This is a genomic window from Bradyrhizobium tunisiense (genome assembly GCF_042263385.1).
In the GTDB taxonomy this organism is placed as follows: Bacteria; Pseudomonadota; Alphaproteobacteria; order Rhizobiales; family Xanthobacteraceae; genus Bradyrhizobium; species Bradyrhizobium tunisiense.
This window is the reverse complement of the sequence record NZ_JBHLEV010000004.1, coordinates 54,155-109,557: the sequence shown is the minus strand read 5'-3', so window position 1 is coordinate 109,557 and position 55,403 is coordinate 54,155. Positions and strand designations below refer to the sequence as shown.

Below are 55,403 nucleotides of genomic sequence, written 5' to 3'. Positions count from 1 at the left end.
CCGATACGACGGAGGCAATCCGCATCCAGGAAGAGATCTGGGCTCTGCCCCTGCCCTTGCCGATGTTCGCCTATGTCGTCCGGCCGGTCGGCAACGGTCCCTTCCCGCTGGTGATCATGAACCACGGCGTCGTGCTCGATGCGAAGGAACGCAGCTTTTTCCCGCTGGTGGAATTCCGTGATGCGGCGAAATGGTTTGCCAAACGGGGCAACATGGTGGTGGCACCAGTCGGTTCGGGCTACGGCGCGGCAGCGATCGACATACCCGAGCGCGCGGTATTCGGCCCGTTCTTCTCCAAGATAGGCAAATGCACCAACCCCAATTTCCATGACGCGGGTCTTGCGGTCGCTCAAGTCGATCTCTGGATCATCGATTACCTGGCAGCCGAGAAGCGCATCGTGCCGAAGGACGTCGTCGTCGTCGGACAATCTGCCGGTGGCTGGGCCTCGATCGCCCTGTCCAGCGTCAACCCGCCGCAAGTCAGGGCGGTCATCATCTTTGCCGGGGGCCGCGGTGGCCGCGTCGGCGGCAGGCCGAACAACAATTGCGCGCCCGACAAGCTGGTCGAAGCGACAGCTGATTTTGGCCGGACGTCGCGGGTGCCGATGCTGTGGATCTATATCGAAAACGATACCTTCTTCGGCCCCGATCTGTCGAAGCGAATGCATGAGGCCTTCACCGCGGCGGGTGGCAAGGCCGAGTACCATTTGGTGCCGTCGTTCGGCAGCGAAGGACATTTCTTGATTGGCTCCCCTGACGCGATTCCAATCTGGTCGCCGCTGGTGACGAAATTTCTCGACGCGCAGAAATAAGCGCGCAAGCGCCGATCCGAGAGGTGCATCCATGACCAATGCCAGCCACTGCCTGTCGGTCCTGCTGATGGCCCTGCTTGCCACCCCTGCAGCCCCTGGCATCGCCTCGGCAAAACGGAAACCCCAAACTGCCACGACCGCCGAAGCCCCACGTGGTCAGCGCGAGGCAAAGGACATCACCTACGGCGATTGGAAAAAGCTCTGCTTCAAAGCGGGTGGCGCGCCCCTGCTTTGCCGGACGTCGATCACCGGCAGCTTTGCGACCGGACAGATGGCAGTGCGCATAGACCTGATCGAGCGCGAAGGAGCCAAGAGGGCACGATTGCAGATGTTTGTCCCTGTCGGCATGTACCTGCGGCACCCTGCCAAGCTGAGCGTCGATCAGGGCGGCACCTATCAGGTGCCGTATAGCTGGTGCGTGACCAATGCCTGCATAGCCGCGGATGTTGCCGACCCGAAGCTCATCAAGGAGATGGAAGCCGGAACGAGGCTCGTGTTGGAGGTCGTCGATTCCAATCTTCTGAAACTAACAACCGCGCTACCGTTGGCAACGTTTGCGTCCGTTCGCAACGGTGCGCCGGCGCAGACGCTGGAGCAAGATCTCGAAGAATAGCAAGACCGGCAGCTCGGGGCGCGTTTGCACGGATCGTCATCGTGTTCACTTCATTGCCAAACTGCGTGCAATCGCAGCAAACGTCGCGACGAGTTGCAGGCGGCATGGCGCCTATTCGTCAACTCATCGCTCCGGCGACGCAGGTCGGCTTCTTGATTCATATCAAGGGTTGTCTCACCGCGTCAAAATCAACTGTCGTCGATGTCACCCCCAGACGGGAGATTAACATGCGGTTGTGGGTCATAGCGGCTGTAATCAGCCTTACGCCGGTTTCGGCTTTCGCCGTCTCCGACTGCCGAGTCACAGGCAATCCATCGGTATTCGGTGTCGACATGACTGCCTATGTCGCAATCAAGTCCGGCGAAACATGCAATTTCCCAATCCGAATTCCAGGCATAATGAACAACGCGGGCGTTGCCAGCAAGCCTGCACACGGGATGCTGAAACAGCTCAATATGACGACCTTCAGATACACCGCGAAATCCGGATACAGAGGCAACGACACCTTTGCGATATATGGCGAAGGGAAAGGTCCGTTCGGCTCGGGCAGATCGGTCATCACAGTGAACGCAACCGTCGAATAGCAGTATCGAGCGCTTCGATACGGCCATGCAATCGTTGGGTCGCGACACGCTACGCCAGCTTGCGACCGACCAAGTGGCCGTCGTGCAGCAGGCGATTTTGCGTCTTCCGCTCCTAGCCCAATTCCGAGCGGGCCCGCTCGATCGACTCGATCAATGACTGCGCCGTGAAGGGTTTGGTCAGGTAAGCAACGCAACCCGACTCGACGGCAATCGAGCGGTGCGTTGGGCTGTCGTTGCCGGTAACATAGATCACCGGTGTGGTGACCCCCTCTTTCATCAGGTGACGGCGCAGATCGATTCCCGATCGGTGACCCAGGTTGATGTCAATGACCAGGCAAATTGCGTTGCTGAAATCAACGTGACCGAAGAGAGCCTCTACGGAGTCGAACAAGAGCACGCCCAATCCATGAGCTCGGAGCAATCGCCCGATGCTCGTCCGCATAGACGAGTCGTCATCAACGACGAGAACGGACTTGCTTCTCGGCAAAATGAACAGCCTTCAGGTTCCAACTGACATCATAGGCCCGCGTCCATCAAGCGGCGTGGGGATCGCGAGTCCTGATGCGGTCAATGTGGAAAGACCCTTGCGCGTTCCAAGAACACCGTGTCGCAGATCTCTTGTAATGTGCCTTGGAACCCGGCTGTCTCGATGAGACAAGCTACTGAAATACCTACCGGCTCGCGACGTTGGCGTTCGCTTCGAGCAGTCCAAGACGTTCGGCGATGGAAACCAGTTCCGCCAGTGACCGCGTCTGCATTTTCTCCATCACCTGGTGACGGTGCGCCTTGATGGTTCGCTCGGTCGTTCCAAGATCGTAGGCGATCTGCTTGTTGATCTTGCCGCGCACGATCAGGTCGAAGACCTGGCGCTCCCTTGGCGTCAGCAGGCCGAGCAGGGCACGCAGTCCATCGAGCCTGTCGCGCAGACTGCGGGCTTGGGATTGGTTCGCCAGTGCACGCTCGATCGCATCGATCAATTGCGCGGACGAGACAGGCTTGGTCAGGAAATCCTCGGCGCCGGCCTTGATCGCCCGCACGGTCGTCTGGGTGTCGGCATGGCCAGTGAGGAAGACGATGGGAAGCGATAACCCCCGCTCGAGCAGGCGGCTCTGGAGCTCAGGTCCACTCAATCCCGGTATTTGAACGTCGAGCAGGATGCATCCCTGCTGTTCGTTTCTGGGCAGGTACTCCAGCAGATCCAGAGCCGATGCATAGGTCGCCACTTCAAATCCGGCAAGCTTCAACCGCCGCTCGATTGCCGTCCGAAAAGATGCGTCGTCATCCACGACGTAGACGAGGCGAGACAATTCGAAACTCCCGATAACGAAAACTTTCGGCAAAACAAAACGCTAATTGGTAACAACCCCCGTTTCTCATTCCGTGCACGAGATTGCGCGACCTGTCCTTTGGTACAATGTCCGTTGGGACAATGGTGAGAAACCTCACTTCTATCGTAGATCAACCTGGAGGCGTGAGTATTACCCCTCAATTCTCATAATGGAATACCTGACTAAGACCAATTCGCGATCGGCGTTGAGGGAGTTGGCCATGTTCGTACGCACAACCGATCCGCTCCCCCGCCCTAATTCGCTCCGCGTCCTGGGAATGAGCAGCGGTTCAGATCCAATTGTCCGCCTGAACGAGATTACATACAAAAAGGGCAAAGAGATCTATGGCGAGAAGGAGCCTGCCGAATACGTCTACCAGGTCAAGACCGGTGCCGTGCGAAGTTATAAGCTGCTATCGGACGGCCGGCGCCAGATCGGTGCATTTCACCTCGCCGGCGACATTTTCGGGCTTGAGAACGGCACCACGCACCGTTTCACCGCGGAGGCCGTCGTCGATACGGCAGTACTCCTGATCAAACGGCAGAGCCTGGAGACGGTCGCCGAAAGCGACGCAATGGTTGCCAAGAACCTTCTCGGCATGACCACGACCAACCTCCAGCATGCGGAAGATCACATGCTGCTGCTTGGACGCAAGACCTCGCTGGAGCGGGTCGCCGCCTTCCTGATCGAGATGGACAAGCGGCTAACAGCCGCAGGCGTGCTGGCGCTGCCAATGTCGCGGCGCGATATTGCCGACTATCTTGGCCTGACGCTGGAAACGGTGTCGCGAGCCATCTCGCACCTGCACGAACTCGGAGTGCTCGGCTTCGTTGGCAACACGCAGCGCCAGATCATATTGCTCGACCGTCACCAGCTCGCGAGCCTCGATCTACAGCCTTGAACGCTTCGAACACCTATTGGGTAACGCGCGACGCTCCATCAAGAATGGTGCGCGCGATCTCCGATGCACCGGTGATGATGATCTGTACACCAATACAAAGCAGCAGAAATGCCGACAGCTTGGTCACGACACTCGTGCCCTCCTCGCCGAACAGGCGAGCCATTGCGCTCGATTTCCGATAGGCATGGTAGATCGCAGCGGTCACGGCGAGCGCGACCACCAGCGAGACGATGGACGATGCGAACATGGCATCGAGGCTGTCGGACCGGCTTATCCCAATTGCGATCGCCGTCGCGATCGTCCCCGGGCCGGTCGTGAGCGGGATCGTCAGCGGAAAGAAAGCCATCCGCTTCATCGTTGCGAGATCGGCTGACGAACCGGCGTGATGCTCGACGCCGCCCGGCGACGCGTGGAGCATGGACCAGCCGGTCGCCGCCACGACGAGACCGCCGGCGATCCGGAGCGCCGGGATGGTTACGCCGAAGAAGTTGAGAATCTGGCTGCCGAGAAACATCGATACCAGCAGGACCAGGAAGGCATAAAAGGCGACCCGCAAGGCAAGGTTCGCGCGCTCCTTCTCCGAAAGCCCCTTCGTTCTGTCGAAAAAGATGAAGGCCAGCCCGTACGGATTGATGATTGCAAACAGCGCGCCGAAGCCGAACAGGAAGTCGGCAACCCACCGCGATGCTGCGAGTTCAGGCATGTGGGCCCAGGTCGTCTGTTGTGCCGCGGCCGAGCACGGGTGCATCGGGTTGGCTAGAGCCCGAAGCAGGCATGTCAATCAGCCCGACGTGATCGAGTGTCTTGCGCAGGACCTCGAACAAGATCGCCGCCGACCACCCAAACAGCAGGACGCCGTTCATGGCGGTCAATGGACCTATCAGCCGCCATTCGCGCACCGGCGTGATGTCACCGTAGCCGAGCGTGGTGTAGTTGACGAAGGCAAAATAGAGCAGATCGCTGCCGGGTGCGGCGGCCCGGACGAGGTCGTAGGTCCAAGCCCACACCAGGATTTCCACCATGTGCGCAACCTTCAACACCGCAGCCGTCGCGATCATCACGCCCATCAGATGCAGCCTGGGCCTCTCGGTTCGCCGCAGCCCCGCGCTGCGGGCAATTCCAACCGCAACGACCGTGACAAGCGCGTGAAGGCCGATATTGACCACGCTTACCGAGCCACCGACCAGCAACTGCAACAGCATAAGGATCGACCAAACTTCAAATGTGCATAGCGGGCTTGCCCATGGCTCTTGCCTGATCGGTCGTCGCTCGCGCGTGACCCTTCAAGTGCTCGGGCTGATGATTACGCGCGAAGTCCTCCAAACCAGGCACCGAAATAGCCGGCATACAGAGCCGGTACTTCAACATTCATCGAGTGCCCGACACCGGGCACAACCACGAGCCGGCAGTCCGGCATCGCCTCGGCCATGACGCGGAGATCGGCCGGAGGAATCCAGCCGTCCCGCTCGCCCCACAGGACCAGGTGCGGATGTCGGATTTCCGCCATGCGCCGCTCCAGTTCGCGGCTTGCTTTTTCCTTGGTCAAATTGACCGGCGTGCCGATCCAAACGCCCTCCGAGACGCCGAAGGTCTGCTCGATGATCCGCTCGAAGAGCGCCTGACACTCCCCAAGGCCGGCGCGAAAGCGAGGAATTGCGTTGGCGGCCATGCTTTCCGGAACGAACAGCGAGGACGCCGCCGTGGCCATGACGGTCCGCGTCAGCTCCTTGCTTGCCATCATGGCGCGGAAGACGCCAATCTGGTCGTCGCTGAATGACATGCCGAGCGGCGTGACAGGATCGAGCGCGAAGACGCGGCCGAACCGCCCCGGCTGCATCAGCAGCATCCGCGCAGCGATGATTCCACCGGTCGAATGGGTTGCCAGGTGACAATGCCGGATGTCGAGCGCATCAAGCGCCGCCAGCATGTCGTCTGCGTGCTGCTGCATCGCGTAGTTGGAATAGTCAGTCGTAGGCGCTGGCCGATCGCTGTCGCCGCAGCCGCGCCAATCGATTCCCACGACGCGGAGATCGCGGGGAAACAGCGGTGCGGCGAGCTCGATCCAGTCTTTGCTGGCGAGATTGCCGTGGACGAAGACGACGGTGACATCGCCTTCTCCCCACTCCCGCCAGCCCAGCTGGACCTCGCCCGCCTGCACTCTCGGCATCGGTCTATCCTATTTGTTCAAGCCAGCCGTCGGCGCGGCGCCCGGCGGCGTCGGCGCCACGGGGAGGGCCGAGACCACGGCCCCCTTGATCATGCGGTCGGTGCCGAGGGGGGACGAGGTGTCCACGGTGCCCTTGGTGACGAAATCCACCACGTCGGCAGAATATTCAACCGGATTGTCCGTGTGGATGAAATGACCTGTCTCCGGATAGACCTTCAGCATCGGTCGGTTGCCCGCATTGGTCATGCGGGTCATGAACGGCGTAATGACGTCGCGTCCGAGGTCCGTCAGGCCGTTAAAGGCGGGCGTCGGGATGAACGGCTCCTTGTCGCCGAAGGCCAGGAAAATCGGCGTCTTGATCTGCGTAAACCGCTCGTAGAGGTTCTTCGGATCGTCCTGCTGGAGCTCGGCCCCGATCGTGTAGACGTCGAAGATGAAGACGTTGCACCACTGCTCGAGCTCCTTCGGGTTGCCCTTGGTCAACCCGACGCGCTGCTCGGTATGGAAGCGGGCATATTCGCTGTCGCCGAAGAAGTAGCCGCTCTTGGCCGCGGACACGGCGTTGGTGTCGGGGTCGCGCTTCTTGAAGTAGAAGAAGTCGCGGATGTTCTGCTCGTTCCGCGCCTTCTCGGCGGCCAGGATTCCGGTCTGGTCCCAGGCCTGCTTCCACTTCTCGAAGTCACGGCCGAAGGCGTCGTCGAACAGGCGCGCCTTCTTGTCCTTGGCGATGGTGATGTCGCGCGGATATTCCTCAAGGCCGGACGGCGCTTCCAGCGCGAGCCCCTGCACCGCATCCGGCCACGTCAAGGCGTAACCCATGACGAACTGGCCCCCGAGCGAATGGCCGAGGTAGTAGGCCTTCTTGACGCCGAGCTGGTTGACCACGAGGTCGTAGATGACCTCGCGCATATCCTGCATGGTGCGTGCCGGGCTCTTGTCGAGATTGCCGGGCCCGGACATGCCGTAATGCGGCAGATCAGGCACGATCACGCGAATTCCGCTGCGCAGGGCATACTGCATGACGTTGCCGTAATGCCCGCCGAAAGCACCCTTGCCATGGATGATGACAAGCGTCTTCGGGTCCCTGTCGGTGCCCGCATATTCGTCCATGTAGCCGATCTGCCAGGTGGTGCCGTTCTTGTCCTTCGCGTTGGCGTATTTCACCGGATAGGGATAGGTCACGAAGTCCTTCCAGAAGGATTTGCTCGCGTCGATCTTCTCGGCCACGCCCGGCACGCGATAGTTCTTGTCGACGAACGTTTGTGCACGATCGAGCGCTGCGACGTCGTCCATGAAGGCGACGAATTTAGGATCGTTCTTGCGCTGGTTGACGATCGGGAAGACGCCGTAATGGGCGACCGGGCTTTCCTGCGCGATGAGGTCTGCGCCGGGCACGCGATCGACGGCCTTCTCGGCCAGCTTGAAGTTCAGCCAGAGATCGTTGGTGATGTGCATCACCAGCGTCCGCGCCTGGATGCGGCCGAGATAAGGATTGACGTTGTGCGTCTCGCCAACCCGGTTGCGCCAGACGAGATCGACCGCGTCGTAAAGCTTGGCACGATTGGTGACGTTCAAGCCGGCCTTCTCGTTCGGCGAGTCCCAATAGAAAATTTCGGGCTGGACGGCAGCCCAATTCTGGGTCGTGCGGTAGGCGAAGTCATACCCCGTCATGCCGAGGATCGACCAGCCGAACGCCACGCCGGGGACCGGATGCTTCTCCTTGGGCAGCTTGTAATAATCGCCCTTGCTCGCCTGCCACACCGGATCGGATTCGATCGCCGCCGTCATCATCTGGAAGGTCCAGTTGCCGACGGGATCGTCGCCGTCCGACTGCGTCGTGCCACCAATCGGCATCAGCGCGTTGATGTATTCGGGATGCATGACGCCCCAGACATAGGTCTGCGTGCCACCCATGGAGACGCCGGACACCAGCGCGACGCGCGCGACTTTCAGCTCGTCGCGCAACAAGCGGTAGTTCGCCTGCACCATGTCGTAATAGCTGTACTGCGGGAACTTGATGCCGAGGCCGTCGGACGGCTTGCTTGCACCCCAGGTACCGAGCGGATCGACCATGATCACGTAGTAGCGGTCGGTATCGATCGGCCGGCCCGGGCCAATGATCGGCACGCCGCCCGAGAGCGGTGCGCCCTTGACCCACTGCTCGTACATGTCAGTAGAATCGCCCGAATAATAGGAGTTGATGACGATCGCATTGGTGATCTCGCCTGCGGCGTTGCGGCGTGCATTGCCAATCGCGATGTAGGCCGTCCGCAGCTTACCGCCGCCGAGCGATTCCAGCGTGACACCGCCTTCACCGCCGCTCTCCCATTTGGACGGATTGGCGAGATCGTACTTTCCACCGAGGCGGAAGTTGGAGATCTCGTAGGACTTCTTCAAACCATCGTGCTGCATCTGCGACGAGCGCCGCGTGAAGGGCTGGGCAACGGCGAGAGCCGTGCCGACCAGCAGCAGAACGAGGGTGACGAGGCAATGCCTCAGAGCGCCTCTTCCGGACATGACGTATCCCTCCCGATGGTGTTCCTTGCGAAAACGCTAGGTGGGGCGACATGGGGAGGCTTGATCTAACTCAATGGAATCCTCTTCCGAGGATTGAGGATGGCGCGACAGAACATCTGGCTGGTTTTTCCAATGCCTTTCCTCGATCACGGCTCATATCGGATACGCTATGAGCTGGAAGGGCCGGCCGGCGCGCCCGCCTATGTCCTCGTCAACGGCCTGACCCAGTATGCCGAGTTGTGGGCTGCCTACCGCGATGCACTCGTGGCCCGACATTTTCGCGTTGCGACATTCGACCTGCTGGGGCAAGGCGGGTCCGACAAGCCTGCCCTCTTCATCAACCAGGATGACCAGGTTACGGCACTTGGTCTCCTTATCGACGAACTGGGCGACGGACCGGTCTTCCTCAGTGGCATCAGCTTCGGCGGCCTGATCGCGCTGCGCTATGCCATCGCGCATGGCAAGCGTCTGTCCGGCCTGGTGCCCATGAGCTGCTTTGCGGAACTCTCACCGCAATTGCTGCTGATCGGCAACGCCTTGCGCACCGGCCTCATTCTCGGCGGCACCAGCTATCTCCAGGATCTGCTGCTGCCCATGAACCTGTCCGACCAATGGTTGACGCCGCTCCTGGACAAGCTCGACAGCGTCAAGCGGCAGGGCTGGCTCGTCAACGACGTCTACGCGCTTCAGAACCTGATGGAATCTTTCCTCGACTTTCAGCCACTGACGCCGCAGCTCTCGTCGATCTCCGTTCCGACCATGATCCTCAACGGCGAGTTCGACTTCCTGACGCCGCGGCCTCTGCATGAAACGCTCAGGGTTGAAATTCCGGACAGCGCCTTGGTGATCATTCCGAAGGCGTATCATGCGTTTACGCTCGAGAAGGGCGCACTCACGGCCGACCTGCTGGCACGCTTCGCCGAGAACGTGCTGGCCGGAAACTGGCAGGGCAACAAGGCAGTCTGGATCGCCCCGGAAGACCCGGGCGGCGCGCTTACGCCGTTCCCGGCCGGCTACGATCATCTGCGCGCGATCCCCGTTCAGAGGACGGCGACATGAGTGAGTTTTTCGGCCCGCTCGATTCCGAGGGCCGCGTGCCGCCGAACCAGCAGACGCGCGTCGCAGCCTTCCTGATGTCGGCCCATGGGGCGCTGGCGCGCCAGTTCGCATTCACTCTGCCCATGAAGCTCGACACCGCCTGGCAGACCGAGCTGAACGCACAGTTCTACCGTGAGGCCGAGATCGTCTCACTCTTGATGCGCGTAACCTCATGGGTACCGGATCTCGCCCTGGGCTATATGGTCGCATCCTGGGAAACCGCCTGGCTCCCCACCCCGATCGACGGCGTTGCAGACCGTTCTCTTGCCGGCGCGATCCACCTCGCAACGCTCGCGCACGCAGTTCATGCCGGTATCCGGCCGGCGGCCCTGTTGCCGGTGAACGCCAAGGCCGACGACCCCTTCGTCATGGCGCTGCGTCGCATCGAATTCGAGAGCGGCCGGCTGCTGCAAGGCCAAATCCTGTTCCTGAAGGGTCCCGAGCTGGTGCCCTTGCGCGATGCCGTGAGCGCGGCCCTGGAAAAGCGCCACGCGGGCGTGCGCAAGCTCTGGCGGGAAGCGCTGGAAAGCGTCGGTATCGCGTTCACGAATGATGCGGAGCGTTGACGCAGATCAAAGGACCGGAGCGACCGCCGACCAACATTCCCTCACCGCCTTCGACGCGCCCCGACCGGAGTTTCAATCATGAAGGCCGTCTCCATCGAAGAAGCCGTTGCCATGATCCCATCGGGCGCGACCGTCATGGTGGGCGGGTTCATGGGCGTCGGAACGCCGGAGCGACTGCTCGACGAGATGGTCCGGCAGCATAAGACCGGCCTGTCCCTGATTTCCAACGACGCAGCGACGCCCGGCAAAGGTGTCGGCAAGCTGTTCGAGGCCTCGCTGGTCTCCCGATTGACCGCGACCCATATCGGCCTCAATCCGAAAGCGCAGCAGCAGATGCTGGCGAACCAGATCGCCGTCGATCTCGTGCCGCAAGGCACCTTCGTCGAACGCATTCGCGCCGGCGGATGCGGCCTGGGCGGCGTCCTGACACCGACGGGTGTCGGCACCCTTGTCGCGGAAGGCAAGCGCCAGATCGAGGTCGACGGCAAGCCGTTCCTGCTCGAGACCGCATTGCGGGCCCAGTTCGCACTGGTACACGCCTTTCTTGCGGATTACCTCGGCAATCTCGCCTATGCGCTGACGTCGCGCAACTTCAACCCGATCATGGCGATGGCTGCCGATACCGTGATCGTGACGGCGGAGCACATCGTGCCCGTCGGCGTCATCGCGCCCGACCACGTCGTGACGCCGGCGCCGCTCGTCGACTACCTCATTGCGAACGGGTGAGATCATGGATCCGCAGATCGTCATCGCCCGCCGCGTCGCCAAGGAGCTGAAGAGCGGCGACCTCGTCAATCTGGGCATCGGCATTCCGACGCTGGTTGCGAACTACGTGCCCGCCGATCTGAAAGTGTTCTTCCAGTCGGAGAACGGCCTCATCGGCACCGGTCCGATTCCCGAGCAAGGCATGGCGCATCCGACACTGACCGATGCCGGCGGCCGCCCGATCAGCGCGCTGCCGGGGGCTTCGGTCTTCGACAGCGCGATGTCGTTCGGTCTGATCCGCGGCGGCCATGTCGACGTCACCGTGCTCGGCGGGCTTCAGGTCGACGCGCACGGCCATCTCGCCAATTGGATGATTCCCGGCAAGATGGTGCCGGGCATGGGCGGCGCGATGGACCTCGTCAGCGGCGCCAAGCGGGTGATCGTCGCCATGCAGCACGCCGCCAAGGGCAAATCGAAGATCGTCAAGCAATGCAATTTGCCCCTGACGTCAGCACGGCAGGTCGACCTAGTCGTGACCGACATGGCCGTGATCGGCTTCCCCGAGGGCAGGGCCACCCTGCTGGAGACCGCGCCCGGCGTCAGCGTTGGCGAGGTCCTCGCGGTAACTGAGGCCGAGCTCATCGTACCCGACAACGTTGCGGAAATGAAGATCTGACGAGGCCACGATCATGCGGATATTCGGCGACTTCAACGAGATCAAATCGGCCGTCGGCACCGAGATCGGAGCCAGCGACTGGGTTGAGGTGACACAGGACCGGATCAACCAGTTCGCGCAAGCAACCTGCGACGAACAGTGGATCCACGTCGACCAGGAGCGCGCGGCCAAGGAGATGCCCGGCGGAAAGACCATCGCCCACGGCCTCCTCTCGCTGGCACTCGCGCCGCTGTTCATCCGCTCGGTCATCGGTCTGAAGGGGCTACGCAACACGCTCAACTACGGTGCTGACCGGATCAGATATCTCGCGCCGGTGCCGGCGGGGTCAAAGCTGCGTGGCCGCGTCACCGTGGCGGAGACCGAGGACGTGCCGCCGGACGGCTTGCGTGTGAACTACCATCTCGTGATCGAGATCGAGGGCGGCAAGAAGCCCGCTTGCATCGCCGAGCTGATCGCCCTGCACTATCGCTGAGCAAAAAAGGCGAAAACAACCCCATGCACAGTAGGCTGGGGCTTGAACTCATTACGTTTTTCGGTCAGCGACATGTCAGCCAGAAGGACGGTTGCTCCGTCGGGCAAAACACCGGCATAGGTGGCATCATCAGCCCCTCATCCGCGAGACTGCCGGACGCGACAGCAACAACCTCGCGCCTCAATCGATGATGTGATAGCCGCCGTCGATGTAGAGCACGCCGCCGGTGATCAGCTTGGCGCCGTCGAGTGCGAGGAACGCCGTGGCATTGCCGACATCTTCGATGCTGACGAGGCTGCGGGTCGGCGCGGTGGACTGTGCCTTGTCCATCAGATCGTCAAACTCGGGGATTCCCGACGCGGCACGCGTGGCGAGCGGCCCGGGGGAGATCGCGTGGACACGGATGCCCTTCGGACCAAGCTCGGCGGCGATGTAGCGGACGGCGGCCTCAAGAGCCGCTTTGGCCACGCCCATCACGTTGTAGTTCTTCACGACCATCTGGCTGCCGTAATAGGTCATGGTGAACATCGTTCCGCCATTCTTCATGAGTGGCTCGGCCAGATGTGCCATCCGCATGAACGACCAACATGAGACGTCCATTGTCTTGAGGAAGCCATCGCGGCCGACGTCGACGACACGGCCGTGCAATGCTTCCTTCGGCGAGAAGGCGATCGAGTGCAGCAGGAAATCGAGTTGCCCCCATTCCTTCTCGATGCGCTCGAATACCGCCTCAGTCTGCCCCTCGACCATCACGTCCATCGGCATGAAGATCGGAGCCTCCAGCGCCTGCGCCAAGGGCTCGACGTGCTTTTTGGCCCGATCGTTCAGATAAGTCACCGCGACCTCGGCGCCGAGAGCGCGGAACGCCCTGGCGCATCCCCACGCAATCGACTGATCATTGGCGATACCGACGACGAGGCCCTTCTTGCCCTTGAGGGCAACCTTGCTGTCCGGGAAAACGGGAATCATGACACCCTCTTGGTTCTGGAATCGTGCGATTTGCCGTTCATCAGGAGCGCCAGCGTGTGCTGCGCAATCATCAATTCCTCGTCCGTCGGCACGACGTAGACGGGAATGGCGCTGTCGGGACGCGATATCAGTCGGGCGTGACGCGCATTCTCGCTTGCATCCAGCGCAACGCCGAACCAGCCCAGGTGCTCGGCAACGCGCGCGCGGATGCCTGCGGAGTTCTCGCCAATGCCGGCGGTGAAAACGAAGGCATCCAGACCCTGCAGGGCGGCGGCGAGCATGCCGGCATTGAGCCCGATCCGATAGACAAAGCAATCGATCGCCAGTTTTGCGTTGAAGCTGTCGCTGGCTTCGAGCTCGCGCATGTCGTTGCTGATGCCGGACAAGCCTTTCAACCCGCAATCGCGATAGAGGAAATCCTGGACCTTTGCGGCGGACAGCCCCTTCTCCGACATCAGGTAAAGCACGACGCCGGGATCGAGCTGGCCGGGCCGTGTCCCCATCGGAAGCCCATCCAGCGCGGTGAATCCCATGGTGCTTTCGACACTCCGTCCGCCCTTGATGGCGCACATCGACGCGCCGCTGCCGAGATGAGCGACAATGACCCGCCTGTTCGCGATTTCAGGGGCAATCTGGGGCAGCGTTTTCGAGACATATTCGTAGGAAAGCCCGTGAAAGCCGTACCGCCGCACGCCTTCCGAATGAAGCTGATGCGGGATCGCGTAATGGTCCGCGACCGCACTATGCGTGCGATGAAACGCCGTATCGAAGCAGGCGACCTGGGGCAGCTTCGGAAAGTTGACGAGGATCGAGCGGACTGGAGCCAGATTGTGCGGCTGATGCAGCGGTGCCAGCGTGACCAGGCGCTCCAGACGTGCCACCACGCCATGATCGATCAATACCGGCCGGTCGAACTCCGGGCCGCCGTGCACCACGCGGTGCCCGACAGCAAGCGGGGTGATCTGCACCTCGTTCCGCAGCCAGTCGCCCGCAACCTCCATCGCGGCCGGAACGTCTGCGACCGCCTCGATCGGATAGGCACGATCTGCCAATGAAGCGCCGCTGATGTCACTGGCCCGCAGGCGCGGCCGCGTGCCGATGCCATCCATCTGGCCTTTGATCTGGCGGCGAAGGGTGCCCTCGCCCTCGACCGAATAGACCTGGAACTTCACACTCGATGAGCCGGCGTTGACGACAAGGATCGTATCCATGGCGATCACGCGGCAATCGTTGGCGTTTTCAGTCGTCTGGCGTTCGCGTAAAGCGCGGCGACCGCGCAGGAGGCCATTCGCGCACGTGGTGAGTCGGCCCGCGAGGTCAGGACGACCGGCACCCGGGCGCCGAGCACGACACCCGCACCATCCGCCTTGGCAAAATAGGCGAGGTTCTTCGCCAGCATGTTGCCGGCCTCGAGATCGGGAACGACCAGGATCTGAGCCCTCCCCGCAACGTCCGACTTGATGCCCTTGATGCGCGCCGCCTCCGGATCGATCGCATTGTCGAAGGCCAGCGGACCGTCCAGCAGTCCGCCGGTAATCTGGCCGCGATCAGCCATCTTGCAGAGCGCTGCAGCCTCGATGGTCGACGGAATCTTGGAAGTTACGGTCTCGACAGCGGAGAGGATGGCAACCCGAGGCAGCTTGCCGAAGCCGGTCTGCGTGTAGAGGTCGATTGCATTCTGGATGATATCGCGCTTGGCATCGAGATCCGGGAAGATGTTGATGGCCGCGTCCGTCACAAAGATGGTCTCGGCATAGGCTGGCACGTCCATGACGAACACGTGGCTGATGCGCCGGTCGGTGCGCAGGCCCCCTACCTTCGCCGTGACGGCGCGCATCAACTCGTCGGTGTGCAGGCTGCCTTTCATCAACAATTCGCCTCTGGCGGCATGAATGAGTTCGACGCCCTTCGCTGCCGCGTCGTCGCTGTGCGCGGCATCGACGATTTCGTATCCGGAGATATCGACGCTGAACCTCGCGGCCGTCTCCCTGATCTTGCTAGCGGGCCCGACCAGCACCGGCTCGATGATCCCGGCCTGGGCGCTCTCGACGGCGCCGCGGAGCGAGGTCTCGTCGCATGGATGCACCACGATGGTCGGGGCGGGCGACGCCGCTCTGGCTGCCGCGATCAGCCGATCATATTTACTAGGAGACTGTGCGGGTCTCGTATCGGCTGACATGATGTCGCCCTCCATCCTTCCGATGTGCGTCAGGACGCCCTCGCCTTGGGGTCGAAAGGGGCAACGTTCGACGTTGCCTCCTCTCCCGAATCCACGCCGAACAGATCAGCAATGCGCTTCAGGCGGTCTGCGCGTTCGCCGGAAATCGCCTCGCTGGCCGACAGCACCTCGCGGATGGCGGCGAAGGCTGCGCGCCTTTGATTCGAGTCGTCGGGCAGCAGCTTGGGAATCGCGGCCAGCGTTGCGTCCCTATCCAGCAGCAGCATGAAGAACTGCTCGCGCACCAGCGTCTTGAACTCGGCGAGCGTCACACGCGGGCCGCCATGTTCGCGGCGAGCCTGGCGCAGGGCCTCGATGCTCCGCTCGTCGACCATGCCTCGCGCCGAGCCCACGTAAAGCAGCGCACGCAAGGCCGCTTCGCGGAGTCCACCCTCACCGATCTTTGCCTTCAATTCGGCGATCCGCTGTTCGAGCATGGCCCGGTGCTCGGGCGACATCTCCCGCCGGCGCGACGGCTCGGACTTCGGATCGATCCCGACGGCTGCCTGCAAGACTGGCGAACCGTAGACGTTGAGGAAGATCGCTTCGCTGAGCGCCTCCTGCGAGTCGCGCCAGCTGTCCAGCACGTGCACGATCTGCTTGGACATCTGTTCCTGGAACGCCAGGAACGGATTGTCCTTCGCGACCGGCTTGCGGTTCTCCTCGATCCCCTCTGCCGCGGACTTCACCATGGCCATCCAGGGGTTCTGGCTGCTCAGCGCTTCATATTGGAGCCGCAGCGGATGCAGATTGCGCATCGCTTCGGCCAACTGCGGCGTCGCCATGCTCTTGACCCAGGGCTGGACGAATTTCTGGTAGGCAGCAAGATTGAGTTCCGAAACGCGCTTGGCAGCCGCGAAGCGGCGCTCGTCCTCGGGCGAATTGCCACCCATGGCGCGGATATCGTCGAGCGTGCGCGCCTCGCATCGCATGACCCATTGGCCGACGACGAGATCTGAACTCGTGGTCTCCTCGCCCTTGGCTTCGAACGTCGCCTCGTAGAGCCCCGGCGGCAGCACGTCGATCAGGTCGATATTGCTGGAGAATTCGGCATGCTCCTTCTTGGCGACGCCGCCGGAGACGAAAATGCCGAGGTGCCCGATGCTCTCGTGTACCGTGTAGACGATGGTCTGCCCGTAAGCCCTGATCTCATCGACGTCGGCATAGCAATCGAGGATCCAGTGCAGCGCTTGCTGCGGCGGCGTGACGTTGTCGCCCTTGGAGCAGAACACCAGGATCGGCGACCTGATGTTGCGCAGATCCACCTTGCGGCCGTCGGACATCTCGATCTTGCCCGCCGCGAGATTGTTGCCGACGAACAGCTCGTCGACGATGAACTGGATCTCCTCGGCGTTGAGATTGACGTGCCCGCCCCACCAGCGTTCGAACTCCAGATAGCGGTCGGCTTCGGTGTCGACCTTGGAATAGACGTTGTATTGCTTGGTCCAGAGCGTATTCGAGGGATTTTGGCTTTCGAAGTTCTGCACCAGCCAAGCGCCGTCGAACTTGCCGGCGCCGAGATCGCTGGTCAGCGCGGTCAACCAGCTTCCACCAAGCAAGCCGCCTGCATAGCGCATCGGGTATTTTCCATGCACCCCAGCCCAGTAAGCGAGCGGAGCCCCGGCAATAATCAGCGGACCGAACAATTCCGGCCGTAGCGACGCCAGGATCATGACGGCCCAGCCGGCCTGGCAATTGCCGATCACGCACGGCTTGCCATCGGCCTGCGGATGCAGGCTGATGACTTTCTCGACGAACAGCGCTTCAGCTCGCGCGATCCGCTCGATGGTCTGTCCCGGCATCGGCTCCGGCAGGAAGCCCACGAAGTAACAGGGATGCCCGGCCTTCATCGCGACGCCGATTTCGCTGTCCGCCTTGAAGCCGCCGATGCCCGGGCCGTGGCCGGCGCGCGGGTCGACCACGATGAACGGCCGCCGCTCAAGATCGAGTTCCACCCCGTCCGGCGGGATGATGCGTACCAGCGCGTAGTTGACCGGCTCGTCGAGCTTGCGGCCGTCCATGATTAATTCGGCAGCATATTGCAGCACATGCGGCGCGGTCTGCGCGACGTGCTCGCGGTACTGGTCGCCGCGCTGGCGCATGATGTCGAGAAACAGCACGCTGCGCTGGCCTGCATCGACCATGTAGTCGACAGCGGAGGCAACGACCCCGGACAGCGGGCCGCCGGGCAGGCTAGGGATTTCCATCGGCATTTTCGGACCTCATCACCGCGCGCCTTGATCCAAGGCGCTCGGAGACGGCCGACGTTGATTTAGGTCAACGTTCGGGGACTGCATGCCGCGCCGGGCTGGTGCGGTCGGTCCCGATCCAGGCCACGGCAAGTTCCCAGGCCACCGACAGGATGATCGGTCCGATGAAAAGACCGATGATCCCGTGGCCCAGGGTGCCGCCGATGACGCCGATGAGGATGACGAGCGTCGGCGTCGTCAAGCCGCGCCCCATCACCATCGGCTTCAATATGTTGTCGAGAATGCTGACTGCGCCGAGGAACAACGTCAGCAATACGGCGGTGGTGACGTCCTTGTCGGACCAGATCCAGACGAGGACGGGGAGCATGACGAGGGCGGCGCCGATCTGGACGATCGAGAGAAGGAGCACCAGGAGCGCCAACAGGCCCGCGATCGGGATGCCCGCCAACTTGAAGCCGATACCAGCCAGCAGCGCCTGGATGACGGCTATACCGATCACGCCTTGGGCGACTGCACGAATGGTCGCGCCTGCCAGATCCAGAAAGTGCTCGCTCTGTTCGGGGACGATCCGCGACAGAAACCCCCTGCCTGCCGCGACCAGTTGCGCCCCATACGGGAAGATGAATCCGGCGACCGCGACCGAGACCAGAAACTTGATCGTGCCTACGCCGGCATCGCCAGCAAGACCAAGCAGCGTGCCGGCGAAGGGCTTGAGATACGGCGCGATCATTTGCAGAAGCGGCCGCAGATTGGTCGAGGCCTGATCCCAGAGCTCGTAAAACTGCGTCCCGATCAGGGGCCAGCTCTTGATCGCATCGGGCGGCGACGGAACCGCCAGTTCGCCGACCGCCAATTGAGCTGCAAAATCCTTGATTCCGTCCGCCGCACCGAGGCCGAGCCAGGCCGCCGGCCCGATGACGACGGCGAAACTGGCCGCCGTGAGAATGGTCGCCGCGAGCTTCGGGCGGTCGCCCAGGAGCTTGGCGAGCAGCACGAAGGCCGGATTGAGTGCGACCGCGAGCACGAGGGCCCAGACCAGAATCGTCACGAACGGGCGGATCAGGTAGAACGTCCAGAAGATCAACAGCCCGAGCAAGCCGAGCCGGATCACCAACTGGATCACGTCGTCTCCGGTGAATAGCTGCCGAAGTGTCTTCACGGGTGCCCCTCAGCGATGGCCGCGCATGCAGCGGAAGGCTAGCCCGTGGCGTCTTTCGGCCGGCTTGATCCAGATCAAGCGGAGTGCGGCCGCCCCTGCGTCTCATGAGCGGCATCCCCGGCAGTACGCTGTCCGGCCCGCTGAGACGAGAGCCCGCATGTCGGACGTCGCCACCTACAACGTATGCGAGCACCTGCGGGACGGCAGCCGGGTTGAAATCCGGGCACTTCAGCCGGACGACGAGGCCGACATGCTTGGTGCACTGGACCAGACCAGCGCGCAATCGTTGCAGCGGCGATTTTTCGTCACCAAACGCCATTTCTCCGACAAGGAGCGCGCGTTCTTCATGAATATCGACTTCAGCAATCACGTCGCGCTGGTGGCCGAGGTCGAGCAGGCCGGCCGTACAATGATCATAGGAGGCGGCCGTTACGTCGTCTTCGAGCCCGGGAGGGCGGAGATGGCGTTCGTCGTCATCGATGCCTGGCAGGGCCGCGGCGTCGGCGCCCTGCTGGCGCGTCACCTCACCGCACTCGCTCGCAAAGCCGGGCTCAAGGAGCTGACAGCAGAGGTGTTGCCGGAGAACAGCGCCATGCGGCGCGTCTTCGAGAAGTTCGGGTTCAAAGCCGCGGCCACGCCAGACCCCCAGGCGATTCACTTGGTGCTGAAGCTGAGCTGATGGGATCAAACCTGGTCCACAACGCAGCGCCGATCCGACCGGCCTGCCCATGCGTCACTGCATGAGCAACTCATTCCTTTGGCATGAAATCGCGTTGTGACGTTCCTTTAGGGGACCGTCCACTTGACGCTTACGCTCAACTCGTTCTCACTGGCGGAGGCCGACCGGTTAATGTCATTGGGCTTCCTCCATGCCGGTAGATTCTCCTCACGACTTCCCGCTCGTGATCTCGTCGATGCCTCCGACGCGCCAGCAGCAGGTCGCAGCTTCGGCTGCTGCGATCATCCTGCTCGTGATCGCCGTGCTGGTTGCTCCGTTCGCCCACCTTCAGCTCACACGGATCGACGTGTTCGTGCCGGTACTCCAGACGGTTCTGAGCCTGGTCGACCTGCTCACGGCGATCCTTCTATTTGCACAATACGCGATTCAGCCCCACAGGGCGCTGCTTGCCGTGGGCAGCGCCTACATCTTCAGCGGCGCCATGGCCTTTCTGCAGACGCTGACCTTCCCCGGCGGCTACGGGCCCGCCGGCGTGATCGGCGACGGCAATAACAGCCCCGCCTGGTTCTTCGTGCTCTGGCACACGACTTTTCCTCTCTGCATCATGGCCTACGCCTTCCTGAAGGACGAAAAGCCGGCCTCTCGAATTGCGCCGGCGAAAAGCCTCGCGATGACGATCTGCGGCGTGGTGGCGGCGATTGCTGTGCTGGCCTGGCTGGTGACGGCAAACGTCGCACTGCTGCCGCCATTTTACACGGGCAGCATCACGCAACAGACGCGGCTCGGCAACCAGATCAACGTTGCGCTGTGCCTGCTCGGCGCGATTACGCTCGCCGTACTGTTTGTCCGCCGGCGCACCATTCTCGACCTCTGGTTGATGGTGACCTTGTTGGCTTGGATTCCGAATTTCCTGGTCGCGGCGGTCGCGAGCTCGGTCCGCTTCTCCCTCGGTTGGTATGCCGCGCGTGGCTTCGCACTCGTCGCGAGCTCACTGCTGTTGAGCGTGCTTCTGACGGAAACGGCATTGCTCTACTCGCGCCTCGCCAGCGCGTTGACGATGCTGCGACGAGAAAGGGGCAACCGGCTCATGAGCATCGACGCGGCCACCGCGGCGATCGCCCATGAGATCAGATCGCCTTTGGCATCGATTCCGCTAAACGTCGAGGCCGCGCGCCTGCAGCTTGGTATGGAGCCTCCCGACGTGGCCAACGTCGATGTCATTCTGCAGGACATCGAGACGGCAAGCCTCCGGGTCAATGCAACGATCTCAAGCGTCCGAGAACTGTTCAAGGGCTCAGTGACCGTTACGACGGCCATCCACGTGGAAACCGTTGCGCTGCAAGTATTGCGCCTCCTCGAGCACGAGCTGCAGCTTCACAAAATTCAGGTCGCGGCGAATTTTTTCACACCGGGGCACTATGTGCACGCTGACCCCACGCAGGTTCAGCAGGTCATTCTCAACCTGGTGAAAAATGCGATCGAGGCAATGAGCCCTGCATCGGGCAGGCGGGAATTGACATTGTCCTCACGGTCCGAGCGCGGCTCTGCGCTCCTGATCGTCCAAGATACGGGACCCGGTGTTGCTCCCGCGGATCAAGAGCGAATATTCGAACCGTTCTTCACCACGAGGCCAAACGGCATGGGTCTGGGCCTCGCGGTCTGCCGAACGCTCCTCGAAAGGGCGGGCGGCAAACTGGTTCTTGCTCGATCCGGCCCCGAAGGGTCGATCTTTGAAGTCAGCCTGCCCCTCGCGAAAAATGAACACAGCGCGTCCAAGCACAATGCGGGGCGAACTCTTGAGGCCCACCGCACGCGGGAAAATGCAGAGACAACGCAGATCAAACAGTGAGCGACGATACCCGCTCTCAAACGCTTCCATCTGGCACAGAAAGCTGCCGTCGAAGCCCGAACTGCAGCGTTCTTGCCGGTTGAGGTGGCAACATCCAGCTCGAAAATCGAGCCACACACAACGTTATCTACCGGCCAGTACCGTCGTGCCTGCCACGCCCTTGCCCCTGTGCAGCAGTGTGTCGCAGAGCTGTGCAGCAGCTGCCCAGCCGGGCCGGTTTCGTGAGTGATTTCAGGCTGAGCGGGCGAGCTGGCTGGGGCGGGAGGGATCGAACCTCCGAATGGCGGAATCAAAATCCGCTGCCTTACCGCTTGGCTACGCCCCAACAGGTGACTGACGGACCGGCGGAAGATCGGGCTACCGCGGATTCCCGTCCGGTCGTTGCCGGTCTATAGGGAGCGGCGCGGCATTTCAACTGCCTGAGGGGGCAAAATACCATAGGGGTCCACCGACCCGCCCCTCCTCACTCTATATATAGCCGGCTGCTCCGCTCCAGGCCGGCGCCATCCTCATCTCCCGGCCATTGAGACCGCCTTCGTTTCGTGGGAATACGGCGCCAATATTTGTCCACGGGAGTGAGCCATGACCTACCGCGCGCCGATCTCTGACATGCTGCTGTCGCTCAACCACGGCGCTGGCCTCAAGGCCGCCGTGGAGGCCGGTCATTACGGCGATTTCGACGCAGACATCGCCGCGGCCGTGCTGGAGGAAGCCGGCAAGTTCGCATCCGACGTGCTGGCGCCCCTCAACAAGGTCGGCGACGAGCACGGCATCAAGCTCGACGACGGCAAGGTCACGACCGCGCCGGGCTGGCCGGACGCCTACAAGCGCTGGACCGAAGGTGGCTGGAACGCGGTGTCCGGCCCCGAAGATTTCGGCGGCCAGGGCCTGCCGCTCGCGATCAACGCCGCCTGCACCGAGATCTGGAGCGCGGCCAACGTCGCCTTCGGCCTCTGCCCGCTGCTGACGGCCTCGGCGATCGAAGCGCTGGAAGCGCATGGCAACGACGAGCTGAAGAAGATCTATCTCGAGAAGCTCGTCTCCGGCGAATGGACCGGCACCATGCAGCTCACCGAGCCGCAGGCCGGCTCCGACGTCGGCGCGCTGCGCACCCGCGCCGAGAAGCAGGCCGACGGCACCTATCGCATCAAGGGGACGAAGATCTTCATCACCTATGGCGAGCACGACATGACCGACAACATCGTGCATTTCGTGCTGGCACGCCTGCCCGACGCCCCCGCCGGCACCAAGGGGATCTCGCTGTTCCTGGTGCCGAAGTTCATGGTGAATGAAGACGGCTCGCTGGGGCAGCGCAACGATATCTTCGCGAGCGGCGTCGAGCACAAGCTCGGCATGCATGCCTCGCCGACCTGCACCATGACCATGGGCGATCATGGCGGCGCGATCGGCTTTTTGATCGGCGAAGAGAACCAGGGCATGCGCTGCATGTTCACGATGATGAACCAGGCCCGCCTCGGCGTCGGCCTGGAGGGCGTCGGCGTCGCCGACCGCGCCTATCAGCAGGCCTTGTCGTACGCCCAGGAGCGCAAGCAGGGCCGCGCCGTCGGCAGCAAGAGCGACGGCTCGGACGCGATCTTCGTCCATCCCGACGTCAAGCGCATGCTGATGCGGATGCGGGCGCAGACCGCCGCCGCGCGCACCATCTGCTATGCAACGGCGGTCGCGATCGACGTCTCGACGCGCGCCAGGGATCCCAAGGTTCGCGCTGATGCAGCCGCGCGCGCGGCGCTGCTGACGCCGATGGCCAAGGGCTATTCCACCGATATCGGCAACGAGGTCGCCTATCTCGGCGTGCAGATCCATGGCGGCATGGGCTTCATCGAGGAGACTGGCGCTGCCCAGCACTACCGCGATGCCCGCATCACCGCGATCTACGAGGGCACCAACGGTATCCAGGCGATCGACCTCGTCACGCGCAAGCTCGCGGCCAATGGCGGCGCATCGGTGTGGGCGCTGCTCGAGGACCTCTCCGCAACGGTCAAGCAGGTCGAAGCCTCCAACGATCCCGCTTTCGGCACCACGGGCGCGAAGCTGCGCGAGGCACTCGAGGCGCTCACGCGTAGCAGCAAATGGCTCCTGGAACGCATCGCGTCCGCACCGAACGACGCGCTTGCAGGTGCAACGCCCTATCTGCAGCAGTTCGGCGCCACGCTCGGCGGCTGCCTGCTCGCCTCGGAGGCACTCGCCGCCAAGGCAGGCGGCAACACGGACGCCGCGCGCTACGTCTCCCTCGCACGCTTCTTCGCCGAGAACATCACGGTGCAGGCGCCCGCGCTCGAGCGCACGGTGACGGAAAGCGCCGAGTCGGTCGCCGCGGCGGATGCGGTGTTGCTGGGCTAGGCTGCTTACCGCGAGCGTCGATGCGTAGGTGGGTTAGCCGTAGGCGTAACCCACAATTTCCGACTGATGGAAAACAGAAGAGGTGGATTACGCTTCGCTCATCCACCCCACGGCTACGAGGCTGCGAGCTTGGCCTTTCCCCCCGGCCGCCACAGCACCACGCCCGCCGCGACGAGATCCAGCACGACGCACATCGCAAACGCCGTCGTGTAGTTGCCGGTGAGACTCCGCACCAGCCCGACGATGCCGGGGCCGAAGGCGCTGACGACGCCGCCGATCGACGTGCCCAGTCCCATGGCGGCGGCGAAGGCGCCGGCGCCGATCTCGCGCTGGATGATCAAGGGCGGGAACGTGATCATGTTGCCGATCGAGAAGCCGTAGACGGCGCAGCACACCAGCAGCACCGTCGGATCCGTGCTCTGCAGGAGAACGAACAGCGCCGCGGCCTGGCTCGTCATCGAGGCCGCGCAGGCGAGACGCGGATCGAGGCGGTCGACGAACAGGCCGAGCGACAGGCGGCCGACCACCGCCATCGCCGCCATGACGGTGACCGCGAGCCCTGCGGCCGAGCGGCCGATCAGCGGCTCCAGAAACGTCACCTGGTGGACGATGAAGCCCATCTGCGCCAACAGCGCGATCGCGATCGGCAACACCATGGTCCAGAACGCTGCGTTGGCGAGCAACGTCTTGCGGGAATGGCCTGGCGCGGCCGCGCCGCCACCGGCAGGACCTCCGCCTGATGCGAGCGACATCCCGGCGGGCCAGCCTATGAACGTCACCACCACCGGCAGCACCAGCACCATCATCGCGAGCGTCGCCGCCAGCATGGCCGAACGGAAGCCGATGCTGCCGCTCAGCGACAAGAGCAGCGGGACGAGGATGATGCCTCCGCAGGTCGCGCCGTTGAACGCGAGACTGAGCGCGAGCCCGCGCCGCCGCTCGAACCAGGAATTCAGCACGGTCGCGATCACCACGGTGCCCATGCCGGTCCAGCCGACCGACATCAGGCCATAGGCGAGATAGAGCTGCCAGGGCGTCTGCATCAGCGCCAGCAGCACCGTCGAGGCTCCGAGCGCCACCAGCCCGCACAGGATCAGCGATCGCAACCCGATGCGGGCGAGCAGATCGTCGGTAAAGATGACGAGCACGGAAGTGAGGAGGAACGAGAAAGTGCTTGCCGCGGAAATCAGCGTGCCCGGCCAGCCATGCGCGCGCTGCAACTCGGCAAGATACACGCCCTGACCGTAAAGGCCGAAGCCGAACATGAAGAAGGCCATCAGGAAGCAGGCCAGAACGACGCGCCAGCCGCGGTAGTGCAGCGAGGATTCGTCGACGCTGGTTGCGGCAATCATCAATCGAGCAATCGGCCAAATGGAAGCGCGTGAGATCGTGCACCACAACCACCGGTTTTTCAAATGAAACATTGTAGCCAATTGTTGCGGCGCGCCGCGGCGGCCGCCTCCATGTTCCGGCCCTGCGGAATGCTTCGTGAAATCTTCGCGCGGAACGACTAATCTTGTCCCATGCGATACTCCGCCATCATCTCCGCGCTCGCGCTCACAGTCATCACCGCCCTCCCCGCCCCGGCGCAGACCGTCGCGCCGGTCGAGCTGCGCATCCTCGCGATCAACGATTTCCACGGCAATCTGCGCCCGCCGCCGGGTGGCATCCGCATCGGAGATCCCGAGGATAAAGCCAGGAAGGTGATGGTCGCGGCCGGCGGTGCCGAATACATGGCAACGCTGGTCAAGCAGCTGCGCGAAGGACACAAGAACACGATCTTCGTCGCCGCCGGCGACCTGATCGGCGCGAGTCCGTTCTTGTCGGCGATGTTTCACGACGAGCCTTCGATCGAGTCGCTCTCGATGATGGGGCTTGCGATCAGCTCGGTCGGCAATCACGAATTCGACGAGGGCAAGACCGAGCTGCTCAGGATGCAGAACGGCGGCTGCCATCCGGTCGACGGCTGTCAGGGACCGCATCCGTTCACGGGCGCCAAATTCCACTATCTCGCCGCATCCACTGTGGAGACCACGACGGGCAAGAGCGTGCTGCCGCCCTTCGAGATCAGGGAGTTCGACGGCATACCCGTCGGCTTCATCGGGCTGACGTTGAAGGAGACCGCCGGCATCGTCTCTCCGGCGGGCATTGCCGGCCTCGAATTCCGCGACGAGGCCGAGACGGTGAACGCACTGGTGCCGCAGCTGAAGGCGCGCGGGGTCGAGTCGATCGTGGTGCTGATCCACCAGGGCGGCGAGCCCGCCGGCGACTACAATGAATGTCCCGAGATCACGGGCCCGATCGTCGACATCGTCAAAAAATTCGACCGTGCCGTCGACGTCGTCGTCAGCGGTCATACCCATCGCGCCTATGTCTGCGACATCGACGGACGGCTCGTCACCAGCGGCGACAAATACGGCACGCTGGTCACCGCGATCGATCTCAAGCTCGACCCGGCAAGCCGCGACATCGTCGGCGCCAGCGCCGAGAACGTCATCGTCGCCACGGCCTCGCTTGCAAAGGACCCCGACCAGACCGCGTTGATCGAGGCCTACGACAGGCTGTCGGCGCCAATCGCCAACCGGCCGGCCGGATCGGTCACGCAGACGCTGTCGCGCATTCCGAACGATGCCGGCGAAAGTGCGCTCGGCGACGTCATCGCGGATGCGCAATTGTTCGCAACCCGCGACGCCAAGGACGGCGCCGCCGTCATCGCACTCACCAATCCCGGCGGCATCCGTACCGACATCGTTCCGAAGGAGAACGGCGCAATCACCTTCGGCGATGTCTTCGCCAGCCAGCCGTTCCGCAATCGACTGGTCACGATGACGATGACGGGCAAGCAGTTGAAGGACATGCTGGAACAGCAATGGCTCGATCCGAAGCGACCGCGGATCCTGCAGGTGTCAAACGGATTCAGCTATGCCTGGGATGCGGCGAAGCCATTCGGCGAGCGCGTGACCCCCGAGACGATGACGCTCAACGGCAGGCCGATCGAACCCGGAAGCGGCTACCGCGTCACCCTCAACGATTACCTCGCCGTCGGCGGCGACGGTTTTACCGTCGCCAAACAGGGCACGGCTCCGCAATATGGCGGCTACGACGCGGACGCGCTGTTCGCGTTCTTCCGGGCGCACGGCCCGATCGGTCCGCTGCCGCCGACCCGCATCCTGCGCGTGAATTGATCCGGATCAAACGGGCCGACGCGGGCGACCCTTTGCCATTGCCGTCCAAACGCCTAGATTGGGTTTTGCATTGCGTTTTGGCGCCGGATGCGCCAACGACGCCAAAAGCCCGTTTGCTGTGAGGCCGACCTGATGAGCACGCTTCTCCTTTCCCACAAGGCCTGCCTCGACCATGTCACGCCGCCGGGACACCCTGAGAGGCCGGATCGTCTTCGCGCGGTGGAAGAAGCCCTGTCAAAGGAGCGCTTCCAGTTTCTGGTGCGCGACCAGGCGCCGGAGGGCGATCTCGATCTCGTCACGCTGTGCCACAACGAGGATTACGTCACCGAGCTGCGTCACATCGCGCCGACCAGCGGACAGGTCTATATCGACGGCGACACGTCGATGTCGCCGGGCACGTGGGAAGCGGTGATGCGCGGCGTCGGCGGCGCGGTCGCAGCGACCGAAGCGGTTATGACTGGCGAGCATCGCAACGCCTTCGTCGCGGTGCGCCCGCCCGGCCATCACGCCGAGATCGGCAAGCCGATGGGCTTCTGCTTCTTCGACAATGTCGCGATCGCCGCGCGCCATGCCCAGCGCAAATACGGCATCAAGCGCGCGGCCATCGTCGATTTCGACGTGCATCACGGCAACGGCACGCAGGACATCTTCTGGTCGGACCCGACCGTGATGTACTGCTCGACGCACCAGATGCCGCTGTTTCCGGGCACCGGCGCCAAGAGCGAGCGCGGCGACCACGACACCATCGTCAACGCGCCGCTCGCCTCCGAGGACGGCGGGCCGGAATTCCGCTCCGCGTTCGAGAATCTGATCCTGCCGCAACTCGAGAGATTCAGCCCCGAGCTCGTCGTCATTTCCGCGGGCTTCGACGCGCACTACCGCGACCCCCTGGCTTCGCTGAACTTGCGCGCGGAGGACTATGCCTGGGTGACGCGCAAGCTGATGGATCTCGCCGACAAGACCGCGGGGGGCCGCGTTGTTTCGGTGCTCGAGGGCGGCTATGACCTGCAAGGACTGAAAGAATCTGTTACGGCGCATGTCGGCGCCTTGATGGGCGCCTGACGACGCCCGCCACATTAAGCCCGCAAAACCCGCCTTCACTGCCAGGTGAGCGAATCGGGCAATCGGAAACGGATATGGCCGAAAATATTCAAGTCGACGTCTCCAGGCTCACCTTCGAGCGTGCGATCGAGGAACTCGAGACGATCGTGAAGCGCCTCGAAGACGGCAAGGTGCCGCTCGAAGAATCCGTGACGATCTACGAGCGCGGCGAGGCGCTGAAGCGCCGCTGCGAGGAATTGCTCCGCCAGGCCGAAGCGCGCGTCGACAAGATCACCACCGATGCCAGCGGCCAAGCCACCGGCACTGCCCCGCTCGACGTCCAGTAAGCCACGGCTTCCCGCACGGCTCCCTGCCCGGTTCTGACCGCGCTTGGCCCTCCGGCTGCGGAAGCATAGCGGGCCGGGTTTTCGCGATCGCAGGACGCCGTCCCAGGAGGCACCTGCGGTTCCACGGGCAAGTGCACGGGGCCGGCCGTGCGCGAGACCGAAAAGACGTGGTTTCCCGGCAAAAAGCCCGCCAGGGAACCGCGCCGAGCAGGAACCCCTTGCCCCGGACCACAGTTAACTACTCTGGCCCGACGGTTGCATCTGCATACCCCTAATCGGTCCTACGGGTTGGCTTTGGCCCAAGCTTTGGTGTAAAGCTGCGCAGAGTGTGGCTTTTTGCAAGCCTTGCGTGGGCACCGATTGTCGACGACAAGCGCTTCAAATTGCTGATGAAATTGGCTGGGACGGACGAAGCCGATCTACGTGACAGGGATCACAGAGACTGAACCGGAGAGCACTTAAGCTTACCTAAGCTTGAAGACGGGGCCTTGCCCCATGCAGGTGGCTCCGACGGTTTGAGGACTCGCGCTGCGCCGATATTGAGCAAACCCATCGCGCACCGGAACGACCTTCCGGCGCTGACAAATTGGAAATCGCCGTGAACGCATACAGTAAAACGCCGCTTCTCGACACCATCCGGACGCCGGACGACCTGCGCAAGCTCAAGATCGAGCAGGTTCGCCAGGTTGCCGACGAGCTGCGGCAGGAGACCATCGATGCCGTCTCGGTCACCGGCGGTCACTTCGGCGCAGGTCTCGGCGTGGTCGAGCTTACCACCGCGATTCATTACGTCTTCGACACGCCGCGCGACCGGCTGATCTGGGACGTCGGCCATCAGGCCTATCCGCACAAGATCCTTACCGGCCGGCGCGACCGCATCCGCACCCTGCGCACCGGCGGCGGCCTGTCCGGCTTCACCAAGCGGAGCGAGAGCGACTACGATCCGTTCGGCGCGGCGCATTCCTCCACCTCGATCTCAGCCGGCCTCGGCATGGCGGTGGCGCGCGACCTCTCCGGCGGCAAGAACAACGTTATCGCCGTCATCGGTGACGGCGCGATGTCGGCCGGCATGGCCTATGAGGCCATGAACAACGCGGGAGCGATGAACTCGCGCCTGATCGTCATCCTCAACGACAACGACATGTCGATCGCGCCGCCGGTCGGCGCCATGAGCGCCTATCTGTCGCGCCTCTACTCCGGCAAGACCTATCGCACGCTGCGTGATGCGGCCAAGCAGATCAACAAGCGCCTGCCCAAGATCATCGCCAACCGCGCCAACCGCGTCGAGGAATATTCCCGCGGCTTCATGATGGACGGCGGCACGCTGTTCGAGGAGCTCGGCTTCTACTATGTCGGCCCGATCGACGGCCACAATCTCGACCATCTCCTGCCCGTGCTGAAGAACGTCCGCGACATGGAGACCGGCCCGATCCTGGTCCACGTCGTGACGCAGAAGGGCAAGGGCTACGGCCCGGCGGAAGCGTCCGCCGACAAGTACCATGCCGTCGTCAAGTTCGACGTCGCGACCGGCACGCAAGCCAAGTCCAAGCCCAATGCGCCGGCCTACCAGAACGTGTTCGGCCAGAGCCTCGTCAAGGAAGCCGAGAAGGACGACAAGATCGTCGCCATCACCGCGGCGATGCCGTCCGGCACCGGCGTCGACATCTTCAACAAGGCCTTCCCCGACCGCACCTTCGACGTCGGCATCGCCGAGCAGCACGCGGTGACCTTTGCCGCGGGTCTTGCGAGCGAAGGCTACAAGCCGTTCTGCGCGATCTACTCGACCTTCCTGCAGCGCGGCTACGACCAGATCGTGCATGACGTCGCGATCCAGAACCTGCCCGTCCGCTTCGCCATCGACCGCGCCGGCCTCGTCGGCGCCGACGGTGCGACGCATGCCGGCTCGTTCGACAACGCCTATCTCGGCTGCCTGCCGAACATGGTGATCATGGCGGCGGCCGATGAGGCCGAGCTCGTGCACATGGTGGCGACCCAGGTCGCGATCAACGACCGTCCGAGCTCGCTGCGCTATCCGCGCGGCGAAGGTCGCGGCATCGAGATGCCGGAGGTCGGCATTCCGCTCGAGATCGGCAAGGGCCGCATGATCCGCCAGGGCAGCAAGATCGCCCTGCTCTCCTTCGGCACGCGCCTCGCCGAATGCGAGAAGGCGGCCGACGAACTCGCAGCCCATGGCCTGTCGACCACGATTGCGGACGCGCGCTTCATGAAGCCGCTGGACACCGAGCTGGTGCTCAAGCTTGCCCGCGACCATGAGATCCTGATCACGATCGAGGAAGGCTCGGTCGGCGGCTTCGGCTCGCACGTCGCACAGTACCTGACCGATCAGGGCGCGCTCGACACCGGCATGGTCAAGTTCCGCTCGATGGTGCTGCCCGACGTGTTCCAGGACCACGACACGCCGGCGGCGATGTACGGCCGCGCCGGTCTCGACGCCAAGGGCATCGTCGCCAAGGTGTTCGAAGCGCTCGGCAAGGACGTCAAGGCCGAGACCGTCAAGCTCGCCTGAGGCTGCTTTCTTTACCTCTCCCGCGTGCGGGAGAGGTCGGATCGCGTAAGCGATCCGGGTGAGGCTTTCACCTCTTGGGGGTCTCGCTTGCCGGAACCCCTCTCCCCAACCCTCCCCCGCAGGCGGGGGGAGGGAGCGCAGTTTTCGCCGCGGTTCGCAGCTCGCCTGAATTTCTCCGAAGCACTCAGCCATGAAAATTTACCTGGCAGGTCCCGACGTGTTCCTGCCGGATGCCATCGAGATCGGCCGGCGCAAGCGCGATATCTGCGCGGCTCATGGCCTGACCGGCCTCTATCCCCTCGACAACGCCATCGATCCCACCGCGCCCGATGCCTCGCGCCAGATCTTTTGCGGCAACGAGGCCATGATGGAGGAGGCCGACGCCATCATCGCGAACCTCACCCCGTTCCGGGGCGCCGGTGCAGATCCCGGCACCGTCTACGAGCTCGGCTACATGGCCGGCCGGCGCAAGTTCTGCCTCGCCTATTCCAACGACGGCGCCGCCTATGCGGACCGCGTCGGTCGCTTCATGGCAGTGACGCCGGAGGACGGCCGGCTGGTCGACGCACAGGGGCTGACGGTCGAGGATTTCGGCCTCGTCGACAACCTCATGATGATCCATGCGCTGGAGCTGCACGGTTGCCCACTGGTGACGCCCGCCACGATGCCGATCGATGTCTGGCACGATCTCGCCGCGTTCGAGGCTTGCGTCCGGATGGCGGCCGCGCGATTGATCGCTACATAAGCGGATTGATCTTCCCATGAGAGCGTGATGCCCCCTGCCCGTAAGCGCGCAGATGTATTGCTGGTCGAGCGCGGCCTGTTCGAGAGCCGTGCGCGGGCACGCGCGGCGATCGAGGCCGGGCTCGTCACGGCCGACGACAAGCCGGTCACCAAACCGTCGGAGACGATTGCCGAGGATGCCGTGATTCAGGCCGAGCCCGCGCATCCTTACGTCTCCCGTGGCGGCGTCAAGCTGGCCGGCGCGCTGGAGCGCTATCCGATCGAGATCGAGGATCATGTCTGCCTCGACGTCGGCGCTTCCACCGGCGGCTTCACCGAGGTGCTGCTGGCGAACGGCGCCAGCCTGGTGTTCGCAATCGATGTCGGCACCAGCCAGCTGCATTCCTCGCTGCGAGATCATCCCAAGATCGTGTCGATGGAGGAGACCGACATCCGCAGCTATGACGGCAAGCGGCTGCCGGCGCGGCCCGACGTCGTCGTCATCGACGTCAGCTTCATCTCGCTCAAGACGGTGCTGCCGGTGGCGCTGTCCCTCGCCGCCGCGCCAATGAGCCTGCTGGCGCTGATCAAGCCGCAATTCGAGGCTGACAGGAAGCACAACAAGAAGGGCATCGTCCGCGACGCCGCCGTGCACCGGGAGATCTGCGACGACATCGCCGCCTTTGCCGCTTCGCTGGGCTGCACTGATATCGAGGTGTTTCCCTCCTCGATCGCGGGCGGTGACGGCAATATCGAATTCTTTCTGGGCGCGCGCCGTGGTTGAGCGCCTGACCATCGATCACGTCGGCCATCGCGGCGACGGCGTCTGCCTCGCGACGGGCGATGCGGTCTATGTGCCCTACACGCTTGCCGGCGAGACCGTCGAGGTCGATCACGTCGTGGGCCACCATCCCGACCGCCGCAAGCTGCTCGCAGTCGATGTCGCAAGCCCCCAGCGCATCGAACCGTTCTGTCCGCATTTCGGCGTCTGCGGCGGCTGCGCCATCCAGCACTGGGCGGCAGAACCCTATCAAGCCTGGAAGCGCGGTATCGTGGTCGAAACGTTGGCGCAGGCCGGCATCGATTGCGCGGTGGCGCCACTCGTCGATGCCCATGGCGCCGGCCGGCGGCGCATCACGCTGCACGGCCGCTTCGGCACGCATGACGTCCTCAAGGTCGGTTTCTCCGCGACGAGCTCGCACGACGTCATTCCGATTCATCGCTGTCCCATTCTCGATCCCGGACTCGAGGGCGCGCTCGAGGCCGCATGGGCACTCGCCGAACAGCTGACGTCTAAGATGCCGGTGACGAAGCCGCTCGACATCCAGGTCACAGCCACCGCCAACGGCCTCGACGTCGACGTGCGCGGCTCCGGTCCTTTGCCGACGGCGCTCGTCACGGCGCTCTCGCGCGTCGCCGAACAGCACCGCCTGGCGCGGCTGACGCGGCATGGTGAGCTGGTGCTGCAGCGCGTGCCGCCGACGGTGAAGATGGGCCGCGCCGAGGTGACGCTGCCGCCGGGCTCGTTCCTGCAGGCAACCGTCGCGGGCGAGGAGACGCTGGCCACGCTCGTCGCCGAACGCATCGGCAAGGCCAAGGAGGTTCTGGACCTTTTCTGCGGTGTCGGTCCGTTCGCGCTGCGGCTCGCCGAGAAGGCCCGCATCACCGCCTATGACAACGACGCCGGCGCCATCGCGGCGCTGGCAAAAGCCGCGCGCACGCCGGGCCTGAAGCCGATCAAAGCCGAGCCACGCGACCTGTTTCGCCGCCCCTTGGTGCCGCCGGAGCTGCGCGACTTCGACGCCGTGGTGTTCGATCCGCCGCGCCAGGGCGCGCAGGCGCAGGCGCTGAAGCTCGCCGCGAGCAAGGTGCCGGCGGTGATCGCGGTATCCTGCAACGTCGCCACGTTCGCCCGCGACGCGCGACTGCTGATCGATGGCGGCTATCGGCTGGAGGCGGTGGTGCCGGTCGACCAGTTTCGCCACACGCCGCATGTGGAGCTGGTGGCGCGGTTTACGCGGTAGCTCATCGTCATCGACCTTGATTCCGGTCAATCGTCGCAGCGCGATCGGCGTTATGAACGGTCCGCGTCTTGGAGCGCGATCTGAGACACGGAACGGAAGCCTGTGTTTGACCGACGACAGTTCATCGCAACCGCGCTCGGGTTGTCCGCCACCGCGATCAGCGGCTCCCCTGCCGCGGGAGCACCGATGACCTACGACGAGGCGGTGGACACATCACGGACCCCACTGCAAGCAGCGCCACGGGATCGCGAGCTCGTGCGCTTTGCCACGCTCGCCGCCAACAGTCACAATACCCAGCCGTGGACATTCTCCGCTCGCGGCAACGAAATCGCGATTGCGCCGGATTTCACCCGCCGCTGTCCGGCCGTCGATCCGGACGATCACCACCTCTTCGTCAGTCTCGGCTGCGCCGCCGAAAACCTGATCCTCGCGGCGTCCACGCTGGGCTGGCGCGGCGATCCGGTCATCGACGGTGACCGGATCGTGATCGCGCTCGAGCAAGCCCCGCCCGCCCCATCGGCGTTGGCGGCCGCGATTCCGGTCAGGCAATGTACCCGCGCGACATTCGACGGCAGACCTGTCGCGCCCGAGACCTTGCGCCGGCTCGAGGATGCCTGTCGCGAACCTGACGTCACAACCATCCTGATGACCGAACGCGCCGCGATCGCCGGGGTCACCGACTACGTGCTCGAAGGCAATTCGGCGCAGATGCGCGACAAGGCCTTCATGCGCGAACTCGTGAGCTGGATTCGCTTCAACGAGGCGGAAGCGCTCGCGACCATGGACGGGTTGTTCGCGCCCGCCTCGGAAAACCCGTCCCTGCCGTCATGGCTGGCGCGGCCGCTGTTGAAGCTCTTCTTCACCGAGAGCGGGGAAAACAAGAAGTACCGCGAACAGCTCGCCAGCTCGGCGGGCGTTGTCGTGCTCGCTGCAGATCGCAGCGACAAATCGCACTGGATCGCGGTCGGACGCGCTTGCCAGCGCTTCGGTTTGCAGGCGACCGCGCTGGGACTCAAATATTCCTTCGTCAACCAGCCGATCGAGGTGGCGGCGTTGAGGTCGCAATTCGCCACCTCACTCGGACTCGGCGAACGGCGTCCCGATGTCATGATGCGCTTCGGAGCCGGTCCGGACCTGCCGAAATCGCCGCGGCGTCCGCCGGAACTGGTGATGCGATCCTAACGCCGCAGCCCGCTCAGCGCCGGCGACTCGCCGGGCAGCATGTTCGATCGGATATCGCTGTCCATGCGGCCCGAGTCCTGCTGGACGAAGCCGGCGCCGAACGACAGGCTGAGATTGGAGGTCGGCTTGAATTCGACGCCCGCAAATGCGCTGTAGCCGGGTGCCGCACCCGACGTCAGCGGCGCAACCGAACTGCCGATGCCATTGCCATATTTCAACGTGTCGAAGCCGGCGAAGAACGTCACGGGCAAACCGCCGGCGGTTTTGGTGCTGTAGCCGAACTGCGTACTGTCATAGGAGAGCGCGCTGAAATTTCCGGCAAATCCGGCCTGACTGAGTCCGGTCTGACTGAGGCCGCTCCAGTTGAGATTGCCGCGCTGGCTGCCGACGAAGAAGCCGCTCGCCGCGCCGCTACGCCAATCCGCATCGCCAGCATTGAGGCTGGTGAAATTGCCATATGTATCGGAACTCTGGTTGGCGCCGCCGCTGAGACCGAAAGGCCCGCCGGGCACCCAATATCTCAGCGGCGCGACCTGGGCCTGAACTGGGGCCGCGATCGGGCAAAGCACAGCGAGCAAGGCTACGACAACGGATGAAGGGGCAAGGCTGGACATTGAAGCTACCGTCAAGACTTTTGCAGATTATACTGCCTTGATATCGCCAATGCCAGCGTCGCGGCCGCGCCAATGTCGCGGCCATGAGCCGTCCCGCCAACTGAACCTCATGCCCCCCGATCCGTTGCTCTCGCGCCTGATATCCGCTTTTCGCGACGTCCCCGGCGTCGCGGCGATCGTGCTCGGCGGCTCGCGCGCGCGAGGCAGCGCACATCCCTCCTCCGATTTTGATATCGGGCTCTACTTTGCCGCCGCGAGCCCGCTCGACACCGAGCGGCTGCTGGCGGCTGCGAAGGAGATCGCTGACGATCCCGCCGCCACGACCGTGACGCCGGTTGGCGAATGGGGGCCGTGGATTGTCGGCGGTGCCTGGCTGTCGGTGGAAGACCGCAAGGTCGATCTGCTCTATCGCAATGCCGATGCGGTCGAAGCCGTGATGAAGTCCTGCCATGCCGGCCTCGTCACCATGGATTATCAGCCCGGGCATCCGCACGGCTTCTGCTCGGCGATCTGGATGGGCGAGGCCGCCTATTGCCAGCCCCTGCACGATCCCGAGGGCCTGATCGCGCGGCTGAAATCGATCGCCCTGCCCTATCCTCGCGCGCTGCGCGACGCCCTGATCCGGCGCTTCCAGTGGGAAATCTCATTCGGCATCGAGAACGCCGAGCTCGCCATTGCGCGCGGCGACCGGACCCACGTCGCGGGATCTCTCTACAGATCGCTCGCCTGCATCGCTCAGGTGCTGTTCGCGCTCAACGAACGCTATCTCATCAACGAGAAGGGCGCGCTGCACGAAGCGGCCCTGTTGCCGCTGACGATCCCGCATCTGGCGGAACGGACCGACGACGTCTGGCGGCTGATCGGCGATGGCGCCCTTGCACCCGCTTGTGACCTCTTGCGCCACATCGACCGCGAGTTGAAGGTGCTGTCCCAATGAAAAGCATGGAGAACGCGGTGACATCTGACGATCCGGTCTCTTACGAACGTCTCGGCGACGTCGCCCGCATCACGCTGCGCCGGCCGCCCGTCAATGCGCTGAGCCTTGAGATGATCCGCGGCGTTGTCGCAGCGTTCCGCCGCGCGGCAGACGATGACGGCGCGCGCGTTGTCGTGCTGGCGAGTGCAATTGCAAAACGCTTCTCGGCGGGCCTCGATCTCGACATCCTGCTCGGCAGATCCGGCGCCGAGATCCGCGAATTCCTCCAGGCGCTCTATATCGACCTCTACGATGCCCAGTACGGGCTGGGAAAACCGTCGATCGCCGCGGTCGGTGGCGCGGCGCGGGGCGGCGGCATGACGATGGCAGTGTCCTGCGACGTCGTGCTGGCTGCCGAGAGCGCGACGTTCGGCTATCCCGAGATCGACGTCGGCGTCATCCCGGCGATCCATTACGCGCATCTGCCGCGCATCGTCGGACGCCATCGCGCCTTCGAGCTGCTGTTCACCGGCCGGGTCTTCAGCGCCATGGAAGCACGCGAGCTTGGCGTCATCAACCGCGTCGTCGGCGATGCCGAGCTCGAGACGGAAGTGCTGAAGCTCGCGGCGCAATTCTCCGCCAAATCGGCCGCAGTGCTGCGGATGGGCCGCGCCGCCTTCATGCGCCAGATCGATCTCGACTATCGACGCAGCATTGCAAGCGCCGTGGACGATTTCTGCAACGTCGCGACGTCGGATGAGGCACAGGAGGGCCTGCGGGCGTTCGTGGAGAAGCGGCCGCCGAAATGGTGAGGACGGCAGGCTGCGCCGGCGCTGCGTTCAGGCGGTCTTGTCGAGCGTAGAGGAGGAATCGGCCGGTGGATATTTCGTCACCGGCACCATGAACGACTTCGTGCCGACCTGATAGATGACCCTGCCGTTCTGTCCGTCATCGGTCGCGATCTGCGCCTGGCCGAACATGATGACGTTCTTGTAGACGGTGCCCGTGCCCTGGCGGGTGACGCCGTCGGTGGTGACGCTGACCTGGGCTTCCTTGCCGTTGACGGAAAGCACCTTGAAGCTCGCGCTCTTGCCGTTGTCGGGAGAATAGCCGCCCCAGCTTCCCATGAGACGGCTGTCGGACGGTGGCGGGTCCTGCTTCTCGAGATTGGCGGTCTGCTTGCCGGCACCGCCAACGGAGTACAGCAGCACCATGTTCTTGCCATCCTTGGTGCCGACAGTCACTCCACCGAAGGTGATCAGCGAGCCTTGGACCTCTGCAAAACCACGCTCGGTACGCCCGTTGTGCGTATACTCGACCTGCGCCCGGGCACCGCGGATGTTGATGACATTGAAGCTGACCGGCTGGTTGTTGCCGACCCAATTGCCCTTCCATTCGCCGAGCAGCCTGCTCTGGCGGAAGACCCGCTCGTTGGCGGGCGATATCTGGCTGGTGGTCGCTGAGATGGTGGCCATTGGTCTGCTCGGTGGACGGGCCTGACAAACCCGCTTTCGTTCGCGTCCGATCGAAAACGAACTGAAACACCCGGATTAGGGTCACGTGCCGGTTAACGAGGGGTTAAGTTCAACCACTGGGCGAGATGGGGCGAAAGGTCCCAACCGGCGGCACGCTCTCAGCGGCCCCAGCGATCCGACCAGATCTTCTCGCCAATCATGCAATTGACGCGCGGCTCCTTGTCCGCAACCCGCATCACGGGACGCTCCGGCGTGCGGCCGGCGACCTCCATCAGCAGCTTGGTGCGGATCGCTTCCTTGAACTTGTCGCGTTCCTTGATCGTGATGACGAAGGAGCCGGGACCGCCGATGACGCAGTCCTCGTAGTAGAAATCGAGATTGTCGATATCCATGGTCGAATAGGACGGCTCCTTGACCATGATCGGCAGACCGTTGATGACGATGCCTTTCTCGAGCGCGGCGTCGCGCGCCACCGTGACCGGCCCGCCATTGTTGTTGGGCCCGTCGCCGGAAATGTCGATCACGCGGCGCAAGCCGCGATAGGGATCCTCGTCGAACAGCGGCATCGCGAAATTGATTGCGCCGGAGATCGAAGTGCGCGATGCGCGCCGGATCGGCGTCTTCATGATCTCGGCGGCGACCGCATCCGCCGTCTCGGGTCCGTCGACCAGCCGCCAGGGGATGATGATCTTCTGGTCGCTCGAGGCCGCCCACTCGAAATAGGTCACCGCGATCCGGCCGTTCGGACCGAGCTTCAGAGCCTGGAGGAACTCCTTCGACTGGATCGCCTGGGCGTAGCCCTCGCGCTGGATCGCGAGCTCGTCCATGTCCATCGAGTAGGAGACGTCGACCGCGAGGATCAATTCGACGTCGACCGCGTCCTTGTCGGCGGCCAGCCGCTGCGGCTGAGTCTTGGGCGGCTCAAACTTTGGTCCTGGTGCCGCGATGCCCGCGACATCCCCTCCGGCAAGCATGCCGGCCACAAGCACAGCCCCGATCGAGAACAGCAAGCGCATCGCAGCAGTCTCCCGTCGTATGACGCGATGGTGACATGCAAACGCCTTGCCGCAAAGCGCGAAGATCGCTTGCACTTCACATTCGAGTTAGAGATTTCGCGATTTGCGCAAAGCTGCCGCCATGTTGCCGTGCTCGCGCCGCCGGAACACGGCCGGCCACTCAAGCTACCCGCGAAGCGCGGGCCCTGATACGAAGCGAGGGACAGCGCTTCCCGCCCACTTGTCCGGCACAATTTCCATGCTAGGCTGACCGCACAGATGGGAATGGAGTCTCCCGACAACCGCCCGGCGGTCCGTGACCGTAGTGGGCTGATGACTCCTGCTCGAGGTGAGGCAATCGTTGAGCCCTCTGCCTTTGGCGGGAGCATGGACAGGCCCGCCGACGGCGGGCTTTTTCTTGCCTTGAAAGGAACGGTCAGGAGAAGGCGTGACCACGACGACACCGAATGCTGCGCGGACCTCACTGCCCAGGGGAATCTGGGTGCTCGGTTTCGTCTCGATGCTGATGGACATCTCCTCCGAGATGATTCATGCGCTGCTGCCGATCTATCTCGTTACCGTGCTCGGCGCCTCCACGCTCACCGTCGGATTCATCGAGGGCATCGCCGAGGCGACCGCCTCGATCACCAAGATCTTCTCCGGCGCGCTGTCGGACTGGCTCGGCCGCCGCAAGCTGCTCGCTGCGCTCGGCTACGGGCTGGCTGCCTTCACCAAACCGCTGTTTCCCCTCGCGCCAAGCGTCGGATGGCTGGTGGCGGCGCGCTTCATCGACCGCGTCGGAAAGGGCATCCGTGGTGCGCCGCGCGACGCCTTGATCGCCGATATCGCCCCGGTCGGCCTGCGCGGCGCCAGCTTCGGGCTGCGGCAATCGCTCGACACCATCGGCGCCTTCCTCGGGCCGCTCGTGGCGATCGGCCTGATGTGGTGGACGGCGGACAATTTCACCCTGGTGTTCTGGGTGGCGGTGCTGCCGGCGTTCTTGTCGTTCGGGCTGATCGCCTTCGCCGTGAGCGAGCCTGACCCGGACCCGAGCCGCGAGCCGGCGAAGAACCCGCTCAATCTTGCCGCGATGCGGCAGCTCGGAGCGGTGTACTGGCGCGTCGTCGCAGTCGGAATCGTCTTCACGCTGGCGCGCTTCAGCGAGGCCTTCCTGATCCTGCGCGCACAGAACATCGGGCTCAGCGTGATGTGGGTGCCGGCGGTGCTGGTGCTGATGAACATCGCCTATGCGCTGTCGGCCTATCCGGCCGGCGTGCTGTCGGACCGGATCAACCGGACCGGCCTGCTCGCGCTCGGCCTGGTCTTCCTCGCCGCCGCCGACCTCGCGCTGGCCATGCTCCCGAGCCTTGCGGGCCTCGCGCTCGGCGTCGTGCTGTGGGGGCTGCATATGGGACTGACGCAAGGCCTGCTCTCGGCCATGGTCGCCGACGCCGCGCCGCCGAGCCTGCGCGGCACGGCGTTCGGCTATTTCAACCTGTTCACGGGCCTTGCCCTGCTCGCGGCGAGCGTGATCGCCGGCGCGCTGTGGGACGTCTACGGTCCCCAAGGCACGTTCCTCGCCGGGCTCGGCTTCGCGCTGATCTCGCTCATCGGGCTATTCGCGATCGGCAAGGGGCTGGCTGCAAGGAACGCATGATGCAGGTCGCAAACCAGGGAACGGGACGTTGAACATCCAATACATTCTGGCAGTCGCTGCCGGCGGGGCGCTGGGCGCGGTCCTGCGCTATCTGATTGCCATCGGTTCGGGCCGCGCGTTCGGCACTGACTTTCCCTGGGGCACCCTGATCATCAACGTGACGGGATCATTCCTGATCGGCATCTTCGCCGCGCTGTTCGCGACGAGATGGAACCTGCCGCAGGCCGCCCGGATATTCTTGACGGTCGGAATCTGCGGCGGATACACGACATTCTCGACCTTCTCGCTGGACGCCTGGTATCTGATCGAGCGCGGTCAGACCCTTGCCTCGGCCGCCTATATGATTGCATCGGTGGTACTGTCCGTGGGCGCGCTGATCGCCGCGATGCAAGTTGTTCGCGCCCTGCCGTAGAGCATGATCTGGACCCGAAGGGCCGCGTCAGCGCGTGCAGCGGTTTTCCCGAAAGATCGTGATCAAGCCAGAACCTGATGCGGCGCGTGCGCGATCAGTGCATCCCTGCCCATCTGCAACGGCATGATAGCAGACGCCAGCCATCTTGGAGAAGCCGGAGCGCCTGCAATATGATGCGACCGCTGGAGCTCATCAGGGCCGGATATCTGGGACACGATGAACGACACCGTCACCAAACCGAAGACGCGGACAAAGACCAAGATCGAGCGGCCGAAGCTGCACAAGGTCATCCTGATCAATGACGACTACACGCCGCGCGAATTCGTCACCACGATCCTCAAGGCCGAGTTCCGCATGACCGAGGATCAGGCTTACAAGGTGATGATCACCGCACACAAGCTGGGCGCCTGCGTCGTTGCCGTGTTCACCAAGGACGTCGCCGAGACCAAGGCGACGCGCGCCACCGACGCGGGCCGCGCCAAGGGCTATCCGCTGCTGTTCACGACCGAGCCGGAGGAGTAAGGCTCAGCCGCCTGCCGCGTGCGTCTCCTCCACCAGCCCATACACCCGCTGCGCCTTGGAGAACCCCGCGATCGGAAATTCTCCGAGCTCGTGCCAATCGTGGCGGCAGACATTAGCAAAACCCTCCGACGCCACGACGGTCCGTCCCAGGCGTCCCGTGATCTTCTCGAGCCTTGCGGCGAGGTTGACGGCCGGTCCGATGCAGGTGAAGTCCAGCCGGTTGCCGCCGCCGATATTGCCGTAGAGGATGTTGCCGACGTGCAGCGCGACGCCGAAGCGGAAGCGCTCGACGACGTCGCCGACCGGAAAGGCGAGCGCCTCGACGTTGGCGCGGGATTCACGCGCCGCCTCCAGCACACCCGTGCAGACATGGGCGGCGTCGCCGACATATTCGTCGATCGGAAACACCGCGAGCAGGCCGTCGCCCATGAATTTCAGCACCTCGCCGCCATGGCCCCGGATCGCAGTGACCTGGCAGTCGAAATAATGGTTGAGGATGGCGGCTACTGTCTCGGCCGGCAAGCGGTCCGACAGCGCGGTGAAGCCGCGCAGATCCGAGAGCCAGATCGCAGCCTGCATGGTGTCGTTGTGGCCGCGGCGGATCTGGCCGCCGAGGATGCGGGCGCCGGCGCGATTGCCGACATAGGTGTCGAGCAGCATCTCCGCCGTGCGGCGCAGGCTGACGATCTCGCTGACGCGCGCGAGCGGCGCTATGATGGCCCGGATCGCTGCGATGTCGTCGTCGCTGAAGCCGCCGGGCTGCCGCGTCATCCAACTCGTCGCGTGGGTGGAGCCGTCGAGGAACGGCAGCGGCACGGCGACATAGTCGGTCACGCCTTCGGCGCGCATGTCGTTGACGATCGGGAACCGCTGGCTGCGCGGATCGTCGACGCGCCCCCTGACCTCAATCCCCTGCTCGAAGACGATCCGAAGCGGGCTCTGGGCGAACTCCGGCGAGTCCAGGACATCGAACTCGACGGCGCCGATTTCGACCTCTTCGCCCTGCCGCCAGATGAAGTTGCGGCCGAATATTTCGGGATGGAGCGTGCGGATAAAAATGCCGAACCGGAACACCGGTAGACCGGCCGCGACCAGACGCTCACAGAAATCGGCGATCATCTCGGCCGGCTCAACCGACGACCAGGCGCCGTCGATCAGCCAGTTGGAGACGCGCTGAAGCTCGGAGCTGTTCATGTCCGCATTTGCGGACGAAGTTGTGAGCCCGTCAAGCTGCGCGGTGGGCTAGTGTCGCGCCGGGAAGTTCACCTCTTTCTACGGGAGCGGTGAAGACGTCAGCGCCCCACCTGCCCGCGATCACGCAGGAAATGATCGGCCAGCACGCAGGCCATCATGGCCTCGCCGACCGGAACGGCGCGAATGCCGACGCAGGGGTCGTGGCGGCCTTTCGTGAAGATCTCGGTGTCGGCGCCCTGGCGATCGACGGTCAGACGCGGCTGCAGGATCGACGAGGTCGGCTTCACGGCAAAACGCACCACCACCGGCTGGCCCGTGGAGATGCCGCCGAGCACGCCGCCGGCATGGTTGGAGAGGAAGCGCGTGCCGTCATTGCCGGTGCGCATCTCGTCGGCGTTTTCTTCACCCGTGAGCTCGGCCGCGCCGAAGCCGGCGCCGATCTCGACGCCTTTCACAGCGTTGATCGTCATCATCGCACCCGCGAGGTCAGAATCCAGCTTGGCGTAGATCGGCGCGCCAAGGCCGGCCGGCACGCCTTCGGCGACGATCTCGATCACCGCGCCGATCGAGGAGCCGCTCTTGCGGATGCCGTCGAGATAGGTCTCGAAGAACGCGGCCTTGTCCTTGTCGGGGCAGAAGAACGGGTTCTTCGCAATCTCGTCCCAATCCCATTTGGCGCGGTCGATCTTGTGCGGCCCCATCTGCACCAGCGCGCCGCGCACCTTTACGTCAGGAAGCACTTTTCGCGCGATCGCGCCGGCGGCAACGCGCGTCGCGGTCTCGCGCGCCGAGGAGCGACCGCCGCCGCGATAATCGCGCAGGCCGTATTTGGCCTCATAGGTGAAGTCGGCATGACCGGGACGAAACTTGTCCTTGATCTCGGAATAGTCCTTGGAGCGCTGGTCGGTGTTCTCGATCAGGAGCCCGATCGGGGTGCCCGTCGTCACCTGCACGCCGGTCTCCGGATGCGCCATCACGCCGGAGAGGATTTTGACCTGGTCCGGCTCCTGGCGCTGGGTGGTGAAGCGCGATTGGCCCGGCCGGCGGCGGTCGAGATCGCCCTGGATATCGGCCTCGGTGAGCGGGATCATGGGCGGGCAGCCGTCGACCACGCAGCCGATTGCCACCCCATGGCTCTCGCCGAAGGTGGTGACGCGGAACATGTGGCCGAAAGTATTGAAGGACATCGCTGCTCGCAGGGCTCGGTTCCAGCGTGTGGTAACGCGCGAGGCGCTGGGGGTCAAACCTAACTGAACTTCTCCAGCCGCCCGTCGCGGAACACGTAGACGGCGCCCTGCTCAATATAGAGTTCGGCGGCGCCGGCGGGGGTCTCGATGCCCAAAGCCACCATCAGGGCCCGGCATGTGCCGCCATGGGCGACCGCGACGGTGTCGACCAGAAGCGACTCGTACCAATCGAGCATGCGCAGCTGCACCGCCGCATAGGTCTCCCCGCCGGCAGGCGCGACCGTCCATTTGTCGGCGAGGCGCCTTGCATAGACGTCGGGATCGGAGGCCTCGCTTTCAGCCAGCGTCAGCCCCTCCCAGGTGCCGTAACCGATCTCGCGCAGGCGGTCGTCGAGCGAATAGTCGGCAGGCGGCAGTTCGAGCTTGGCGCGCGCGAGCTCCATGGTCTGGCGCGCACGCCCGAGCGGGCTCGACACGTAGGGCAGCGCCGCTCTGTCCTTGCCGTCGCGCCTGAGCAGATCGGCCAGAACGTCAGCCGCCTGCACGGCCTGGCCGCGGCCGCGTGCGTTCAGCGGGATGTCCTGGGTGCCCTGAAGCCGCCCGAGCGCATTCCACTCGGTCTCGCCATGGCGAAGGAAGTAGATCGTGGGCACGGACATTGCGGCTGAAAGTCAGTCCTTGCCGCCGAAGGAGATATCCGGCGCGTCAGGGCGCTTCATGCCGAGCACGTGATATCCGGAATCGACGTGATGGACCTCGCCGGTGACCCCGCGCGAGAGGTCGGAGAGGAAATAAAGCGCGCTGCCGCCGACGTCTTCGGTCGAGACGTTGCGCCGCAACGGCGCATTGGTCTCATTCCACTTCAGGATATAGCGGAAGTCACCGATGCCGGATGCGGCGAGCGTCTTGATCGGACCTGCCGAGATCGCGTTGACGCGGATGTTCTTCTCGCCGAGATCTGCGGCGAGATAGCGCACGCTGGCCTCCAGCGCCGCCTTGGCAACACCCATGACGTTATAGTGCGGCATCCATTTCTCGGCGCCGTAATAGCTGAGCGTGATCAGCGAGCCGCCGTCCGTCATCAGCTTCTCGGCGCGCTGCGCCACTGCCGTGAACGAATAGCAGGAGATCAGCATCGACTTGGAGAAATTCTCCGGCGTGGTGTCGACGTAGCGGCCATCGAGCTGCTCGCCATAGGCGATCGCATGCACCAGGAAGTCGATCTTGCCCCACTTCTCCTGCAGCACCGCGAAGGCGGCATCGATGGTCGCGGCATCGGTGACGTCGCAATGGCCGAGCACGAGACCGCCGATCTCGGCGGCGAGCGGTTCGACGCGCTTCTTCAGCGCATCTCCCTGATAGGTGAAGGCGAGCTCGGCGCCGGCGGCGTGGCATGCCTTGGCGATGCCCCAGGCGATCGAGCGGTTGTTGGCAAGACCGAGGATCACCCCGCGCTTTCCTTGCATCAGACCTGAATTCTGCGCCATTTTTGAACGTCCCGTCGAACTCGTGCTGAGGTCTGGAGGTACACCAGCCCTCCCCTGCGGTACAGCCCTAATACGCCGCGTTAACGCTGTTTCGAGCGCCGGAATAGCCGTTCCGTTCGGGTGTTATGATCGCTATGGGCGCTTGCGCCTGATACCAGGACGTCAAGACCGCAATGAGCGCGTTTCGCCAGAGTGTGGAAGCCATGATCCCGGCGTTGCGCCGTTACGCCCGCGCGCTCACGCGCGAGGCGGACGCGGCCGATGATCTGGTGCAGGACACGCTGGTGCGGGCGCTGCGTTCGGAGCGATTGTTTCTCGGAGGCGACGTCAGGAGCTGGCTCTACACGATCCTGACCAACCTCAACAAGAACCGGCGGCGCTCGCTGGCAAGGCGGCCGCAGTTCATGCAGCTGACGGAGAACAACCCGGATGCCAGCGGCACCGAAGCCGAAGGGCGCGATATCGAGAGGGCACTGGCGACGCTCGTCGAGGAGCAACGTTCGGTGCTGCTCCTGGTGATGCTGGAGGGCATGAGCTACCGCGAGGTCGCCGACATTCAGGGCGTGCCGATCGGCACCGTGATGTCGCGCCTGGCCCGCGCGCGCGCCCACGTCAAGGCCTCGCTGGAAGGCGAGCGCCCGACGCTCAGGCGGGTGAAATGATGGCGGGGTTGATGCATCGCGTATCGTCCGCCCGCCTGCCGATGGAGCGAGCGACGTTGAGCCAGGAAGAACATTTTGGGCGGCAGAGCCAGAGACGAGCGATATGAACGACCGCAGCATTCCGATCACCGAGGACGAACTGCACGCCTATGTCGACGGCGAGCTGCCGGCCGAGCGCCGCTCTGACGTCGAGGCCTGGCTTGCCGCCCATCCTGACGAGGCCGAGCGGGTGAACTCCTGGCGTGCCATGGCCGAGATGCTGCACGCCCGCTACGACGCCATCGCCCAGGAGCCGGTGCCGGCGCGGCTGGAGCTTGAGCGGCTCGAACGCCGCCCGCGGCAATGGCTCTATGGCGCCGCCGCCGCCGTGCTGGTTGCTTTCGTCGCCGGCGGCACGGCCGGCTGGATCGCGCATGGCGCCGCCAGCGCGCCCTCGACCTTCCAGAACTTTACCGCGGACGCGCTCGACGCCCACCGCCTCTATGTCGTCGAGGTCCGCCACCCCGTCGAGGTCGGCGGCAACGAGCGCGACCACCTCCAGGCCTGGCTGACCCGGCGCTGCGGCTGGACCGTGTTCGCGCCGAACCTGGAGGCCAGCGGGCTGAAACTCGTCGGCGGCCGGCTCCTGCCGGGGCCGAACGGCCCGGCCTCGTTCCTGATGTATGAGGGCGTCTCTGGCGAGCGCTACACGATCTACACCGCCAAGACCGAGAATGGTGCGACGCAAATGCGCTACGCCAGGGCGGACAAGGATGGCGCGTTGTTCTGGGCCGAGCGCGGCGTCGGCTACGTCGTCAGCGGCGGCGGCGATCGCGACCGGCTGACCAGGGTGGCGCAGGCCGTCTACGATCAGGCCGAGAAAAGCGGCACCTGAGCAACGCAAACAGGCGGTGCCTCGATTCCGTCATTGAAAATTTGGAATGAAGACATCTGCGCGTCTCATTATCGCACCGGATGATCACGCGAAAATGAGCAGCGTTCGATCCGCCGATCGACGCGGGCGGCCTCGATTGGGGTTTTTGGTACCGCGCTGGTCCCCCTCTCGAGGCCGCACCTTTTTATCGGCTGCCCCGCCGGACAGCCGATACGTCACGTCAGCGTCGAAGCGCGAGCCGCGCTTCAGGCGTATGTTGAGCATCATCCTTTCGGGAAGATAATGCTCCGATCGTCGAGCCGGCCCGGATAGCGCCCTAGCCGAGTCCGCTCCGTGGATTGTAGGGGTGTTGGTCCCGCCACTTTTCCATCAATGCCTCAAGTTCGGCATCGTTCCCGTCCGGTAGCATAATCCTGATGGTGACGAAGAGATCCCCGGTTCCGCCGGCTTTCGGCAGCCCCTTGCCCTTGAGGCGGAAGGTCCGGCCGCTGGACGTGTTTTTCGGGACCGAAAGCTCCACGGCATTGCCGAGGGTCGGCACGCGGACCTTGGCCCCGAGCACGGCCTCGTAGAGCGTAACCGGCAGGTCGATGCGCAAGTCGGCGCCTTCCACCTTGAAGAAGGGGTGCGGCGCGATGCTGATGGTGATCAGGAGGTCGCCGGGCGGATGGCCCTGCGCAGACTCGCCTTGCCCCCGGAGCCGGATCTGCTGGCCCTCGGCGACGCCGGCCGGAATCTTGACGTTGAGCTCCTTGCCCGTCGGCAGCCGGACGCGCTTCTCACCACCCTTGACCGACTCTTCCAGCGAGACGGACATGGCAACATTCACGTCGAGATCGAGCCCGATCCCGCCGGTGTCGAATTCGAACTGCCCGGCACTGCCAGCCCCAGGCCGCGCACCCCGCATCCCGCCGCCGAACATGCTGTTGAGGATATCCTCGAACGCGCCGCCGCCCGGGCCAGCACCCGGCCCGCCGCCCCGGAATGTATAGCTTTCGAATCCGCCGGGACCCGCGCGCCCGCGCGGCCCGCCGCCGCCCGGAAAACCCTGGAAGCGCGGCTTGCCCTCGGCGTCGATCTCGCCGCGGTCGAACTGCTTGCGCTTGTCCTCGTCGCCGATGATCTCGTTCGCCGAGTTGATCTCGGAGAACCGCTCGGCGGCTTTCGGGTCATCCTTGTTGCTGTCGGGATGGTGCTTCTTGGCAAGCTTGCGATAGGCGCTCTTGATCGCGGCAGCGCTCGCGCTCCGCGGCACCCCCAAGACCTCATAGGGGTCGCGCATCGTCACGTCTCCTTCAAGAAATCGAATTGTTCAAAGGGCTCCCCGCCCCACCTGCGATCCATGTGGGGAGAGAGTGGCATTTTTGCAACTAGGCTTGCCGGGCCGAATTTCTACGTTTGGGGCATGATCTTATCGGCCAGCCGGTTCCCGCTCCTGGCGAACGCGGCCCTTCGGGTCTGATCAGCTCCGCCACGGCTTTAGCGTATGAATCTCCCAACGGCCACGGCCACTTTGACAGCCGGCGCCCTGGAGCCAGCTTTCGGTATTGCCGTTGACGTAGCTCGCCAGGAAATCGCGGCATCTGCGGCCGTCCTCGGCGGCATAGGACTGCGCGATCGGCGTCACCGAGCCGCGCGCCCCGGTCTGCGGATTCTCCCAATGCTGGCTGGAATCCTTGTCGCCCTTGCTGAGGACGTCGGTTGCGGCGTTGCGGGCGAAGGCGAGATCGGTCTCGGTCGGCGGGGCGTCCTTCGCCGGTTGCGCGATCGAGCCGGTGAGATCGTTGTCGTCGGCCTTGGCGTAGGCACTCTGGTCGTTGCGGGAGAAACTGCATCCCCCGGTCCCGAGTCCGATGAGGATGATCGCCATGACAAAGCCGGACGGCCGGATCGCCGATAGGCCAACGCGTCCCCATGCCCTATATAGGGCGGTAGCGGACAACAACGCGTTTTGGGCCGCGGGACGCAACTCGGACTCCAGACATGACCGACACGACCTCGATGAAACACCAGACACCCTTAACATCCGGTGATTTCACCGCCGCCGACGAGCCGTTTGCGCTTTTCCAGGCCTGGCTGAACGAGGCGATCAAGAGCGAGCCGAACGATCCGAACGCGATGGCGCTCGCAACCGTCGACCCCGACGGGCTGCCTGACGTGCGCATGGTGCTGATGAAGGGCTTCGATACCGAGGGTTTTGTCTTCTACAGCCACATCGCGAGCCAGAAGGGCCGCGAACTCGCCGCAAATCCTAAGGCCGCGTTACTTTTTCACTGGAAGTCACTGCGCCGTCAGGTCCGCATCCGCGGCAACGTGACGCCGGTGACCGACGCCGAGGCCGACGCCTATTTCGCCACCCGGCCCAAGCAGGCGCAGATCGGCGCCTGGGCGAGCAAGCAGTCGCAGGAGCTGGAGAGCCGCTTCGCCTTCGAGCAAGCCATCGCGAAAGTCGCGGCCAGATACGTCATCGGCGAGGTGCCGCGGCCGCCCGGGTGGAGCGGCTGGCGCATCACGCCGTCGCGGATCGAGTTCTGGCACGACCGCCCATTCCGTCTGCATGACCGCATCGAATTTCGCCGTGACGCCGCCGACCAGAAGTGGTCCAAGACGCGGATGTACCCTTGAGCCTGATCTCGAACTTTGGGCCGACCTGAAAGATGTCCATGCCGCATTCGTCCAATGCGCCGCGCCGTACGCTGCTCCTGACCGGAGCCAGCCGCGGCATCGGCCACGCCACCGTGATCCGCTTCTCCTCGGCCGGCTGGCGCGTCATCACCTGCTCGCGGCATCCCTTTCCGGAAGACTGCCCGTGGGACGCGGGGCCTGAGGACCACATCCAGGTCGACCTCGGCAATCCCCAGGACACGGCGCGCGCGATCAACGAGATTCGCGACCGGCTCGAGGGCGGCACACTGCATGCGCTGGTCAACAACGCCGCGATCTCGCCGAAGGGCCCCGGCGGCTCCCGGCTCGGCTCGGTCGACACCGATCTCGACACCTGGACGCATGTCTTCCATGTCAACTTCTTCGCGCCGATCATGATCGCACGAGGGCTGATCGAGGAATTGAAGGCGGCCAAGGGCTCGGTCGTGAACGTCACCTCCATCGCGGGCTCGCGCGTGCATCCCTTCGCGGGTGCGGCCTATGCGACGTCCAAGGCCGCGCTTGCCTCGCTGACGCGCGAGATGGCCTCCGACTTCGGCCGCGTCGGCGTGCGCGTCAACGCCATCGCGCCAGGCGAGATCGACACTTCGATCCTGTCACCGGGCACCGAGAAGATCGTCGAGCAGCAAATCCCGATGCACCGGCTCGGCACGCCCGACGAGGTCGCCAAGATCATCTACGTGCTGTGCACGGACACCAGCTCTTACGTCAACGGCGCCGAGATCCACATCAACGGCGGCCAGCACGTATAGCGTCCTCGTCATTGCAAGCGGCTTGTCCCCCGAAGCTCAACGAGCGAAGGCGAAAGCGAAGCAATCACGGAATTGGAAATCGTGCTTTGGGGAAGCAAGGCGATCCAGACAACGCCGCCGCAAGACCTGGATCGCCCGCCGTTCCTCCCCGTTCCTCAATCGAGTCGAATTCGACGCGACCTCTCGCGCGGCCGCGGAGCGGCCGTGCTGAATGCAGTCGAGCAGTCGTCGTCGTTCTCGCCGTCGAGCAGCGGAGCACCACAGTGCCGGCACATGCGTGCCGACAACGACGGCGCCTTGCCGCTCGTCACCGCCTGACGATAGTTCGCCAGATCGATGACGTTGCGGGGCGTCGTTATGTGTTTTTCAACCATGGTTGTTCCTCGCGGCTAACATGCTGCTTATCGCAGACAAGTTTCGCGCAAACGTTCAGCCCACTGCTCAAATTTTACCGGAGGAATTGGGGCGGCACACAGGCATCACCGCGCGGCCGCAATCCCGCTCTATTCTGCGACACCAACCATCGTGTCTCTGCGTCCGGTGTAAGGTCTCGGTAGTGTTACAGCCACTTCTTCCACTTGAAGAGCCAGTACGGGACGATCGCGGCGATCAGCATCATCACCAGCGCCATCGGATAGCCGTGTACCCATTCGAGTTCCGGCATCACCTTGAAATTCATGCCGTAGATCGAGGCGATCAGCGTCGGCGGCATCAGGACGACGGCCATGACCGAGAACAGCTTGATGATGTTGTTCTGCTCGAGATTGACGACGCCGAGCATGGCGTCGAGCACGAAGGTGATCTTGCTGGAGAGATAGGAGGCGTGATCGGTCAGTGACGCCACGTCGCGCTGCATGGTCTTGAGCTGCTCGCGCATGTCCTTCGACCATTTCACGCCCTCCACCACCGCGGAGAGGAACGTGACGACGCGGCCGATGGACACCAGGCTCTCGCGAACCTTCGAGGTCAGATCGCCCTTGCGGCCGATCGAGATCAGGATCTGGGAATATTGCTTGGCATGACCGTGGCGCTCGCTCTCGGGCTCGAAGATGTCGTGGCTGACCTGGTCGATCTCGGCGCCGCAGCGCTCCAGGATGTCGGCGCAGCGGTCGATTACGGCGTCCAGCAGCTCCATCAGCACCATCTCGCCGGTGATCGCGGGCGTGCAGGAGCGGGCTAGCTTGGCCTCAACCAGGGCAAAGGGCTTGGGCTGGTCGTAGCGCACTGTCACGAGGCGGTGGTCGCCGAGGATGAAGGTCACCGCCGTGGTCCGGGGCATGTCGGTATCGGAGTGGCACATCAGCGTCGCGGTCATGTAGCGCGCGCCGTTCTCGATATAGAGACGACTGGAGATCTCGATCTCCTGCATGTCTTCCCGGGTCGGGATGGCAATGCCCGCGAGCCGCTCCACCGCCTTGTCCTCGGCGGCGCTGGGATTGACGAGATCGATCCAGACCGCGCTCTCCGGCAGTACCGTGAGGTCCTCGACGACGGCCTTCTTGAGGGCGGACTCGGAGGGAACAAACACCGAAAACATGCACGACTCCAGAAAACCTGCGTCAGAACGACAGCCCTTAGCGCGATTCTGACAAGTTCACGATGACAACTAGATTAACGAAGCGTTTGCACTTGCGGCCCAACTGTGGCCCGGAATCGACAGTTCGGCGCTTCCCGCCCAAATAACCTCCACTCCGCCGCAAAATTTGCGGCAGAAAAGCCACAGCTACGGTCTTGCAGCGCGGGAAAAGGGCTTCAGTGCTGGAATTGTGGCAGATTTCAACGATAATGGGGATTAACGGAGTCGAGGAACTTGGGCGCCAAGCTCAAGCGTTCCGCACGGTATTGTTTTGATTGGAACCAAACCATGTCGTCGCTGAAAGTCATATTTGGAATTCTGGCCGCTGGTCTGATGCTGTCAGGCTGCATGCAGGCCACGCGCTACGAGGCGACCGACACCAAGGCGTTCAAGCCGAAGGACAAGGAACTCCTTGCCAAGGTCAAGTACGAGAATAATGCGGTCGCCGAGCCGTTCCGCCGCGCCATTGTCGAATTCCACCGCAAGGAAGCGCCGGGCTCGATCGTGGTCGATTCCGACAACCATTACCTCTATTACGTGCTGGAGGGCGGCAAGGCGATCCGCTACGGCATCACCGTCGGCGAAGAGGCCATGGCCTGGTCGGGAATCGCCAAGGTGGCCAGCAAGACCGAGTGGCCGGCCTGGCACCCCACCCCCGGCGAAATCTCGCGCCTGGGCGTGCCGACCTACGTTGCACCCGGACCGGACAATCCGATGGGCTCCCGCGCGCTGTACCTCCATTCGGGAGGCAAGGACACGCTGTTCCGCATCCACGGCACCAACCAGCCGGAATATATCGGCGCCTCGATCTCGTCAGGCTGTATCCGCCTGACCAACGAGGACGCGATCGATCTCTATGATCGCGTCAAGCTCGGCACCCTCGTCGTGGTGCTCGAGCCCAAGCACGGCGATTCGCCCTACAATTCGCGGCTGGCGCTCCAGGGCGGCGGCTCCGCTTCTTCTTACTGAGCAGGGCCATCCTGAGACGTTTCAAAAGCGCCGGTTTCACCGGCGCTTTTTTGTTGCGGGCTTGGACGGCTGGGCTTTGTTGCCATCAGCGGTCGGCTTGTCTCCGGACGCAGGCGATTTCTCCGCCTCCCCGTTATCGGCCCCCTCCGCGCCCGGCTTGGCCGCGACCTCGCGAGGCGGCGCCTCGTCAGGGCGTTCCGCCGGCAGCAGGGGGGCGACCTGCGGCAGCGGATCCCAGACGTTCCACTGGCAGATCCGGTAGTCGTTGCGCCGCTGCGCCAAGTCGAGATGGATATGGTCCTCGTGGTACCAGTCCGAACCCGGGCCGAGCACGGTGGAGAACCGCGCGCAGACCGAGTGCAGCACGCGCTCACGCACCTCGCGCGACATGGTACGGTCGGTCAGACCGATCGATTGCCCGTTGGCCAGCTTGATGGCACGTATGTCGAGGGCATTGGCCTTGCCGTGCTCCGACAGCATCGCGCCGGCGACACGGTTGCGGCCGCGACACTCGAACGAATCGAAATTATCGAGTTCGCCAATGGTCGAGCCGAGGCTGGTGGCGAGCGGCGCGATATCCTTGCGCAGCCAATCAGCGATCGCGGACGCCATGGTGCAACGGAGAATAGCCGCCGGCTTGACGGTCACCTTGCGCTTGTCCGGCAGCACGACGGCTTCCAGCCGCACCAGATCCTCGCCGCCACAGACGCCGGGGCCGCGGATATCCGGAATTGAGGGCGCGATCGCGATCTCCTCGGTCAGCGCGAGACGGCAGGCCGAGACCGGCTTCTCGGGCGGCGGCACGGCTTCGGCAGGCTTCTCCGCACTCGGCTTGTCCGGAGATGGCTTGCCCTCTGCCTGTGATGGCCCCTCGTCGGTCGCTTTCGGGGCCTCTTCGGGACGCGGTTTTGGGAGGGGAATCCTGGCGGCGCGGACGGCTGCGCGCGGCTTTGGAGCCCCAAGGTTGAAGATATCGAGCGGCGCGGGATATTTCCGCGCCTCCGCCCTCTCGGCGAACACCAGTGACAGCCCGACCGCAGCGGTAACCATTGCCGCCCCAGTGGACATAAAGCCGCGACAAGACCATTTGCGGCGAAAGTCCGGCACGCTAAAACCCATGGCAATCTTTGGCCCAACGCTGAGAGCGAAAACGCGCCCAGCGGCTTCTCGGAGGAACGTCGGAATGCTTGGTTTGATGCAAGATTGGCCCCTGCTCTGCCACCGGATCATCGAACACGCCGCCAGGATTCATGGCAAGCAGGAGGTGGTCACACGCTCGGTCGAGGGACCGATTCATCGCACCACTTACGCCGAGATCCACAAGCGCGCGCTCAAGGTCTCGCAGGTGCTGGAGCGCGACGGCATCAAGCTCGGCGACCGTGTCGCAACGATCGCCTGGAACACCTGGCGCCATCTCGAGGTGTGGTACGGCATCATGGGAATCGGCGCCATCTGCCATACCGTCAATCCCCGCCTTTTCCCCGAGCAGATCGCCTGGATCATCAACCATGCGCAGGACCGCATCGTGATGACCGACATCACCTTCGTTCCGGTCCTGGAGAAGATCGCCGACAAGCTGACGAGCGTGGAACGCTACGTCGTGCTGACCGACAAGGCGCATATGCCCGCGACCACGCTGAAGAATGTCGTCGCCTATGAGGACTGGATTGCGGAGGCCGACGGCAAATTCAAATGGAAGGACTTTGACGAGAACACGGCAGCCGCGATGTGCTACACGTCGGGCACGACGGGCGACCCCAAGGGTGTGCTGTATTCGCATCGCTCCAACGTGCTGCACGCGCTGATGGCCAACAATGTCGACGCGCTCGGCACGAGCGCGTCCGAGACGATGCTGCCGGTGGTTCCGCTGTTCCATGCCAACAGCTGGGGCATCGCCTTCTCCGCCCCCTCCCAGGGCACCAAGCTGGTCATGCCGGGCGCCAAGCTCGACGGCGCATCGGTCTATGAGCTGCTCTCGACCGAGAAGGTGACGCACACCGCCGGCGTTCCGACGGTGTGGCTGATGCTGCTCCAGCACATGACCGCCAATAATCTCAAGCTGCCGAACCTGAAGATGGTGATCTGCGGCGGCTCGGCGATGCCGCGCTCGATGATCAAGGCCTTCCTCGACATGGGCTCGAACGTGCGTCACGCCTGGGGCATGACCGAGATGAGCCCGATTGGCAGCGTCGCGGCGCTGAAGCCGCCATTCCAGGATGCCACCGGCGATGCGCGGCTCGACGTGCTGCAGATGCAGGGCTATGCGCCCTTCGCGGTCGAGATGAAGATCACCGACGATGCCGGCAAGGAGCTACCCTGGGACGGCAAGACCTTCGGCCGCCTCAAGGTCGCCGGCCCGGCCGTCGCCAAGGCCTATTACCGGGTGGATACCAACATCCTCGACGAGGAGGGCTTCTTCGACACCGGCGACGTCTCGACCATCGACGAGGACGGCTATATGCGGATCACTGACCGTTCCAAGGACGTCATCAAGTCCGGCGGCGAGTGGATCTCCTCGATCGACCTCGAAAATC

At 63.9% G+C, this 55,403-nt stretch carries 55 protein-coding genes, 1 tRNA gene and 1 riboswitch (2 of these 57 running past the window's edge); of the genes, 31 read left to right on the top strand and 25 right to left on the bottom strand.

The features are described 5' to 3' along the window. The 3 genes in view from ACFDR6_RS19340 to ACFDR6_RS19330 are tightly spaced (at most 41 nt apart) and all read left to right on the top strand, a layout consistent with a single transcriptional unit that may run on beyond the window. Positions 1 to 812: the 3' portion of an alpha/beta hydrolase family protein gene (locus tag ACFDR6_RS19340; RefSeq protein ID WP_375859180.1), read on the top strand. The gene continues 76 nt to the left of window position 1, outside the view; 812 of the gene's 888 nt are visible here — the last part of the coding sequence; its start codon lies off the left edge, out of view; it ends in the stop codon at positions 810 to 812. Between the two features lie 31 nt (positions 813 to 843). Next, positions 844 to 1,425, top strand: coding sequence for an invasion associated locus B family protein (locus ACFDR6_RS19335; protein ID WP_375859179.1), 582 nt, complete (start codon positions 844 to 846; stop codon positions 1,423 to 1,425). 41 nt (positions 1,426 to 1,466) lie between these two features. After that, positions 1,467 to 2,009, top strand: coding sequence for a hypothetical protein (locus ACFDR6_RS19330; RefSeq protein WP_375859178.1), 543 nt, complete (start codon positions 1,467 to 1,469; stop codon positions 2,007 to 2,009). Between the two features lie 112 nt (positions 2,010 to 2,121). Here ACFDR6_RS19330 and ACFDR6_RS19325 read toward each other — a convergent pair whose 3' ends face one another. Next, complete coding sequence (locus ACFDR6_RS19325; RefSeq protein ID WP_212080922.1) at positions 2,122 to 2,496, bottom strand: response regulator transcription factor; 375 nt, start codon at positions 2,494 to 2,496, stop codon at positions 2,122 to 2,124. Between the two features lie 184 nt (positions 2,497 to 2,680). Continuing rightward, positions 2,681 to 3,316 carry a response regulator transcription factor gene (locus tag ACFDR6_RS19320; protein ID WP_212080921.1) on the bottom strand — a complete coding sequence of 212 codons (636 nt, stop codon included), beginning with the start codon at positions 3,314 to 3,316 and terminating at the stop codon, positions 2,681 to 2,683. 241 nt (positions 3,317 to 3,557) lie between these two features. Here ACFDR6_RS19320 and ACFDR6_RS19315 point away from each other — a divergent pair, with 241 nt between their 5' ends. Continuing rightward, complete coding sequence (locus ACFDR6_RS19315) at positions 3,558 to 4,238, top strand: helix-turn-helix domain-containing protein (RefSeq protein WP_212081833.1); 681 nt, start codon at positions 3,558 to 3,560, stop codon at positions 4,236 to 4,238. A 13-nt stretch (positions 4,239 to 4,251) separates the two neighbouring features. Here the strand turns inward: ACFDR6_RS19315 and ACFDR6_RS19310 are convergent, their stop codons facing one another. The 4 genes from ACFDR6_RS19310 to ACFDR6_RS19295 all read right to left on the bottom strand — a co-directional run bounded on the left by ACFDR6_RS19310 (position 4,252) and on the right by ACFDR6_RS19295 (position 8,922). Then, positions 4,252 to 4,941, bottom strand: coding sequence for a MarC family protein (locus tag ACFDR6_RS19310; RefSeq protein WP_317240641.1), 690 nt, complete (start codon positions 4,939 to 4,941; stop codon positions 4,252 to 4,254). Continuing rightward, complete coding sequence (locus tag ACFDR6_RS19305; protein WP_375859177.1) at positions 4,934 to 5,440, bottom strand: potassium channel family protein; 507 nt, start codon at positions 5,438 to 5,440, stop codon at positions 4,934 to 4,936. Before ACFDR6_RS19305 ends, ACFDR6_RS19310 begins: the two co-directional genes overlap by 8 nt. 101 nt (positions 5,441 to 5,541) lie before the next feature. Further along, complete coding sequence (locus tag ACFDR6_RS19300; protein WP_375859176.1) at positions 5,542 to 6,405, bottom strand: alpha/beta fold hydrolase; 864 nt, start codon at positions 6,403 to 6,405, stop codon at positions 5,542 to 5,544. A 9-nt stretch (positions 6,406 to 6,414) separates the two neighbouring features. Beyond that, positions 6,415 to 8,922 carry an alpha/beta hydrolase gene (locus tag ACFDR6_RS19295; RefSeq protein ID WP_375859175.1) on the bottom strand — a complete coding sequence of 836 codons (2,508 nt, stop codon included), beginning with the start codon at positions 8,920 to 8,922 and terminating at the stop codon, positions 6,415 to 6,417. A gap of 132 nt (positions 8,923 to 9,054) precedes the next feature. On the opposite strand from ACFDR6_RS19295, the gene ACFDR6_RS19290 reads away from it, so the two are divergent. The 5 genes from ACFDR6_RS19290 (at position 9,055) to ACFDR6_RS19270 (ending at position 12,439) form a co-directional block, all read left to right on the top strand. Then, a complete protein-coding gene (locus ACFDR6_RS19290; RefSeq protein ID WP_375859558.1) occupies positions 9,055 to 9,981 on the top strand; it encodes an alpha/beta fold hydrolase in 927 nt (308 codons plus the stop codon). After that, on the top strand, positions 9,978 to 10,586 hold the full coding sequence (locus ACFDR6_RS19285) for a hypothetical protein (protein ID WP_375859174.1): 609 nt from the start codon (positions 9,978 to 9,980) through the stop codon (positions 10,584 to 10,586). The genes ACFDR6_RS19290 and ACFDR6_RS19285 overlap by 4 nt, the downstream gene beginning before the upstream one ends. A 78-nt stretch (positions 10,587 to 10,664) precedes the next feature. Further along, positions 10,665 to 11,312, top strand: a complete 648-nt coding sequence (locus ACFDR6_RS19280) for a CoA transferase subunit A (protein ID WP_135165125.1) — start codon at positions 10,665 to 10,667, stop codon at positions 11,310 to 11,312. Between the two features lie 4 nt (positions 11,313 to 11,316). Then, positions 11,317 to 11,967 (top strand): 3-oxoacid CoA-transferase subunit B, encoded by a 651-nt coding sequence (locus ACFDR6_RS19275; protein WP_375859173.1) that lies wholly within the window; start codon positions 11,317 to 11,319, stop codon positions 11,965 to 11,967. A gap of 13 nt (positions 11,968 to 11,980) precedes the next feature. After that, positions 11,981 to 12,439: a MaoC family dehydratase gene (locus ACFDR6_RS19270; protein ID WP_212080914.1), complete on the top strand. Its 459-nt coding sequence runs from the start codon at positions 11,981 to 11,983 to the stop codon at positions 12,437 to 12,439. Between the two features lie 180 nt (positions 12,440 to 12,619). On the opposite strand, the gene fabI (ACFDR6_RS19265) is transcribed toward ACFDR6_RS19270, so the two are convergent. From fabI (ACFDR6_RS19265) to ACFDR6_RS19245, 5 genes are all read right to left on the bottom strand, one after another. Further along, positions 12,620 to 13,408 (bottom strand): enoyl-ACP reductase FabI, encoded by a 789-nt coding sequence (fabI, locus tag ACFDR6_RS19265; RefSeq protein WP_212080913.1) that lies wholly within the window; start codon positions 13,406 to 13,408, stop codon positions 12,620 to 12,622. Beyond that, positions 13,405 to 14,619 carry an acetate/propionate family kinase gene (locus ACFDR6_RS19260; protein ID WP_317240646.1) on the bottom strand — a complete coding sequence of 405 codons (1,215 nt, stop codon included), beginning with the start codon at positions 14,617 to 14,619 and terminating at the stop codon, positions 13,405 to 13,407. Before ACFDR6_RS19260 ends, fabI (ACFDR6_RS19265) begins: the two co-directional genes overlap by 4 nt. A gap of 5 nt (positions 14,620 to 14,624) precedes the next feature. Continuing rightward, a complete protein-coding gene (locus ACFDR6_RS19255; RefSeq protein ID WP_212080911.1) occupies positions 14,625 to 15,587 on the bottom strand; it encodes a phosphate acetyltransferase in 963 nt (320 codons plus the stop codon). A 29-nt stretch (positions 15,588 to 15,616) separates the two neighbouring features. Continuing rightward, complete coding sequence (locus ACFDR6_RS19250; RefSeq protein ID WP_212080910.1) at positions 15,617 to 17,839, bottom strand: DUF3141 domain-containing protein; 2,223 nt, start codon at positions 17,837 to 17,839, stop codon at positions 15,617 to 15,619. Between the two features lie 64 nt (positions 17,840 to 17,903). Continuing rightward, a complete protein-coding gene (locus ACFDR6_RS19245; protein ID WP_212080909.1) occupies positions 17,904 to 18,995 on the bottom strand; it encodes an AI-2E family transporter in 1,092 nt (363 codons plus the stop codon). 157 nt (positions 18,996 to 19,152) lie between these two features. Between ACFDR6_RS19245 and ACFDR6_RS19240 the strand changes: the two genes are divergently transcribed. Both ACFDR6_RS19240 and ACFDR6_RS19235 read left to right on the top strand, forming a co-directional pair. Then, entirely contained in the window at positions 19,153 to 19,674 is a 522-nt protein-coding gene (locus ACFDR6_RS19240; RefSeq protein WP_317240648.1) for a GNAT family N-acetyltransferase, read from the top strand. 190 nt (positions 19,675 to 19,864) lie between these two features. Continuing rightward, entirely contained in the window at positions 19,865 to 21,523 is a 1,659-nt protein-coding gene (locus ACFDR6_RS19235; RefSeq protein ID WP_317240649.1) for an MASE4 domain-containing protein, read from the top strand. Between the two features lie 250 nt (positions 21,524 to 21,773). Here the strand turns inward: ACFDR6_RS19235 and ACFDR6_RS19230 are convergent. Continuing rightward, positions 21,774 to 21,848 (bottom strand) — tRNA-Gln (locus ACFDR6_RS19230). A 257-nt stretch (positions 21,849 to 22,105) separates the two neighbouring features. Between ACFDR6_RS19230 and ACFDR6_RS19225 the strand changes: the two genes are divergently transcribed. Further along, a complete protein-coding gene (locus tag ACFDR6_RS19225; RefSeq protein WP_212080906.1) occupies positions 22,106 to 23,884 on the top strand; it encodes an acyl-CoA dehydrogenase family protein in 1,779 nt (592 codons plus the stop codon). A 113-nt stretch (positions 23,885 to 23,997) separates the two neighbouring features. On the opposite strand, the gene ACFDR6_RS19220 is transcribed toward ACFDR6_RS19225, so the two are convergent. After that, positions 23,998 to 25,236 (bottom strand): MFS transporter, encoded by a 1,239-nt coding sequence (locus ACFDR6_RS19220; RefSeq protein ID WP_375859172.1) that lies wholly within the window; start codon positions 25,234 to 25,236, stop codon positions 23,998 to 24,000. A gap of 171 nt (positions 25,237 to 25,407) precedes the next feature. On the opposite strand from ACFDR6_RS19220, the gene ACFDR6_RS19215 reads away from it, so the two are divergent. From ACFDR6_RS19215 to ACFDR6_RS19180, 8 genes are all read left to right on the top strand, one after another. Further along, complete coding sequence (locus tag ACFDR6_RS19215; RefSeq protein WP_375859171.1) at positions 25,408 to 27,069, top strand: bifunctional metallophosphatase/5'-nucleotidase; 1,662 nt, start codon at positions 25,408 to 25,410, stop codon at positions 27,067 to 27,069. A 132-nt stretch (positions 27,070 to 27,201) separates the two neighbouring features. After that, positions 27,202 to 28,131: a histone deacetylase family protein gene (locus ACFDR6_RS19210; RefSeq protein WP_212080903.1), complete on the top strand. Its 930-nt coding sequence runs from the start codon at positions 27,202 to 27,204 to the stop codon at positions 28,129 to 28,131. 74 nt (positions 28,132 to 28,205) lie between these two features. After that, entirely contained in the window at positions 28,206 to 28,457 is a 252-nt protein-coding gene (locus ACFDR6_RS19205; RefSeq protein ID WP_212080902.1) for an exodeoxyribonuclease VII small subunit, read from the top strand. Positions 28,458 to 29,055: 598 nt separating this feature from the next. Then, positions 29,056 to 30,984 carry a 1-deoxy-D-xylulose-5-phosphate synthase gene (gene dxs, locus ACFDR6_RS19200; protein WP_212080901.1) on the top strand — a complete coding sequence of 643 codons (1,929 nt, stop codon included), beginning with the start codon at positions 29,056 to 29,058 and terminating at the stop codon, positions 30,982 to 30,984. Positions 30,985 to 31,174: 190 nt separating this feature from the next. Next, positions 31,175 to 31,729 (top strand): nucleoside 2-deoxyribosyltransferase, encoded by a 555-nt coding sequence (locus ACFDR6_RS19195; RefSeq protein WP_212080900.1) that lies wholly within the window; start codon positions 31,175 to 31,177, stop codon positions 31,727 to 31,729. A gap of 27 nt (positions 31,730 to 31,756) precedes the next feature. Beyond that, positions 31,757 to 32,491 carry a TlyA family RNA methyltransferase gene (locus tag ACFDR6_RS19190; RefSeq protein WP_375859170.1) on the top strand — a complete coding sequence of 245 codons (735 nt, stop codon included), beginning with the start codon at positions 31,757 to 31,759 and terminating at the stop codon, positions 32,489 to 32,491. Beyond that, positions 32,484 to 33,731, top strand: coding sequence for a class I SAM-dependent RNA methyltransferase (locus tag ACFDR6_RS19185; RefSeq protein WP_375859169.1), 1,248 nt, complete (start codon positions 32,484 to 32,486; stop codon positions 33,729 to 33,731). The genes ACFDR6_RS19190 and ACFDR6_RS19185 overlap by 8 nt, the downstream gene beginning before the upstream one ends. Before the next feature lie 186 nt (positions 33,732 to 33,917). Further along, positions 33,918 to 34,913 carry an Acg family FMN-binding oxidoreductase gene (locus ACFDR6_RS19180; RefSeq protein ID WP_375859168.1) on the top strand — a complete coding sequence of 332 codons (996 nt, stop codon included), beginning with the start codon at positions 33,918 to 33,920 and terminating at the stop codon, positions 34,911 to 34,913. On the opposite strand, the gene ACFDR6_RS19175 is transcribed toward ACFDR6_RS19180, so the two are convergent. Further along, positions 34,910 to 35,527: a hypothetical protein gene (locus tag ACFDR6_RS19175; protein WP_375859167.1), complete on the bottom strand. Its 618-nt coding sequence runs from the start codon at positions 35,525 to 35,527 to the stop codon at positions 34,910 to 34,912. The genes ACFDR6_RS19180 and ACFDR6_RS19175 overlap by 4 nt on opposite strands. Before the next feature lie 109 nt (positions 35,528 to 35,636). Between ACFDR6_RS19175 and ACFDR6_RS19170 the strand changes: the two genes are divergently transcribed. Both ACFDR6_RS19170 and ACFDR6_RS19165 read left to right on the top strand, forming a co-directional pair. After that, complete coding sequence (locus tag ACFDR6_RS19170) at positions 35,637 to 36,464, top strand: nucleotidyltransferase domain-containing protein (RefSeq protein ID WP_375859166.1); 828 nt, start codon at positions 35,637 to 35,639, stop codon at positions 36,462 to 36,464. Between the two features lie 17 nt (positions 36,465 to 36,481). Then, on the top strand, positions 36,482 to 37,255 hold the full coding sequence (locus tag ACFDR6_RS19165) for an enoyl-CoA hydratase/isomerase family protein (RefSeq protein ID WP_375859165.1): 774 nt from the start codon (positions 36,482 to 36,484) through the stop codon (positions 37,253 to 37,255). A 27-nt stretch (positions 37,256 to 37,282) separates the two neighbouring features. Here ACFDR6_RS19165 and ACFDR6_RS19160 read toward each other — a convergent pair whose 3' ends face one another. Both ACFDR6_RS19160 and ACFDR6_RS19155 read right to left on the bottom strand, forming a co-directional pair. After that, positions 37,283 to 37,918, bottom strand: a complete 636-nt coding sequence (locus tag ACFDR6_RS19160) for a hypothetical protein (RefSeq protein WP_212080894.1) — start codon at positions 37,916 to 37,918, stop codon at positions 37,283 to 37,285. Positions 37,919 to 38,076: 158 nt separating this feature from the next. Continuing rightward, entirely contained in the window at positions 38,077 to 38,934 is an 858-nt protein-coding gene (locus tag ACFDR6_RS19155) for a DUF1194 domain-containing protein (protein WP_212080893.1), read from the bottom strand. 251 nt (positions 38,935 to 39,185) lie between these two features. Beyond that, positions 39,186 to 39,263, top strand: a riboswitch (Fluoride riboswitch). Between the two features lie 98 nt (positions 39,264 to 39,361). Between ACFDR6_RS19155 and ACFDR6_RS19150 the strand changes: the two genes are divergently transcribed. From ACFDR6_RS19150 to clpS, 3 genes are all read left to right on the top strand, one after another. Further along, on the top strand, positions 39,362 to 40,570 hold the full coding sequence (locus tag ACFDR6_RS19150) for an MFS transporter (protein ID WP_212080892.1): 1,209 nt from the start codon (positions 39,362 to 39,364) through the stop codon (positions 40,568 to 40,570). A 28-nt stretch (positions 40,571 to 40,598) separates the two neighbouring features. After that, a complete protein-coding gene (crcB, locus tag ACFDR6_RS19145) occupies positions 40,599 to 40,982 on the top strand; it encodes a fluoride efflux transporter CrcB (protein ID WP_212080891.1) in 384 nt (127 codons plus the stop codon). Between the two features lie 216 nt (positions 40,983 to 41,198). Next, a complete protein-coding gene (gene clpS / locus ACFDR6_RS19140; RefSeq protein ID WP_375859164.1) occupies positions 41,199 to 41,504 on the top strand; it encodes an ATP-dependent Clp protease adapter ClpS in 306 nt (101 codons plus the stop codon). A 3-nt stretch (positions 41,505 to 41,507) separates the two neighbouring features. Here clpS and ACFDR6_RS19135 read toward each other — a convergent pair whose 3' ends face one another. The 4 genes from ACFDR6_RS19135 to fabI (ACFDR6_RS19120) form a co-directional block, all read right to left on the bottom strand. Continuing rightward, positions 41,508 to 42,698 (bottom strand): adenylate/guanylate cyclase domain-containing protein, encoded by a 1,191-nt coding sequence (locus ACFDR6_RS19135; protein ID WP_375859163.1) that lies wholly within the window; start codon positions 42,696 to 42,698, stop codon positions 41,508 to 41,510. 98 nt (positions 42,699 to 42,796) lie between these two features. Further along, positions 42,797 to 43,885 carry a chorismate synthase gene (gene aroC, locus ACFDR6_RS19130; RefSeq protein WP_212080888.1) on the bottom strand — a complete coding sequence of 363 codons (1,089 nt, stop codon included), beginning with the start codon at positions 43,883 to 43,885 and terminating at the stop codon, positions 42,797 to 42,799. A 59-nt stretch (positions 43,886 to 43,944) separates the two neighbouring features. Further along, positions 43,945 to 44,544: a histidine phosphatase family protein gene (locus tag ACFDR6_RS19125; RefSeq protein ID WP_375859162.1), complete on the bottom strand. Its 600-nt coding sequence runs from the start codon at positions 44,542 to 44,544 to the stop codon at positions 43,945 to 43,947. A gap of 12 nt (positions 44,545 to 44,556) precedes the next feature. Further along, positions 44,557 to 45,372, bottom strand: a complete 816-nt coding sequence (gene fabI, locus ACFDR6_RS19120; RefSeq protein WP_212080886.1) for an enoyl-ACP reductase FabI — start codon at positions 45,370 to 45,372, stop codon at positions 44,557 to 44,559. Between the two features lie 173 nt (positions 45,373 to 45,545). On the opposite strand from fabI (ACFDR6_RS19120), the gene ACFDR6_RS19115 reads away from it, so the two are divergent. Next, complete coding sequence (locus tag ACFDR6_RS19115; protein WP_212080885.1) at positions 45,546 to 46,034, top strand: sigma-70 family RNA polymerase sigma factor; 489 nt, start codon at positions 45,546 to 45,548, stop codon at positions 46,032 to 46,034. A 103-nt stretch (positions 46,035 to 46,137) separates the two neighbouring features. Beyond that, the gene (locus ACFDR6_RS19110; protein WP_375859161.1) at positions 46,138 to 46,908 is read left to right on the top strand and encodes an anti-sigma factor family protein; all 771 of its coding nucleotides are present in this window, start codon (positions 46,138 to 46,140) and stop codon (positions 46,906 to 46,908) included. Between the two features lie 316 nt (positions 46,909 to 47,224). On the opposite strand, the gene ACFDR6_RS19105 is transcribed toward ACFDR6_RS19110, so the two are convergent. Together ACFDR6_RS19105 and ACFDR6_RS19100 are read right to left on the bottom strand one after the other, a co-directional pair. Further along, the gene (locus ACFDR6_RS19105; RefSeq protein ID WP_375859160.1) at positions 47,225 to 48,190 is read right to left on the bottom strand and encodes a DnaJ C-terminal domain-containing protein; all 966 of its coding nucleotides are present in this window, start codon (positions 48,188 to 48,190) and stop codon (positions 47,225 to 47,227) included. A 180-nt stretch (positions 48,191 to 48,370) separates the two neighbouring features. After that, entirely contained in the window at positions 48,371 to 48,778 is a 408-nt protein-coding gene (locus ACFDR6_RS19100; RefSeq protein WP_212080882.1) for an RT0821/Lpp0805 family surface protein, read from the bottom strand. 113 nt (positions 48,779 to 48,891) lie between these two features. Here ACFDR6_RS19100 and pdxH point away from each other — a divergent pair, with 113 nt between their 5' ends. Together pdxH and ACFDR6_RS19090 are read left to right on the top strand one after the other, a co-directional pair. Then, positions 48,892 to 49,533 (top strand): pyridoxamine 5'-phosphate oxidase, encoded by a 642-nt coding sequence (gene pdxH, locus ACFDR6_RS19095; protein ID WP_212080881.1) that lies wholly within the window; start codon positions 48,892 to 48,894, stop codon positions 49,531 to 49,533. 38 nt (positions 49,534 to 49,571) lie between these two features. After that, positions 49,572 to 50,324, top strand: coding sequence for an SDR family NAD(P)-dependent oxidoreductase (locus tag ACFDR6_RS19090; protein ID WP_317240664.1), 753 nt, complete (start codon positions 49,572 to 49,574; stop codon positions 50,322 to 50,324). Positions 50,325 to 50,479: 155 nt separating this feature from the next. Here the strand turns inward: ACFDR6_RS19090 and ACFDR6_RS19085 are convergent, their stop codons facing one another. Next, positions 50,480 to 50,698 carry a hypothetical protein gene (locus ACFDR6_RS19085; RefSeq protein WP_212080879.1) on the bottom strand — a complete coding sequence of 73 codons (219 nt, stop codon included), beginning with the start codon at positions 50,696 to 50,698 and terminating at the stop codon, positions 50,480 to 50,482. 185 nt (positions 50,699 to 50,883) lie between these two features. Next, complete coding sequence (locus ACFDR6_RS19080) at positions 50,884 to 51,861, bottom strand: magnesium transporter CorA family protein (protein WP_212080878.1); 978 nt, start codon at positions 51,859 to 51,861, stop codon at positions 50,884 to 50,886. Positions 51,862 to 52,188: 327 nt separating this feature from the next. Between ACFDR6_RS19080 and ACFDR6_RS19075 the strand changes: the two genes are divergently transcribed. Beyond that, on the top strand, positions 52,189 to 52,869 hold the full coding sequence (locus tag ACFDR6_RS19075; RefSeq protein ID WP_212080877.1) for a L,D-transpeptidase: 681 nt from the start codon (positions 52,189 to 52,191) through the stop codon (positions 52,867 to 52,869). Positions 52,870 to 52,905: 36 nt separating this feature from the next. Here ACFDR6_RS19075 and ACFDR6_RS19070 read toward each other — a convergent pair whose 3' ends face one another. Beyond that, entirely contained in the window at positions 52,906 to 53,988 is a 1,083-nt protein-coding gene (locus ACFDR6_RS19070; RefSeq protein WP_212080876.1) for an extensin family protein, read from the bottom strand. A gap of 64 nt (positions 53,989 to 54,052) precedes the next feature. Here ACFDR6_RS19070 and ACFDR6_RS19065 point away from each other — a divergent pair, with 64 nt between their 5' ends. Beyond that, positions 54,053 to 55,403, top strand: partial view of a fatty-acid--CoA ligase gene (locus ACFDR6_RS19065; RefSeq protein ID WP_317240666.1) — the 5' portion only. Its footprint extends 278 nt past the window's final position; the window shows 1,351 of its 1,629 coding nt (coding positions 1-1,351); the start codon lies at positions 54,053 to 54,055; the stop codon falls past the right edge of the window.

Excerpts from the sequence above, each read along its gene's own strand:
- aroC (WP_212080888.1), bottom strand. The coding sequence starts at position 43,885 with ATGTCCTTCAATACTTTCGGCCACATGTTCCGCGTCACCACCTTCGGC.
- ACFDR6_RS19300 (WP_375859176.1), bottom strand. The coding sequence starts at position 6,405 with ATGCCGAGAGTGCAGGCGGGCGAGGTCCAGCTGGGCTGGCGGGAGTGG.
- ACFDR6_RS19220 (WP_375859172.1), bottom strand. The coding sequence starts at position 25,236 with ATGATTGCCGCAACCAGCGTCGACGAATCCTCGCTGCACTACCGCGGC.
- fabI (WP_212080886.1), bottom strand. The coding sequence starts at position 45,372 with ATGGCGCAGAATTCAGGTCTGATGCAAGGAAAGCGCGGGGTGATCCTC.
- ACFDR6_RS19305 (WP_375859177.1), bottom strand. The coding sequence starts at position 5,440 with ATGCTGTTGCAGTTGCTGGTCGGTGGCTCGGTAAGCGTGGTCAATATC.
- ACFDR6_RS19110 (WP_375859161.1), top strand. The coding sequence starts at position 46,138 with ATGAACGACCGCAGCATTCCGATCACCGAGGACGAACTGCACGCCTAT.
- ACFDR6_RS19170 (WP_375859166.1), top strand. The coding sequence starts at position 35,637 with ATGCCCCCCGATCCGTTGCTCTCGCGCCTGATATCCGCTTTTCGCGAC.
- ACFDR6_RS19155 (WP_212080893.1), bottom strand. The coding sequence starts at position 38,934 with ATGCGCTTGCTGTTCTCGATCGGGGCTGTGCTTGTGGCCGGCATGCTT.
- pdxH (WP_212080881.1), top strand. The coding sequence starts at position 48,892 with ATGACCGACACGACCTCGATGAAACACCAGACACCCTTAACATCCGGT.
- ACFDR6_RS19295 (WP_375859175.1), bottom strand. The coding sequence starts at position 8,922 with ATGTCCGGAAGAGGCGCTCTGAGGCATTGCCTCGTCACCCTCGTTCTG.
- ACFDR6_RS19315 (WP_212081833.1), top strand. The coding sequence starts at position 3,558 with ATGTTCGTACGCACAACCGATCCGCTCCCCCGCCCTAATTCGCTCCGC.
- fabI (WP_212080913.1), bottom strand. The coding sequence starts at position 13,408 with ATGATTCCCGTTTTCCCGGACAGCAAGGTTGCCCTCAAGGGCAAGAAG.
- ACFDR6_RS19285 (WP_375859174.1), top strand. The coding sequence starts at position 9,978 with ATGAGTGAGTTTTTCGGCCCGCTCGATTCCGAGGGCCGCGTGCCGCCG.
- ACFDR6_RS19125 (WP_375859162.1), bottom strand. The coding sequence starts at position 44,544 with ATGTCCGTGCCCACGATCTACTTCCTTCGCCATGGCGAGACCGAGTGG.
- ACFDR6_RS19255 (WP_212080911.1), bottom strand. The coding sequence starts at position 15,587 with ATGTCAGCCGATACGAGACCCGCACAGTCTCCTAGTAAATATGATCGG.
- ACFDR6_RS19290 (WP_375859558.1), top strand. The coding sequence starts at position 9,055 with ATGCCTTTCCTCGATCACGGCTCATATCGGATACGCTATGAGCTGGAA.
- ACFDR6_RS19090 (WP_317240664.1), top strand. The coding sequence starts at position 49,572 with ATGCCGCATTCGTCCAATGCGCCGCGCCGTACGCTGCTCCTGACCGGA.
- ACFDR6_RS19310 (WP_317240641.1), bottom strand. The coding sequence starts at position 4,941 with ATGCCTGAACTCGCAGCATCGCGGTGGGTTGCCGACTTCCTGTTCGGC.
- ACFDR6_RS19075 (WP_212080877.1), top strand. The coding sequence starts at position 52,189 with ATGTCGTCGCTGAAAGTCATATTTGGAATTCTGGCCGCTGGTCTGATG.
- ACFDR6_RS19105 (WP_375859160.1), bottom strand. The coding sequence starts at position 48,190 with ATGCGCGACCCCTATGAGGTCTTGGGGGTGCCGCGGAGCGCGAGCGCT.
- ACFDR6_RS19260 (WP_317240646.1), bottom strand. The coding sequence starts at position 14,619 with ATGGATACGATCCTTGTCGTCAACGCCGGCTCATCGAGTGTGAAGTTC.
- ACFDR6_RS19070 (WP_212080876.1), bottom strand. The coding sequence starts at position 53,988 with ATGGGTTTTAGCGTGCCGGACTTTCGCCGCAAATGGTCTTGTCGCGGC.
- ACFDR6_RS19135 (WP_375859163.1), bottom strand. The coding sequence starts at position 42,698 with ATGAACAGCTCCGAGCTTCAGCGCGTCTCCAACTGGCTGATCGACGGC.
- ACFDR6_RS19115 (WP_212080885.1), top strand. The coding sequence starts at position 45,546 with ATGAGCGCGTTTCGCCAGAGTGTGGAAGCCATGATCCCGGCGTTGCGC.
- ACFDR6_RS19190 (WP_375859170.1), top strand. The coding sequence starts at position 31,757 with ATGCCCCCTGCCCGTAAGCGCGCAGATGTATTGCTGGTCGAGCGCGGC.
- ACFDR6_RS19195 (WP_212080900.1), top strand. The coding sequence starts at position 31,175 with ATGAAAATTTACCTGGCAGGTCCCGACGTGTTCCTGCCGGATGCCATC.
- ACFDR6_RS19205 (WP_212080902.1), top strand. The coding sequence starts at position 28,206 with ATGGCCGAAAATATTCAAGTCGACGTCTCCAGGCTCACCTTCGAGCGT.
- ACFDR6_RS19225 (WP_212080906.1), top strand. The coding sequence starts at position 22,106 with ATGACCTACCGCGCGCCGATCTCTGACATGCTGCTGTCGCTCAACCAC.
- ACFDR6_RS19210 (WP_212080903.1), top strand. The coding sequence starts at position 27,202 with ATGAGCACGCTTCTCCTTTCCCACAAGGCCTGCCTCGACCATGTCACG.
- ACFDR6_RS19280 (WP_135165125.1), top strand. The coding sequence starts at position 10,665 with ATGAAGGCCGTCTCCATCGAAGAAGCCGTTGCCATGATCCCATCGGGC.
- ACFDR6_RS19215 (WP_375859171.1), top strand. The coding sequence starts at position 25,408 with ATGCGATACTCCGCCATCATCTCCGCGCTCGCGCTCACAGTCATCACC.
- ACFDR6_RS19160 (WP_212080894.1), bottom strand. The coding sequence starts at position 37,918 with ATGGCCACCATCTCAGCGACCACCAGCCAGATATCGCCCGCCAACGAG.
- ACFDR6_RS19235 (WP_317240649.1), top strand. The coding sequence starts at position 19,865 with ATGCCGGTAGATTCTCCTCACGACTTCCCGCTCGTGATCTCGTCGATG.
- clpS (WP_375859164.1), top strand. The coding sequence starts at position 41,199 with ATGAACGACACCGTCACCAAACCGAAGACGCGGACAAAGACCAAGATC.
- ACFDR6_RS19175 (WP_375859167.1), bottom strand. The coding sequence starts at position 35,527 with ATGTCCAGCCTTGCCCCTTCATCCGTTGTCGTAGCCTTGCTCGCTGTG.
- ACFDR6_RS19180 (WP_375859168.1), top strand. The coding sequence starts at position 33,918 with ATGACCTACGACGAGGCGGTGGACACATCACGGACCCCACTGCAAGCA.
- ACFDR6_RS19085 (WP_212080879.1), bottom strand. The coding sequence starts at position 50,698 with ATGGTTGAAAAACACATAACGACGCCCCGCAACGTCATCGATCTGGCG.
- ACFDR6_RS19100 (WP_212080882.1), bottom strand. The coding sequence starts at position 48,778 with ATGGCGATCATCCTCATCGGACTCGGGACCGGGGGATGCAGTTTCTCC.
- ACFDR6_RS19240 (WP_317240648.1), top strand. The coding sequence starts at position 19,153 with ATGTCGGACGTCGCCACCTACAACGTATGCGAGCACCTGCGGGACGGC.
- ACFDR6_RS19250 (WP_212080910.1), bottom strand. The coding sequence starts at position 17,839 with ATGCCGATGGAAATCCCTAGCCTGCCCGGCGGCCCGCTGTCCGGGGTC.
- ACFDR6_RS19080 (WP_212080878.1), bottom strand. The coding sequence starts at position 51,861 with ATGTTTTCGGTGTTTGTTCCCTCCGAGTCCGCCCTCAAGAAGGCCGTC.
- ACFDR6_RS19270 (WP_212080914.1), top strand. The coding sequence starts at position 11,981 with ATGCGGATATTCGGCGACTTCAACGAGATCAAATCGGCCGTCGGCACC.
- ACFDR6_RS19275 (WP_375859173.1), top strand. The coding sequence starts at position 11,317 with ATGGATCCGCAGATCGTCATCGCCCGCCGCGTCGCCAAGGAGCTGAAG.
- ACFDR6_RS19335 (WP_375859179.1), top strand. The coding sequence starts at position 844 with ATGACCAATGCCAGCCACTGCCTGTCGGTCCTGCTGATGGCCCTGCTT.